Origin of the sequence: Brevundimonas sp. (assembly GCF_036659295.1) — a bacterium.
Taxonomy (GTDB): Bacteria; Pseudomonadota; Alphaproteobacteria; order Caulobacterales; family Caulobacteraceae; genus Brevundimonas.
The window spans coordinates 56,936-99,857 of sequence record NZ_JAVXCU010000002.1 but is presented as its reverse complement, the minus strand read 5'-3'; the positions used below and the strand labels follow the sequence as shown (position 1 = coordinate 99,857).

General features: G+C 62.0%; 45 protein-coding genes and 1 pseudogene. 17 read left to right on the top strand and 29 right to left on the bottom strand.

Going from position 1 to position 42,922, the window contains the following annotated elements; genetic code table 11:
• The 10 genes and pseudogenes from RSB01_RS01030 to RSB01_RS00985 all read right to left on the bottom strand — a co-directional run.
• Positions 1–176, bottom strand: a pseudogene (locus RSB01_RS01030) (flagellin); the annotation flags it as partial.
• Between the two features lie 124 nt (positions 177–300).
• Positions 301–1,152, bottom strand: a complete 852-nt coding sequence (locus RSB01_RS01025) for a flagellin (RefSeq protein WP_332624985.1) — start codon at positions 1,150–1,152, stop codon at positions 301–303.
• Positions 1,153–1,305: 153 nt separating this feature from the next.
• Positions 1,306–2,154, bottom strand: a complete 849-nt coding sequence (locus RSB01_RS01020) for a flagellin (protein ID WP_332624984.1) — start codon at positions 2,152–2,154, stop codon at positions 1,306–1,308.
• Between the two features lie 294 nt (positions 2,155–2,448).
• Positions 2,449–3,387, bottom strand: coding sequence for a flagellin (locus RSB01_RS01015; RefSeq protein WP_332624983.1), 939 nt, complete (start codon positions 3,385–3,387; stop codon positions 2,449–2,451).
• A gap of 204 nt (positions 3,388–3,591) precedes the next feature.
• Entirely contained in the window at positions 3,592–3,744 is a 153-nt protein-coding gene (locus RSB01_RS01010; protein ID WP_332591020.1) for a hypothetical protein, read from the bottom strand.
• A 19-nt stretch (positions 3,745–3,763) separates the two neighbouring features.
• On the bottom strand, positions 3,764–4,168 hold the full coding sequence (locus RSB01_RS01005; protein ID WP_332591018.1) for a hypothetical protein: 405 nt from the start codon (positions 4,166–4,168) through the stop codon (positions 3,764–3,766).
• Positions 4,165–4,548: a M15 family metallopeptidase gene (locus RSB01_RS01000; protein WP_332591017.1), complete on the bottom strand. Its 384-nt coding sequence runs from the start codon at positions 4,546–4,548 to the stop codon at positions 4,165–4,167. The genes RSB01_RS01005 and RSB01_RS01000 overlap by 4 nt, the downstream gene beginning before the upstream one ends.
• Positions 4,545–4,805 (bottom strand): hypothetical protein, encoded by a 261-nt coding sequence (locus tag RSB01_RS00995; RefSeq protein WP_332591016.1) that lies wholly within the window; start codon positions 4,803–4,805, stop codon positions 4,545–4,547. Before RSB01_RS00995 ends, RSB01_RS01000 begins: the two co-directional genes overlap by 4 nt.
• On the bottom strand, positions 4,802–4,966 hold the full coding sequence (locus RSB01_RS00990) for a hypothetical protein (protein WP_167177032.1): 165 nt from the start codon (positions 4,964–4,966) through the stop codon (positions 4,802–4,804). Before RSB01_RS00990 ends, RSB01_RS00995 begins: the two co-directional genes overlap by 4 nt.
• A gap of 3 nt (positions 4,967–4,969) precedes the next feature.
• Positions 4,970–6,385 carry a DUF2793 domain-containing protein gene (locus tag RSB01_RS00985; protein ID WP_332624982.1) on the bottom strand — a complete coding sequence of 472 codons (1,416 nt, stop codon included), beginning with the start codon at positions 6,383–6,385 and terminating at the stop codon, positions 4,970–4,972.
• A gap of 180 nt (positions 6,386–6,565) precedes the next feature.
• Here RSB01_RS00985 and RSB01_RS00980 point away from each other — a divergent pair, with 180 nt between their 5' ends.
• On the top strand, positions 6,566–7,540 hold the full coding sequence (locus RSB01_RS00980) for an endonuclease/exonuclease/phosphatase family protein (RefSeq protein WP_332591014.1): 975 nt from the start codon (positions 6,566–6,568) through the stop codon (positions 7,538–7,540).
• Here the strand turns inward: RSB01_RS00980 and RSB01_RS00975 are convergent.
• From RSB01_RS00975 to RSB01_RS00950, 6 genes are all read right to left on the bottom strand, one after another.
• Positions 7,506–8,726 (bottom strand): CCA tRNA nucleotidyltransferase, encoded by a 1,221-nt coding sequence (locus RSB01_RS00975; RefSeq protein ID WP_332591013.1) that lies wholly within the window; start codon positions 8,724–8,726, stop codon positions 7,506–7,508. The genes RSB01_RS00980 and RSB01_RS00975 overlap by 35 nt on opposite strands.
• Complete coding sequence (locus RSB01_RS00970) at positions 8,723–9,394, bottom strand: CoA pyrophosphatase (protein WP_332591012.1); 672 nt, start codon at positions 9,392–9,394, stop codon at positions 8,723–8,725. Before RSB01_RS00970 ends, RSB01_RS00975 begins: the two co-directional genes overlap by 4 nt.
• Positions 9,391–9,915, bottom strand: a complete 525-nt coding sequence (locus RSB01_RS00965; RefSeq protein WP_332591011.1) for a DUF1285 domain-containing protein — start codon at positions 9,913–9,915, stop codon at positions 9,391–9,393. Before RSB01_RS00965 ends, RSB01_RS00970 begins: the two co-directional genes overlap by 4 nt.
• Positions 9,916–10,009: 94 nt before the next feature.
• Positions 10,010–10,522 (bottom strand): N-acetyltransferase, encoded by a 513-nt coding sequence (locus RSB01_RS00960; protein ID WP_332591010.1) that lies wholly within the window; start codon positions 10,520–10,522, stop codon positions 10,010–10,012.
• 104 nt (positions 10,523–10,626) lie between these two features.
• Positions 10,627–11,238, bottom strand: coding sequence for an enoyl-CoA hydratase-related protein (locus RSB01_RS00955; RefSeq protein WP_332624981.1), 612 nt, complete (start codon positions 11,236–11,238; stop codon positions 10,627–10,629).
• 66 nt (positions 11,239–11,304) lie between these two features.
• Positions 11,305–11,859: a F0F1 ATP synthase subunit delta gene (locus tag RSB01_RS00950; protein WP_332589655.1), complete on the bottom strand. Its 555-nt coding sequence runs from the start codon at positions 11,857–11,859 to the stop codon at positions 11,305–11,307.
• Between the two features lie 351 nt (positions 11,860–12,210).
• On the opposite strand from RSB01_RS00950, the gene RSB01_RS00945 reads away from it, so the two are divergent.
• Positions 12,211–13,023: a TerC family protein gene (locus tag RSB01_RS00945; RefSeq protein WP_332589656.1), complete on the top strand. Its 813-nt coding sequence runs from the start codon at positions 12,211–12,213 to the stop codon at positions 13,021–13,023.
• Between the two features lie 62 nt (positions 13,024–13,085).
• Here RSB01_RS00945 and RSB01_RS00940 read toward each other — a convergent pair whose 3' ends face one another.
• Positions 13,086–15,248, bottom strand: coding sequence for a primosomal protein N' (locus RSB01_RS00940; protein WP_332589657.1), 2,163 nt, complete (start codon positions 15,246–15,248; stop codon positions 13,086–13,088).
• Between the two features lie 30 nt (positions 15,249–15,278).
• Between RSB01_RS00940 and fsa the strand changes: the two genes are divergently transcribed.
• The 5 genes from fsa (at position 15,279) to RSB01_RS00915 (ending at position 18,638) form a co-directional block, all read left to right on the top strand.
• A complete protein-coding gene (fsa, locus tag RSB01_RS00935) occupies positions 15,279–15,932 on the top strand; it encodes a fructose-6-phosphate aldolase (protein WP_332589658.1) in 654 nt (217 codons plus the stop codon).
• 64 nt (positions 15,933–15,996) lie between these two features.
• A complete protein-coding gene (locus RSB01_RS00930; RefSeq protein ID WP_332589659.1) occupies positions 15,997–16,683 on the top strand; it encodes a DUF484 family protein in 687 nt (228 codons plus the stop codon).
• On the top strand, positions 16,662–17,594 hold the full coding sequence (locus RSB01_RS00925; protein ID WP_332589660.1) for a tyrosine recombinase XerC: 933 nt from the start codon (positions 16,662–16,664) through the stop codon (positions 17,592–17,594). Before RSB01_RS00930 ends, RSB01_RS00925 begins: the two co-directional genes overlap by 22 nt.
• A 70-nt stretch (positions 17,595–17,664) precedes the next feature.
• Positions 17,665–18,330, top strand: coding sequence for a retropepsin-like aspartic protease (locus tag RSB01_RS00920; RefSeq protein ID WP_332589661.1), 666 nt, complete (start codon positions 17,665–17,667; stop codon positions 18,328–18,330).
• The gene (locus RSB01_RS00915; protein WP_332589662.1) at positions 18,318–18,638 is read left to right on the top strand and encodes a hypothetical protein; all 321 of its coding nucleotides are present in this window, start codon (positions 18,318–18,320) and stop codon (positions 18,636–18,638) included. The genes RSB01_RS00920 and RSB01_RS00915 overlap by 13 nt, the downstream gene beginning before the upstream one ends.
• 17 nt (positions 18,639–18,655) lie before the next feature.
• Here the strand turns inward: RSB01_RS00915 and RSB01_RS00910 are convergent, their stop codons facing one another.
• Positions 18,656–19,615, bottom strand: coding sequence for an alpha/beta hydrolase (locus RSB01_RS00910; RefSeq protein WP_332589663.1), 960 nt, complete (start codon positions 19,613–19,615; stop codon positions 18,656–18,658).
• Positions 19,616–19,788: 173 nt separating this feature from the next.
• Here RSB01_RS00910 and RSB01_RS00905 point away from each other — a divergent pair, with 173 nt between their 5' ends.
• The 5 genes from RSB01_RS00905 to hisC are packed head-to-tail and all read left to right on the top strand — an operon-like array spanning position 19,789 to position 26,030.
• On the top strand, positions 19,789–22,632 hold the full coding sequence (locus tag RSB01_RS00905; protein WP_332589664.1) for an ATP-dependent DNA helicase: 2,844 nt from the start codon (positions 19,789–19,791) through the stop codon (positions 22,630–22,632).
• A gap of 1 nt (position 22,633) precedes the next feature.
• Positions 22,634–23,107, top strand: coding sequence for a Cys-tRNA(Pro) deacylase (ybaK, locus tag RSB01_RS00900; RefSeq protein WP_332589665.1), 474 nt, complete (start codon positions 22,634–22,636; stop codon positions 23,105–23,107).
• 44 nt (positions 23,108–23,151) lie between these two features.
• A complete protein-coding gene (locus RSB01_RS00895) occupies positions 23,152–24,231 on the top strand; it encodes a DUF2125 domain-containing protein (protein ID WP_332589666.1) in 1,080 nt (359 codons plus the stop codon).
• Positions 24,231–24,911, top strand: coding sequence for a hypothetical protein (locus RSB01_RS00890; protein ID WP_332589667.1), 681 nt, complete (start codon positions 24,231–24,233; stop codon positions 24,909–24,911). The genes RSB01_RS00895 and RSB01_RS00890 overlap by 1 nt, the downstream gene beginning before the upstream one ends.
• A gap of 18 nt (positions 24,912–24,929) precedes the next feature.
• A complete protein-coding gene (gene hisC, locus RSB01_RS00885; RefSeq protein WP_332589668.1) occupies positions 24,930–26,030 on the top strand; it encodes a histidinol-phosphate transaminase in 1,101 nt (366 codons plus the stop codon).
• Positions 26,031–26,095: 65 nt separating this feature from the next.
• Here hisC and RSB01_RS00880 read toward each other — a convergent pair whose 3' ends face one another.
• The 5 genes from RSB01_RS00880 to RSB01_RS00860 form a co-directional block, all read right to left on the bottom strand.
• Positions 26,096–26,878: a MipA/OmpV family protein gene (locus tag RSB01_RS00880; protein WP_332589669.1), complete on the bottom strand. Its 783-nt coding sequence runs from the start codon at positions 26,876–26,878 to the stop codon at positions 26,096–26,098.
• A gap of 71 nt (positions 26,879–26,949) precedes the next feature.
• The gene (locus tag RSB01_RS00875; protein ID WP_332589670.1) at positions 26,950–27,660 is read right to left on the bottom strand and encodes a lysophospholipid acyltransferase family protein; all 711 of its coding nucleotides are present in this window, start codon (positions 27,658–27,660) and stop codon (positions 26,950–26,952) included.
• A 6-nt stretch (positions 27,661–27,666) separates the two neighbouring features.
• A complete protein-coding gene (locus RSB01_RS00870; protein WP_332589671.1) occupies positions 27,667–28,314 on the bottom strand; it encodes a YdcF family protein in 648 nt (215 codons plus the stop codon).
• 9 nt (positions 28,315–28,323) lie between these two features.
• Entirely contained in the window at positions 28,324–29,223 is a 900-nt protein-coding gene (locus RSB01_RS00865; protein ID WP_332589672.1) for an FtsX-like permease family protein, read from the bottom strand.
• Positions 29,220–29,993: an ATP-binding cassette domain-containing protein gene (locus RSB01_RS00860; protein WP_332589673.1), complete on the bottom strand. Its 774-nt coding sequence runs from the start codon at positions 29,991–29,993 to the stop codon at positions 29,220–29,222. Before RSB01_RS00860 ends, RSB01_RS00865 begins: the two co-directional genes overlap by 4 nt.
• A 74-nt stretch (positions 29,994–30,067) precedes the next feature.
• On the opposite strand from RSB01_RS00860, the gene RSB01_RS00855 reads away from it, so the two are divergent.
• Both RSB01_RS00855 and RSB01_RS00850 read left to right on the top strand, forming a co-directional pair.
• Entirely contained in the window at positions 30,068–31,000 is a 933-nt protein-coding gene (locus RSB01_RS00855) for an MJ0042-type zinc finger domain-containing protein (RefSeq protein ID WP_332589674.1), read from the top strand.
• Positions 30,993–31,526 carry a phosphoribosyltransferase family protein gene (locus RSB01_RS00850; RefSeq protein WP_332589675.1) on the top strand — a complete coding sequence of 178 codons (534 nt, stop codon included), beginning with the start codon at positions 30,993–30,995 and terminating at the stop codon, positions 31,524–31,526. Before RSB01_RS00855 ends, RSB01_RS00850 begins: the two co-directional genes overlap by 8 nt.
• 33 nt (positions 31,527–31,559) lie before the next feature.
• On the opposite strand, the gene lysA is transcribed toward RSB01_RS00850, so the two are convergent.
• Genes lysA through argH form a run of 3 tightly spaced genes read right to left on the bottom strand, consistent with a single transcriptional unit; the run spans position 31,560 to position 34,492 of the window.
• The gene (gene lysA, locus RSB01_RS00845) at positions 31,560–32,834 is read right to left on the bottom strand and encodes a diaminopimelate decarboxylase (RefSeq protein WP_332589676.1); all 1,275 of its coding nucleotides are present in this window, start codon (positions 32,832–32,834) and stop codon (positions 31,560–31,562) included.
• 27 nt (positions 32,835–32,861) lie between these two features.
• Entirely contained in the window at positions 32,862–33,074 is a 213-nt protein-coding gene (locus RSB01_RS00840; RefSeq protein ID WP_167175064.1) for a hypothetical protein, read from the bottom strand.
• Positions 33,075–33,088: 14 nt separating this feature from the next.
• On the bottom strand, positions 33,089–34,492 hold the full coding sequence (argH, locus tag RSB01_RS00835; RefSeq protein ID WP_332624980.1) for an argininosuccinate lyase: 1,404 nt from the start codon (positions 34,490–34,492) through the stop codon (positions 33,089–33,091).
• On the opposite strand from argH, the gene RSB01_RS00830 reads away from it, so the two are divergent.
• The gene (locus RSB01_RS00830; protein WP_332589678.1) at positions 34,491–35,111 is read left to right on the top strand and encodes a TlpA disulfide reductase family protein; all 621 of its coding nucleotides are present in this window, start codon (positions 34,491–34,493) and stop codon (positions 35,109–35,111) included. The genes argH and RSB01_RS00830 overlap by 2 nt on opposite strands.
• Positions 35,112–35,249: 138 nt before the next feature.
• Here the strand turns inward: RSB01_RS00830 and RSB01_RS00825 are convergent, their stop codons facing one another.
• Positions 35,250–35,579: a hypothetical protein gene (locus RSB01_RS00825; protein ID WP_332589679.1), complete on the bottom strand. Its 330-nt coding sequence runs from the start codon at positions 35,577–35,579 to the stop codon at positions 35,250–35,252.
• 735 nt (positions 35,580–36,314) lie between these two features.
• Here RSB01_RS00825 and RSB01_RS00820 point away from each other — a divergent pair.
• Positions 36,315–36,665 carry a hypothetical protein gene (locus RSB01_RS00820; protein WP_332589680.1) on the top strand — a complete coding sequence of 117 codons (351 nt, stop codon included), beginning with the start codon at positions 36,315–36,317 and terminating at the stop codon, positions 36,663–36,665.
• 126 nt (positions 36,666–36,791) lie between these two features.
• On the opposite strand, the gene clpB is transcribed toward RSB01_RS00820, so the two are convergent.
• A complete protein-coding gene (gene clpB, locus RSB01_RS00815; RefSeq protein WP_332624976.1) occupies positions 36,792–39,380 on the bottom strand; it encodes an ATP-dependent chaperone ClpB in 2,589 nt (862 codons plus the stop codon).
• A 129-nt stretch (positions 39,381–39,509) separates the two neighbouring features.
• Positions 39,510–41,795 (bottom strand): TonB-dependent receptor, encoded by a 2,286-nt coding sequence (locus RSB01_RS00810; RefSeq protein WP_332624974.1) that lies wholly within the window; start codon positions 41,793–41,795, stop codon positions 39,510–39,512.
• A gap of 308 nt (positions 41,796–42,103) precedes the next feature.
• Between RSB01_RS00810 and RSB01_RS00805 the strand changes: the two genes are divergently transcribed.
• Positions 42,104–42,922, top strand: an 819-nt coding sequence (locus RSB01_RS00805) for a BCCT family transporter (protein WP_332624972.1), incomplete at its 3' end; no start/stop codon positions are given.

The following is a 42,922-nucleotide window of genomic DNA, read 5'->3' as shown; positions in this document are numbered from 1 at the left end:
CCCATTTCCGCACGTTGCGAGGTCGCAATGGCGAAGATGGCACCGTTATCCTTGGCCGACGAAACCTTCAGGCCCGTGTTCACACGGTTCTGCGTGGTTTCCAGCGACTTGTTGGTGTTGTTCAGGGTTTGCAGCGCAACGAGTGCACCACGGTTGGTGTTGATCGAGTTGGCCATTCTGGCCTCCTTATCTACATAAAATCACTGACATTTTGGCAGCGGGAGCATTTTGCTCCTGGGTTACTTAAAGAGATGATCAGGGTCGGGAGAAGCGCTATCGCGCCCCTCCCTCACCTACGTGTTAGCGGAACAGGCCCAGCAGGATGCTGCTGGACGAGTTAGCAATCGACAGAGCCTGCACACCCAGCTGTTGCTTGGTTTGCAGCGCGGTCAGACGGGCGCTTTCCTTGGCAAGATCGGCATCCACAAGGTTGCCGATGCCGGTTTCAAGCGAGTCCTGCAGTTTGCTGACGAAGGTCGCCTGACGATCCAGCGACTTCGACTTGGTACCGAGATCAGCCAGAACCGTCGTGAAGCCACTAAGTGCGGTATCCACAGCGGTCGCCGTATAGGCCGTGCGCTTGGCCGCAGCGGTACCCGCTGGTGCCCATACGCCAGTCGCCGGCGTGGCTGTGCCCCCAAATGCCAAACCGGTCGCTGCTGCTGCGCCGGCCGCTGCCTTCAGGGTAAATTTCCCACCTGATGTGTTGGTCGAAACCTCGATCAGAGTGCCGGTTTTGAACAGGTTCACACCGTCAAAAGTCGCACCCGCCAACGACGAGTGAACTTCCTTGGCAATGGCATCAAAGTCCGCCATCAGCTTGGTTTCAGTGTCCGATCCAGCAACCGAGTCCTGAATAGCCACAGCAAGACTCTTCAGTTCGGTCAGACCATCAACGACAGTTTCACCAGCAGCCAAAGCCACATCGACGATCGACTGACCGCGTTGCAGAGACTGTTTGACAGCGTCCTGAGCACCCATTTCCGCACGTTGCGAGGTCGCAATGGCGAAGATGGCACCGTTGTCCTTGGCCGACGAAACCTTCAGGCCCGTATTTACGCGGTTCTGAGTGGTTTCCAGTGCCTTATTGGTGGCGTTCAGGGTTTGCAGAGCGACGAGCGCACCACGGTTGGTATTGATCGAATTGGCCATTCTGGCCTCCTACATCCACATTGTGTGTGATCACTGCCGTTTTGGCAGCTTGAGCCTTTTGCTCATGTAAAACGCGACACTGATACTAAACCGGATGAGCCATATGGCCCGAAGGGTGCTTATTCGGACTGAACAAACACCCCTAGCAGGACCTTAACGGAACAGGCTCAGAACGATGGAGCTGGACTGGTTGGCGATTGACAGCGCCTGAACACCCAGTTGTTGCTTGGTTTGCAGCGCGGTCAGACGGGCGCTTTCCTTAGCCAGATCGGCATCCACGAGGTTGCCGATGCCGGTTTCCAGCGAATCCTGAAGCTTGCTGACAAAGGTCAACTGGCGGTCCAGCGACTTCGACTTGGTGCCGAGGTCAGCCAGAACCGTGGTAAAGTTGCTGATAGCGGTATCCACATTTGCCGCAGTACGTTCAGCAACATCGTCAAAGTTGAAACCGGCACCATCGGCTGTTTGTGTCGGGTCAATCGAACCGTCAGCGGCGATCGCGCCCGCAGCCGTACCTGCAGCCGCCTTCAGCTCGAACTTGCCGCCCGAAGTGTTGGTGGTGACTTCGATAGCATCGGCATTGGCCGTGAACAGGTTCACGCTATCAAAGACAGCACCGCCCAGCGAAGAGCGGATTTCCGAAACCATGGCCGTAAAATCGGCGTTCAACTTGTTCGCGGTTTCCGAACCGACGGCTGCGTCCTGAATGGCCACAGCCAGGCTTTTCAGCTCGGTCAGGGCTTCGACGACAGTCTCGCCCGCTGCCAGAGCCACATCGACGATCGACTGGCCGCGTTGAAGCGACTGCTTCACGGCGTCTTGCGCGCCCATTTCGGCGCGCTGCGAGGTAGCAATGGCGAAGATTGCACCGTTGTCCTTGGCCGAGGATACCTTCAGGCCTGTGTTGACACGGTTTTGGGTCGTCTCAAGCGCACGGTTGGTGGCGTTGAGGTTCTGGAGCGCAATAAGCGCACCACGATTGGTGTTAACCGAATTAGCCATTCTGGCGTCCTGTTGTTTCACTTCGTGAAGGTCGTCGCCATTTTGGCAACGAGAGCATTTTGCTCATCACGCATCGAAGCAAGAGTCGCGCCATAAAGCCAGAGGCAATTCGCACGACAAAAACAACAGTATTTCAAGAGGCTGGGACAATGGGGTGGGTAAAAATTACCTACCAATTATAGGCATATTTTACCCAGTCCGGCACTTAGTGCCTAGCTGGAAAGAAAGAGGGGGCGGCGAACCGCCCCCTTTGGCCTAACGCCATCCATGCCTTCTATTGGGCCTATTCCGCGATTAACCGCGGAAGAGGCTGAGCAGGATGGAGCTCGCCTGGTTCGCAATGCCCAGAGCCTGCACACCCAGCTGTTGCTTGGTTTGCAGGGCGGTCAGCTTTGCGCTTTCCTTGGCCATGTCGGCGTCCACCAGATTACCGATGCCGGTCTCCATGGAATCCTGGAGCTTGTCGACAAAGGTCGCCTGACGACCCAGCGACTTCGACTTGGTGCCGATATCCGCCATGGTCGTGGTGAACGAAGTGATCGCCGACTCAACGTTCGCAACCGAATAATCAGCCAATGCCGCAGGCGTAGCGCCCGTTGTATTGGACGCCTTGGCCGCCCATGCACCGGTTGCCGCATCAAACGTGCCTGCCGCGCCGGCTGTGCCTGCGGCACCACCAAATGCCAGACCGTCTGCCGCAGCCGCCGCACCGCCTGCCTTCAGCTCGAACGTATTGTTCGTGCTGCCGGTATTGACGGTAACAGCCAGACCACCAGCCTGACCCAGCTTGAAGACGTTCGCGCCATCAAAGTTCGCACCGGCCAGAGACGTGTGAATCTCTTTCACAATCGCCTCGAAGTCGGCCACGAGCTTCTTGCCGCTTTCACCCATACCGGTGACTGCGCCAGCAGCGTCGTACTCTTTCGGGGCGTCCTGGATCGCCACAGCAAGGCTCTTCAGCTCGGTCAGGGCCTCGATCACGGTTTCACCCGCCGACATGGCAACGTCCAGAATCGACTGGCCGCGCTGGATCGACTGACGAACCGCATCCTGAGCACCCATCTCGGCACGCTGAGAAGTCGCGATGGCGAAAATAGCCCCGTTGTCCTTCGCATTTGACACCTTCAGGCCGGTATTCACGCGGTTTTGCGTGGTTTCCAGATGACGGTTGGTCGCGTTGAGATTTTGCAGCGCAATCAGAGCGCCACGGTTGGTGTTGATCGAGTTGGCCATTTTGGCTGTCCTTGCTCACTTTGTGATGGCCAGCGCCATTTTAGCGCCGGGAGTCTTCTACTCACCCCGTATTGCAGCAATCATCGAGCCAGTTACCCGTGTTATTTAAATGAATTATCCATATGTTTTATATAGATAATTTTACATTCGCGGTCGGCCCTATTTACCCCCTGACGATTTAGGGCAAAACCTGCCCGGCAAGTCTTACCGCCTCGTACTTTCCCTTAGTGCCCGCTCCTGTTTCAAAGTCTCGACAGCCAGAGCGCGGGCTGCATCACAGGCCAGTATCTGTTGGCCGCGCCGCATATAGGCGACCTCCAACGCCGCCAGATCGCCACGCCCCTCGACCATGGCCAAAGCACATGGCCGCTCCACCTCAGGGGGCAGTGCCAGCAAGGCCGGAACAACCGCGTAAGGACGGGGCCTGTTCGCACAGCCGCCGGTCATGCTCGCGCAAACGCTGATGACGATCATCGCCCAGAGGTGTCTTGGCATCACCCTGTCCCCTTGCTTCCCCGACTGATTTTTCAGTGATCGTCGCCACGACCATTGCGTGTTCCTGCAGGTCACGCTGACCTTGCACGATGGCGGCCTGTGCGGCGTGTTCTGCATGGCGCATCTGTGCTTCGGCCCGCCCATGCACCGCCGCCTGCTCGGCCCGATCCAGCCTGCGCGCGCGCCAGCCGAACGGGTCCGACAACAGGGCAAACAGCAGCACCGCCCCCAAGACCACCGCACCCCACATCAGGTTAGGCAACACGCGCGCCCCGATCCCCGTCATGGATAGGCTTTCCGGCACAGCTCGAAATGCGGGCCGTCACGCAGGCGCGGCCAATCACCACCCCAGACCAGCGGCACACCAAGGTCCGCAGCCGCCCGCTTGAAAGCACCCGCAATGCGCGGATAAAGCGGCCAGTCCCAGCGCACCGTCCCGTCCACCCATGCCGCCACATCGACAGCATGTCCGGTCAGATGGCGGCTGTTCAGGATTCGGCTGGCCCCTGCCTTGACCAGTTCGGCCTGTCGCGCCGGTTTTCGCAGGCCTTCGGTGATGGTGAAATCGACGGGGGTGATCGCAATCGCCCCCTCGATCACCCGCACCAGATCGGGATGCAGCCCCGCCATTCGTGTGCACGAACGCGCCGACAGACGAAAGCTCATGCCTCGCCTCGCGCACGACCACGGGCCAAATTGACCACCTGCTGCGCCGACGGTGCCACCAGATAAAGCAGCCCCAACAGGGCCACCAATCCCATCAAACCGTCCGCCAGATAGCGTAACTGTTCGGGCGGCGCGCGCTGCACAACCTCGCGCAGCAAGACCCAAAGCAGCAAGGTGGCCAGATAGACATACATCCGGCGCCAGAACCAGCGACCCTCGGCCAGATCAGCGGGTTTAGGCGTTTGTTCTTTCATCATATTTCATCCCCTTCTTCGGAAAATCCTCCGGTCGTGCTGCGCCAGTCCACGCCGATCTCGTCGAGGCATTCATCGGCGCTCAACCGCTCGGGCGAGGTCCAGATTTCAGCGTCCGGCAACAGGTCGTCCCAGGCCGTGTCCAGTCCATAGTCAGGCTGCATGGCTCACCCCGCAAAGGTCAGGCGCACAAGGCCCGCCGCCCCCGCACCACCGGTGCCGCCAGCACCCGTTCCGGCACCGCCGCCCCCGCCGCCCCCGCCATAAAGACCCGCCGCACCGCCCGCATGGCCTGCGCCACCGGCATTGGCACCGCCTCCACCGCCACCACCGCCAAGCCAACCCAGATTGCCCAGCGACGATGACTGACCGTCCCAGCCGCCATATTGCGAGCCGATACCAGCCACAGCCTGCACACCGCACGGATAGCCAATGCCGCCATCACCACCAAGGCTCGCCGCATTGGCCGCGCTCAAGCCACCGCCTGCCCCGCCCGCGCCCGCGCTATAAGGTTGAGATAATCCACCGGGCTTTCCGGCACTGGCAGGGCCATCCAGCCCTAAGCCGCCCGCACCGCCCGCGTTCAAACCGCCACCGCGACCGCCTTCGGCCAGCGCGATCACATGGCCATAGGTCGCCACCGATGATGCCGCGCCATGACTGCCGGAGCCGCGACCGCCGCCGCCAACCACCACATCCAATTGTCCTAGATGGTCGGCCGGCCATGCGGCGTGGCTGACACCGCCCGCACCACCGCCTCCGCCGCCGTGGCGTACAGCGCCTGCACTGCCGCCCTGACCATCAGCGCCCGCCCCGCCACCACCGACACAGACCGCTTCTACCCAGCGCGCCCATGTCGGCACCGCGACATTGCCCGTCACCGTCAGGATCATGGTTTCGCGCCGCACGGCCCCCGCCGGAAACCACAAACGGCCTGTCGCGCGGTCCACACGCAGTGCATCGTGCCAGTTGTTGCCATCGGGGCTGACCTTGAAGCGAAGATCATCATCCCCCATCAGGCCGATCTCGGCACAGCCCTGCCAGCCGCTCTGGAACAGCACCGAGGCCGAATGACCGGCACCCTGTTTGTTGAACACAAAGCGCAGGTCGCCATCGCCGCCGTCATCATCGGGGCGCGCCGCCCACAGGGCCTTGTTGATGCGGGCACTAAAGGGATTTTCGGCATCCGGTGTCGCGCCCACACCCACGCGCTCCAGCGTCAGCATGCCGCCCAAGGTCTGCGCCAGAGAGGCCCACGTCCCGCCCATGCGAACCAGCGACACGCCTTCATCCAGCACCACCAGACCCATGCCTTGCGTCGGCACCACCGGCACCCAACCGCCCACATCGGCCCGCACCAGATCGCCCTCGGCAAAACCGGCCCAGCCATCTGACGGTGCGGCTCCGATCAGGTAGAGCGCACCAAGAGGGGGTTCTGTCGGCGGCACCGACAGGTTTCGGCTGATCACCGCCGTCTGCACAAGGGCATCCAGACGGGTGAAAGCCTCGTTCACCGTCACATGTTTTTGCAACTGGCCCGACACCACATAGGGCAGGCCCAACCGCGCACTATCATCGCTCATCACGATCTCCGAACTATTGTCGAAGACCAGTCTTGGCCAAACCACAGCCAAGGCTTGCAGACGCGTTTGGATTGCGCCCAATCCCTTATTTTTAAAGGCTTTGAAGTATCCGGTTAGGATGCCTGCTTACGTTCAACCGGCACACTTGGCGTACCCGCCGCTTTCGGATATCGCTGTCGAATGCCGCGCCAACGCTCCCTGATCCGCATCGCTCTGAACCTTCTGGCCATGGCGGTGACGCTGGCCCCGCTGGGGCTGGCCGTGGCGTCATTGATCCAGTCCGATCACCGCTGGCCTGACCTTGCCAACCAGTTCGTCGCGCCTGCCTTCTTGGCCAGCATCGTGTGGTTGGTGTTCCTGCTGGTGCTGCGCCTACGCCCCGCCGCCTTCATGGCCGCATTGACCACTGGCCTGCTGTTCCTAGCCGTCTGGCCCCAGTGGTTCCCGCCTAGTATTGCGCCCGATCCGGCATCGGAAACCATCACCGTCTATTCCGCCAATGTCTGGGCGCGAAACACCGATGTTGCAGCCATGGCTCGCTCGATTGCCGCCGCCAATGCCGACATCATTCTGCTGGTCGAGGTCGGTGATGCCCCCGCCGCCGAACTGGATATCCTGCTACCGGATCACCCGCATCGGGTGGTGTCGATTGTCGGCAATCGTACCGTTGCCCCTGCCCGTGCGCTGGTTGCCAGTCGCTGGCCGCTGAAACCGCTCAAGGAAAATGTCTACGACCAGCTGTTTTCGGCCGCCGCCCGCGTGAAAACCCCGCTTGGCGAAGTCGGCGTCATGTCCGCGCACCTGACCCGTCCTTGGCCCTATCAATATCAATGGGCACAGATCAACCAGACCGCCGACATGGCTGCCGAGCGCAGCAGACTGGGCGACACCGCCATCATTGCCGGTGATTTCAATGCTGTCTCTTCGGGTCGCATCGGGCGTCAGGTCAAGGACAGTATGGGGCTGAACCCCGCCCCTACGCCCCCCTATGCCGGAACATGGCCCGCAAAGCTTCCGGCCTTCCTCGGCATCACCATCGATCAGGTCTGGTACAGCCCAGAACTGGCGCCGGTGGATCGTCGTTTGGGCCTGAAAAACGGTTCGGACCACCGTCCGGTGATTACCCGTTTTCGGAAAGCGACACCTGCGCAATAGCCGCCTGTAGGCGGGCCTCTACGCCATCGCTCGGAAAGTCATCCGCAACCCACGATTTCTCGAACGCTTTCAGAACCTTGCCCGTCATCGGTCCCGGCTTGAATCCCGCCTGTGCCAGATCGCGCCCGCCCACCGGCATGGAGGGAACGGTCCAGTTCAACGCCATCTGACGCAAGGCCTGCATGTTCTGCGGCGCTATTCCGGTCGCCTCGGTGCGATAGGTGCGATCCACAAAGGCCGACAGGCCGTCTTTCCAGATCATGGCGCGCGCTTGCGGCGCACTCATGTCTGCATCCAGCATCACCGCAGAATCCTTCATCCGGTCACGTTGTGCATTGGACAGGCGCAAGCGTTTGGCTTCCTCGGCCAAGCCCTCTGCCGACAACGGCAACAGGGCCAAAAGGCGCAGTATTGGATCAGGCGTAATGGCCACCATGGCGGCAAACGACGTGCGGTCCAGACGCGGCAGGATCACGCGCAAAACGCCCGCCTCGTCCATCGCATCTACGGCCGCCACCGGATCAGGGGCCGCCAGCAGTTTCAGGAACTCCTTGGACACCCGCTCTGCCGACAGTGTTGCGACGCCATCGGCCAGTTTTCGGCATGCGGCATGCCCCTCGGCATCCACCGCGCCGCGCCCGTACCACGCCCAAAAGCGATAGAACCGCAGGATGCGTAGATAGTCCTCACGGATGCGCTGTTCCGGCTCGCCGACAAACACGATGCGGCGCTGATCGGCATCTTCCAGACCATAACCGGTCGGATCAAAAAGCTCGCCACGACTATTGGCATAGAGCGCATTCAGGCGAAAATCGCGTCGTGCAGCGTCCTCAAACCAGTCACGGGTAAAGGCCACCACGGCACGGCGCCCGTCCGTCTCGACATCGCGCCGCAGGCTGGTGATCTCGAACGGCAGGCTGTTTACGATGGCGGTGATGGTGCCATGCTCGATTCCTGTCGGCACAGCGCGGATTTTTGCCGACTTTAGCGCCGCCAGAACCTGTTGCGGTTCCAATTGCGTGGCAATGTCCACATCATCGACCGTTGCCCCCAAAAGGGCATTACGCACACAGCCGCCGACATAGCGTGCACAGTCCGGCCCGCCCGCCGTTTCCAGCGCCGCCATCACGGCCTTGGAGGCAGTGGATTCCAGCCAGGGCTGACCTTTCAGACTAGGGGCGCTCACGCCACCTTGTCCTCATACAGCCGCGCACACAGGCGGCGTAAAATCCCTGCTGTCACGCCCCAGATATAATGTTCGCGATAGGGCATGGCCCAGAACCAGCGACGGGGCTGGCCGTCACGGTCATAATAGTCGCGGCGATGGTTCACCGGATCCATCAGGAACGCCCACGGGGCTTCAAACACCTCGGCCACCTCGGCCGGTGAAGGCTTCAAGGTCGGTTCGGCCTTCAGCCAACCGACAACGGGGGTCACCGCAAAGCCGGTGCCGGTTTCATAACCGTCCCCCACACCAAGAACCTCGACCAGTTCAGGGGCCAGTCCGACCTCTTCCCATGCTTCGCGAAGCGCCGCATCCACAGCCGTCTCGCCCGCATCCAGTCGCCCGCCCGGAAAAGCAATCTGGCCGGTGTGGCTGGCCAATGAATCCGAGCGGCGTGTCATCAGAACGGTCGGCCCATCTTCACGCTCCAGAATAGCAATCAGCACTGCGGCAGGACGCAAGGGGCGATCGGGCCGCTCCATCTGTGCATTCAAATCGAAATCGGAATGCAAAGGCGCTTGATCCAGCCGCCATTCGGACGGTGCCATCAGATGCTGTTTCAGGCGACGTTTCAGGTTCTCGCACTGGGTCGTCACCACAGAGGCGGGCATCACCACATCATCACTCACAGGCCTGCCCCTTCCGGTCCCAGAGGAAAGCTCTTGCTCTGTGATGTCACGGCCAGACGCCCGTCCAGTTCGTGCGCCATCTCGACCAGTTCATAAAAGACGGGCCGTACGATACGCGCCCACAAATCCCCGCGAATATGGATGCGCGGTGCTGGCTCACCTGTCTGCGGATCGGTTTCGACCACCAGTTCATGGTCCGCTCCGGCCACCGCCTCGTCGCCCTGATCGGTCACAAATACCAGCGCCCCGTTTTCTTGACGCATTGAAACCGCCCGAAACGGCAGATCTTCGACATTGATCTTCAGCTTCTCGACCGGCGTCACCAGATGATAGCCATCTGCATCCTTGCGCAGAATGGTCGAGAACAGACGCACCAGTTCGGCACGGCCAATCGGCGTGCCCTCATGCATCCACACCCCGTCGGCGCGGATCAGAATATCGATGTCGCCACAATGCTCCGGATGCCACATATGCACAGGCGGTAAACCCCGTCCGGGGGCCTGTTTGGTGGCTTCGATCACAGATTGCAGTGACGCTGACGTTCTATCCTGATGCGGGGGTGAAATATCCATGTGCTGAATATGGGCGGCATCGCCCTATATTTGAAGCTTGGATTTAAGCGACCGGCTTAACCGCGCCATCCGGCGACACTTCGGTGATAGGCAACCACATGATGCGCTGCTTGCTCACCGGTCCCGAAAACACCGAATCCGGAGCAGGCAAGAAACCGAAACGCTCGAAATACGGGGGATCGCCAATCAGCAAAATCCCGTCCAGTCCCAGCGCCTTGGCCTCGTCGATACACTTCTGGACCAGCAAACCGCCCAAGCCGCTGCTGCGTTTGCTTTTGCGCACCGCGATAGGCCCAAGAAAGGCCCCGCGCGCCGCACCCGATGTGACATTCCACAAGCGCACCGAACCCAAAAGCGCATCGCCGTCATAGACCGTGAAGCCTGCCAGAATAGCCGACTTCTCGCGTACGCGCTCTGCCGTCTTGGCAAAACGACCCGGACCAAAAGCCGCCATAACCAGGGCATCAATCGCCGCCGCGTCAGAAACCTGCTCGCGCTGAATGTCCACCGGAACGGCGGTATGGGTAGAGGGTACGGACGCGAGCACTGATGTCATGTGCGGCGCACTAGAACCAAGCGGCGCACGAATCAATCGGCAATTGATAGCGTGGCAGCGCTAAAACGCTTACTGCCACGCTATCTTGTGGGTTATCGCCCGCCCTAGAAGCTCGGCTTGCGCTTCTGCATGAAGGCCGTGAAGGCTTCAACGGCTTCTGGGCTGCGCATCTGGGCCGAGAAGATTTCGCCTTCGCGCAGCATCAGTTCCCACATGGAGGCCGCATCACGCATCAGGCCCTTGGTGTGGCGAATGGCATTGGGGGCGCGCTCGGCCAGACGTACAGCCAGCTCGACAGCCACGGTATCGACCACACTGGAAGCCACCGCACGGTTGGCCAGACCCCAGTCACAGGCTTGCGAGCCGTCAATCGGCTCGCCCAGCGGGTTCACAACGCGACCCAGCAGACCCTTGCCGACCGGCACGTCCACGATTTCGCCCAGACGGCGTACATCGTCACCTTCGGCGATTTCGGCATCGGTGCCGAAAATCACGATACCGACGTTGTCGCGTTCCAGGTTAAGGGCCATGCCCTTAACGCCGGCCTTGGTGAATTCCACCATTTCACCAGCCTGGACATTGTCCAGACCGTGAACGCGGGCAATGCCGTCACCAACCGACAGCACCTGACCAACGTCAGATACGTCGGCTTCCACGCCGAAATTGGCGATCTGCGACTTAAGGATGGCCGAGATTTCGGCGGCGCGGATATCCATATTGAGCTCTCTGGCTTTCGTCTTCGGTGCGGGTCTTGCGACCCGGCTACGTCTTCGGTTTCGGGCTTAGGCGCGTTTTAGCGCAAAGGTCATCTGGTCGAGTTTGGTCTTCAGCGAGGCATCGAACAGCTTCGAGCCCACCTTGACCTTCAGCCCACCCAGGATCGACGGATCGATACGGGTGGTCAGTTCCGGATCACGTCCCAGTGCGGCACGCAGTTCCGATTGAATCTTTTTCGACTGGGCTGCGGTCAGCTCGACAGCCGAAATAACTTCGGCAGCAACCACACCCGTCTTCTTGGCATACAGCGCGTCAAAGCCGGCGATCACGCCTGGCAGATCGGCTGCACGGCCATTCTTGGCGACCAGACCCAGCAGATTGCGGGTCACAGCATTGAATTTTGCCTTGTCGGCAATCGCCAGCAGGCCAATAGCCTGGTCATCCGCAGTAATGACGGGCGAATTGGCCAGACGGCGCAAATCCGCGCTGTCCGTCCATGCTGTTTTCAGCGACGCCAAATCGGCGCGCACAGCGTCCAGCACGCCCGTTTCTTCTGCGAGGTCGAACAGTGCCTGAGCATACCGTTCGCCGACTTCCGTCGTCCTGAAATCGTCCGCCACTTGTGTTTGGTCCGCATCTTAGCGTTTGCGTCAAAACCGGCCGCAGTTACCCACGCCGATCAAGGGTTTGATATGCTTGTTAAAAGCAATCCGGGGACGCATCTTTCGATACGCCCTTCGTCAAAGCCGCGCGGCCAATACCACGCAAGGCCGAAAGTCGCAACCAATGCGTAAGGAACGTTATCAGCGTCACCGCACTGTGTAGGTATATTGGCCGGCTCGACCTTGGTCGATGCACGTCCCTATGTTGTTAAATACGGGAGGGGTGCGACGACACGGTACGTACAGCCCTCTTGATACGCGTTCACGCTGGCGTTACCGAAAACGCTTCACATAACTTCAGGAACTTCGATGCTCGATAGCATAACCCCCTTGTTGACAGACCCAGCCGCATGGGCGGCCCTCGTGACCCTGGTGGTCATGGAAGTCGTCCTCGGCATCGACAACCTGATCTTCATTTCGATCCTGTCGAACAAGCTGCCCCCCGAACACCGCCAGCGCACCCGCCGTATCGGTATCGCCCTGGCGCTCATCATGCGTCTGGGACTTCTGGCCACTATCGGCTGGATTGTCGGCCTGACCGCACCGGTCTTTGATCTGGGCATTCATGGCGAAAGCTTCGACACGGCCTTCTCGTGGCGCGACCTGATCCTGATCGCAGGTGGTCTGTTCCTGGTGTGGAAAGCCACCAAGGAAATCCACCACGCCGTCGATACGACACCGGCCGATGACCACCTTCTGGAAAAGAACAAGAAGGACGCCGTCATCAACAATGTCGGCTCGGCCATCATCCAGATCATCATGCTGGACCTGGTCTTCTCGATCGACTCGATCCTGACCGCTGTCGGCATGACGGACCATGTGCCGATCATGATGGTTGCTGTTGTGATCGCCGTTATCGCGATGCTGGTCGCCTCGGACCCGCTGGCCAATTTCATCGACAAGAACCCGACCGTTGTCATGCTGGCACTGGGCTTCCTGCTGATGATCGGTGCGGTGCTGATCGCCGATGGCTTCGGCGTTCACGTGCCCAAGGGCTATATCTACGCCGCCATGGCCTTCTCGGCTCTGGTGGAAGGCCTCAACATGATGTCGCGTAATGCCAAGGTGAAGAAAGAGGCCTCCGAGGCCTCTATCGTTAGCCCCCAGATCAACGAAGACTAAGCTTCGTCCGTATCCGGATAATCAGGGCGCTGTGGAAACACAGCGCCCTTTTTTCTATCCCGCTACAGGAAGCTATAAGGATCGACATCCACTGTCAGGCGCACCGAGGCGGGTATCTTCACCCGTCCCAGCCATGCACGCAGGAAGCTCTGCACATTGACGTCGCGGTCGGCCCGCACCAGCAGTCGCTTGCGACGGCGCCCGCGCACCAGTGCCAAGGGCGCATCCGCCGGACCATAGACCTCCAGACGCTCGGCATTGGGAATGGCCGCGGCCAGTTCGCGGGCTGTTTTCTCAAGCGCCTGTGCGTTCTCGCTGGACAGGATCAAGGCTGTCAGTCGGCCATAGGGCGGCAGGCTTCCCAGTTCGCGCTCGGCCATTTCAGCGGCCACAAACGCTTCGCGGTCATTGGCCGCCAAGGCTTCCAGCACAGGATGTTCGGGCGTCCATGTCTGCAAGAAAGCCCGTCCCGGCTTGTCGGCACGGCCTGCACGGCCCGTCGCTTGTGCCAGCAACTGATAGGTGCGTTCGGCAGCGCGCAGGTCACCGCCGCGCAGGCCAAGATCGGCATCCACCACCCCCACCAGTGTCAGGCGCGGGAAGTTGTGGCCTTTGGCCGCCGCCTGTGTGGCCACCAGAATATCGATTTCGCCCTCGGCCATAGACTTGATCAAGGCGCGGGCAGCCTCGGCATCCGGCACCGTATCCGACGAGAACACCGCTGTGCGGGCCTCGGGGAAGAGCTGTCGCACCTCTTCTTCGACGCGCTCGACGCCCGGCCCGACCGAGACCAGCGTGTCCTCGGTGCCGCAGGCTGGACAGGTCTTGGGCTTGGGCATGGAAAAGCCGGTCAGGTGACAGACCAGACGCCCGCTATAGCGGTGCTCGACCAGCCATGAATCCGTGTCGGGCGAGGTCAGTCGGTGACCGCAAGCGCGACACAGCACCACCGGCGCATAGCCACGTCGGTTCAAGAACAGCAGGCTCTGCTCGCCCTTGGCCAGATTGTTTCCGATCTCTTCGCGCAGGGTTTGCGACAGCCATGTTTGCGGATCGGGCGGGTTCTGGCGCAGGTCCACCAGAGCAATATCAGGCAAAACCGCGACACCATGTCGCGTCCGCAACTTCAGCCAGCGATACCGGCCCTGCTGGGCATTCCACAAAGTCTCCAGTGACGGCGTTGCCGAGGCCAGCACCACAGTGGCCCCTTCGATACGCGCCCGTGCCACGGCCAGATCGCGGCCATGATAAACAAGGCCTTCTTCCTGCTTGTACGACCCGTCATGTTCTTCATCGACGACGATCATCGCCAGATCGGGATAGGGCAGGAACAGCGCCGAACGCGCCCCGACCACAATATTACAGCGCCCTGCCCTGACCGCTTCCCAGACCTGACGGCGGCGCGGGGGCGTGACGCCCGAATGCCATTCAGCCGGAGCCGCCCCGAAACGACGGGTGATTCGCTCGATCAGCGCCTGTGTCAGCGCAATCTCGGGCAGCAGGATCAGGACCTGCGCATCGGGTTTTGCCGCCAGAAGTTCAGCGGCCGCTTCCAGATAGGTTTCCGTCTTGCCCGAACCTGTAATCCCGTCCAGCAGGAAGGGCGCAAAGCCGCCCGCCGTGGCCGCGCTCGCCATAGCCTTGGCCGAGGCCGCCTGATCGGCATTGAGCACAACCGGCGCATGGTCGGGGCGCGGTCGATCGAAGGCAGCCATCGCCTCGACCTCGAAAACCTCTAATACGCCCTCATCCACCAGTCCCTTGACCACGCCGGTCGAGACCTGCGCCGCCCGCGCAAGGTCCGCCGCCGTCATGGCGCGGTCCTGCAAGGCCTCCAGCACAGCGGAGCGGGCCGTGGTCGCCCTCTGGGGTTGGCGCATACCGATACGGCGCACGCGGCGCTCGGGTTTGGGACGCGGGGCGCGAAGGCCGCGCAAGGCCCGCGAGGCCATTTCACCCGGCGGGTTCAGCGTCCAGCGTGCCGCCCACTCGACAAAATCGACCGTGCCTTGCGGAAGGGATGGATCATCGGCTTTGCGGGCAACGGACTTAAGCTTGCGGTTCGATCCAGTCGTCTCGAACACATCGGCCACGATCCCGCGCAGAAAACGCGGCCCCAGCGGCACATCCACCTGATCGCCACGCGCCAGCGCCATGCCATCGGGGACGGCATAGTCAAACGCTTCCTGCACCGGCAGGGGGACAAGCACAGATGCGACTTTCACGAATACTCCACCCGCGCTAGGACTTGAGACATGAAAATCTTCCTCGATACCGCCGACGTCAACGTCATCAAGGACATCCTGCCCACCGGTATGGTGGACGGGGTTACCACCAATCCGTCTCTGATTGCCAAATCAGGCCGCAACATCGCAGAGGTCATTGCCGAGATTTGCGCGCTCGTCGAGGGCCCTATTTCAGCAGAGGCCGTCGCCACCGACTATGAGACCATGGTCATGGAAGGCGAAAAGCTGGCGGCCATCCACAAGAATGTGGTCGTCAAGCTGCCGCTAACCTGGGACGGCCTGCGTGCCACGCGCACCTTTACCGACCGTGGCATCAAGACCAATGTCACGCTGTGCTTCTCAGCCGCTCAGGCCATGCTGGCCGCCAAGGCCGGTGCCACCTTTATTTCCCCGTTTGTCGGCCGTCTGGACGATCACGGTGCCGATGGCGGCCTGCTGATCGAAGAGATCCGCGCCCTCTACGACATGCAGGATTTCAAGACCGAAATCCTCGCTGCATCTTTGCGCAACACAGCCCATGTCGAGGCCGCAGCCATCGCCGGTGCCAATGCCGCGACCCTGCCACCAGAGGTTTTAAAGGGTCTGGTAAAGCACCCGTTAACCGACAAGGGGCTTGATGCCTTCCTTGCGGACTGGGGCAAGACCGGCCAGTCCATCCTGTAACGCCATTTGGAGTGGTCCTGTCTTGTCTCACACTCTGGATCACTCCGACCTAGGTAAGCCCGCTATGACTGCCGAACCTCAAACCGATCTGCATTGGCCCGAGGTTCGGCAATGGCTTGAAGACCATGGCCAACATCTGCAGCAGGACCGCGAACTGCTGGAACTTCTGAGTCTGAAGGCCAGCGAGGCCAATGTCGTCGATTTTGGCCGTGCTGCCGTCAGCAAGATGGAAGCCAGTGCCCAGCGCGAGGCCGGTGCGCGCCGCCTGATCGAAGAAATCTCGCGCACCAATTTTGCCGCCCAGACCCAGACCCATGTGGCCGCCCTCGATCTGATGGAGGCTACCAGCCTGATCGAATTGTCGCGCCAACTGGACATGTCCACACAGGCGCGTTTCGGACTGGCAGGCGCTGCCGTGGCAATTGAGAAACCCGGTGCGATCCCGTTTGGCTGGAAAGCGCTGGAGGCCGGTCGCGTTGACGCCCTGCTGGGCGAGGACGGTCGTAACTGGCTGGGTCCGAACTTTACCGGACTGGATCTGTTTGGTCCCGCCGAGGGCGAGGTTCAGTCTGTAGCGCTGGTGCGTATGAATCTGCGCTTCCCCGATCAGGACGAGCCGCGCCCTGCCCTCTGCGCCTTTGGCTCGGTCGAGGAAGAAGGTTTTACCCCCGCCATGGGTGGTGAGCTGATCGCCTTTGTCGCGCGCGTATTTGAACGGATGGCCGGACGATGGCCGCTTCAGGAAACCTGAACGCCGAGCAGTTGCTGATGGCATGGCTGGGTCATCTGGCCCATGAACGCCGCCTGTCGGAGCGCACGCTGGAAGCCTATGGCCACATTGGCCGTCTCTATATCGGTTTCATGGAACGCCATCGCGGCGAGACACTGTACCTGTCCGCCATGGGCACGATCACCGCTGCCGAGCTACGCGCCCATCTGGCCGAGCGGCGCAGCGGCGACAGGCCGCTGAATGCGCGGTCGCTGGCGCAAACGCTGGCGGCCATTCGCAGTTTTCACCGCTATCTGGACCGTCGCTGCGGCGTCGATGCGCCGCAACTGGCGCTGGTACGCGGACCGCGCGTCAAACCGTCCTTACCGCGCCCTGTGACCGAAGATCAGGCCATCGGCCTGCTGCAAGAACCCGAAGCCGATCCTGACATGGAACCGTGGGAGGCTGCGCGCGACCGTGCGGTCCTGACCCTGCTATACGGCTGTGGTCTACGGATTTCCGAAGGACTATCGCTCAAACGCAGTGATGCGCCGCTGGGTGACAGCCTGCGCATCACCGGCAAGGGGGCCAAGACCCGTATTGTTCCGGTGCTACCACAGGTGATCGAGGCCGTGGACGACTATGTGCGCCTTTGCCCGTGGCCGCTGGCACCCGAGCAGGCCCTGTTCAGAGCGAAACGCGGCGGGCCCTTATCGCCCCGTCAGGTTCAGGCCACCGTCCAGCGGCTGCGCGGAAGGCTAGGCCTACCGGCCTCCGCCACACCCCATGCCCTGCGCCACAGTTTTGCGACCCACCTTCTGGGGGCGGGGGCTGATCTGCGCTCCATTCAGGAGCTTTTGGGCCATGCGAGCCTGTCCACGACGCAAAAATACACGCAGGTCGATGCCGCCGCTCTGCTCAAGGCCTATGAAGCGGCTCATCCGCGCCGCTAAGGCAACGGAACCGTCCAGCAAATAACATCGTTCAGCTTGTGGTGATTTCTCTCGAGAGAGGCCCGCCGCCATGACTGAGCCCTATGGACCCACCGCCATATCCCGCCGCACCTGTCTGGCCGGTATGGGCGGATTTGTGGGTCTGGGGGCAGTGCAAACCGCACCGGAAGTTGGGCCAGAAGTCTTGCCCGAGATTCCTCTGGCCTTGAACCTGTTCACCCGCCTTGCTGCTCGCGTCCAGCTGGAACCGCGCCGTGTCAGCCTGTTTGTGCTGGATACAGGGGCACAGGCCACGTCGCTTTCGGACCGTCTTGTTGCGGAGATGGGGCTTGCAAGCGGGCCAGACCTGCTGGTTCATAGTGTCACCGCCTCCAGTCTGGTGCCCAGCGCCATCCTGCCTCGACTAAAGTTACAGGGCGAAAGCTTCGATCATGTCATCGCCCCTGTGTTTCCTTTTTCCCAGTTGGGGGCCGAGGGGCTTCTGGGCCTCAACCATCTTCAGGCCTTCAACCTGCTGCTGGATATTCGTCGCCAGCAGGCCACCCTGACCCCTTCGCAAACACGCAGCGTCAGTTTCAACTTTGGCGGCACTGTAAATGCCACGCGCATTCCGCGCAGAATGACCTCCGTGCCCAGTCTGCGTAAGGACGGTCTGCTCCTGATGGCCGTCAGGGTCGGGCCGGTGGAGGCTGTCGCCTTTCTTGATACAGGGGCCAGTATTCGGTGGCCAATCTGAAACTGTTTCAGGCCCTCGGCTATAGTCTGGGGCACACTCAGGAACGTACGGTCTATGGCGTCAATGGCCCGCCCATGTCGGTGCGCGTAGGTCCTGCGCCCACGCTCGAACTGGGAAGCAAACGCTTAGCGCAAACGCCCTTGCTGTTCGGGGATATGCACATCTTTGGCGTGCTGGATCTGTTATCGCGGCCCGCTCTGATGATTGGCGCAGACATATTGGGCCGCTTTGATCGCGTCGGTATCGACTACCACACCAACCGTATCACTCTGGGCGATGTCATGCGCCGGACGACACCGCGCGCCTAGACCGCCCCGCTGGACGATTAGGCCGCCTGCAAAAGCGACAGGTCCCAAAGGAAGGACAATATGGCCTGTGTCACGATCAAAGGCTGTTCCTGCTGTACCCAGTGACCTGCTCCCGGCACCACAGTGACGGCATGTAGATCGGTCAGCCACTCGCCCTGCTCGCTTTCGAAATGTCCGGTATAGTTGCGGACGGGATCCCGCTCGCCCACCAGAAAGGCGGCAGGGACCGTAATCTTGCAGCCTTGAAGCCAGCGTGTACGCGCCCAGTTGGCATCGATCTTTCGGTACCAGTGTATCGCGCGCTCAAACCCTGTCTGGCGAAACGCCGCGACATACTGGTCGAAATGATCCTGTGCCATCCACGGTGGCAGGGACGCGCGGTCAGAGATCAAGGCAAGCATATCGCGCCCTGCGGGAATACGGCCCGTGGCCTGATCTTCCGTCGGCGTCGCGCCATCAAAGGCCCAGAACATCTTGCGAAGCGCCGTTTGCGGGTCAGCATCCATAGCCAGATGCGCATCCGGTGCGGCAAAGGCTGCCAGATAAAGCGGATCCTCGCCATTTTTAGCCGCCAGATAGTTCATGACCGCTGTGGGCGGACCTTGCTTGCGACGGGGCTGGAACGGCACAGACATCCCCATCACCGCATGGAACATGTCGGGGCGCAGCAAGGCACAGTGCCACGCCACGGCCGAGCCCCAGTCATGGCCCACCACGACGGCCTGCCGATAGCCCAGCGCCTCGACCAGAGCGACCAGATCACCCACCAACGAGAATATTGAATAGGCTTCGGCCTGTGGTGGTCCGCCCGTACCGCCATAGCCGCGCATGTCGGGCGCGACGGCATAATAGCCCGCTTGCGCCAGTCCTTCGATCTGGTGGTGCCATCCCAGTGACAGATCAGGGAAGCCGTGGAGCAGCAAAACCAGTGGCCCGTCACCCGCGCATCGAATCTGTATCGGCAGGTCCCCGGTCACGACCGTTTTCACTTCCACCGCGCACTCCACCATGAAGAAAGACAACTCAGAGTAGACAAAAAGCTATATTTTTCTCCAAGGCAACGCCAACATATCAATGTTACACAAATTTAGCCGCCGTTTAGCGAGGTGTTTCCTTTTCGTTTCGGTCACAGGTTGACTATGTTTAGGGCGTGACCACCGCCAACGCCCCCTCTTCCACCACTGTCGAGCTGAAAATCGACCTGCCGCCCGCCTTGGCTACGCCGCCGGGTGCCGGTGCTGTTTGCGATGACGAGGGTGCGCGCAAGATCGGGCGCGGTGCCGCCGAGGGGCTGTTGCTGGGTGGTCCGGTTATTATCGCCCATGCCAGCATCACAGCGCGCCGACTGGGTCTGGAAGGCCCGCCGCGCTCCATCGATATTCTGGATGCGCTGGAGCTGTTTGCCTTTGTGCGACCGGCTCGTTTTTGTGCCCCCTCGCCGACAGGCTTGGCGCTGGCATTGGGCCGCGTCGAGCCAAAGGGGGCCGAGGCACAGGCCATGGCCTTGCGCGAAACCGTCGCCGAACTGCTGCAAGAACTTGCGGCCCCTGCCTATCCCAATCGCGAAGAGGCCTATGGTCTGGCCATGACGCTGGATCGCGCCGGTTGGAGCTGGGGCGGGCGCGTCATCAATGCGCTGGAAGCTGGCGGCATCCGTCAGCGCACCTCGCGCGGCTCGGGACTGGATGTGTGGGCACGCCTGCCCGAATGGGAAGACGAGGCCCCGCGCGGCGAGGCGGGCTCTGCGCCCGTCGATAGCGAAAGCGCCCGTATCCGGCTGGAAAAACTGCTGCGCGCTTCAGGCCTAGACGAAACACGCCCCGCCCAGTCCGACTATGCGGCCGAAGCCGCCTATGCCTTTTCGCCCCGCAGCGAAGAGGGCCGACCGCGTATGCTGCTGGCCGAAGCGGGCACCGGCACCGGCAAGACCATGGGTTATCTGGCCCCTGCCTCCTTGTGGGCCGAGCGCAATCACGGCGCGGCGTGGATTTCCACCTATACCCGCGCGTTGCAGCGCCAGATCGACCGCGAGAGCAAGGCGCTGTGGCCCGACGAGGCCGAGCGTCGCCGCAAGACGGTCGTGCGCAAAGGGCGCGAAAACTATCTGTGCCTTTTGAACCTTCAGGACATGGTGCAGGCCGCCCAACTGGGCAATGGCGATCTGATCGGTATGGCGCTGGCCACCCGCTGGGCCGCCCATAGCCGCGATGGCGATATGACCGGCGGCGACTATCCCGGTTGGCTGTCGGGTCTGTTCACGGTGGCCCACGCCCATCAAGCCAGCCCTGCCAATCTGGTGGACCGTCGTGGCGAGTGCGTGCATGCCGCCTGTCCGCACTATCGCCTGTGCTTTGTCGAAAAGACCATTCGCGCCAGCCGCCGTGCCGATCTGGTCGTGGCCAACCATGCACTGGTAATGACACAGGCCGCCTTTGACGGATCGCGCACCGCACGCGGCCTGAAACAGGATGGCGAAACGGCGGCTCTGAAACGCATCGTCTTTGACGAGGGCCACCATCTGTTCGATGCCGCAGACAGTGCTTTTTCGGCCAGTCTGTCGGGGCAGGAAGCCGCCGAGTTGCGGCGCTGGGTTCGTGGCCCCGAAGGGCGCGGGCGTCGCGGGCGCGGACTGGAACTGCGCCTTGGTGACCTGTGCGCCGACAACGAGGCCGCCCGTAAATCCCTGACCGATGCACTGGCCGCCGCCGCCCAGCTTCCGGGCGAAGGCGTATCGGGCCGCATCGCGCCCGCATCCGGCGAAGTGAATCCCATCGGGCCGATCGAGCGGTTTTTAGCCGCCGCCCTCGAACAGCTTCGCGCCCGTGCATCGGAGAATGGCGGCACCGAGTTCGGGCTGGAATGCGCCCTTCGCCCCGTCACAGAATCCGTAATCGAAACGGCGCGTGCCGCGGCCAAGGCGCTGGCCGATATCGAAGCGCCTCTATTGGCCTTGGCCCGCCATCTCGAAGACATTCTGGACGAGGAAGCCGCCGAACTAGACCCGTCCGCCCGCGCCCGTATCGAAGGGGCCTTGCGCGGTCTGGACCGTCGGGCGCGCATGACCCTGCCCGGCTGGCGTTCCATGCTGTCGGCACTGGACGAAGCCGGTAGCGAGCCGGACCCCGACTATGTGGACTGGCTGTCGGCAGAAGCTGCATTCGGTCGCATCCACGAGGTGGCTCTGCGTCGGCACTGGATCGATCCGACTATTCCACTGGAAGCGGCCGTCATCATGCCGTCCCATGGCGTATTGGTGACCAGTGCAACCCTGTCCGATCCGTCGGCCAGCGATCCGTTCGATATGGCCCGTATGCGCTCGGGCGCGGCGCGCCTGATTGAGCCGGCCCGCACGCTGAAGGTCGAAAGCCCGTTCGATTATGCCAATCACAGCCGCATCATTGTGGTCAACGACCTGACCAAGGACGATCCGCGCCAGACCGCTGCGGCCATGCGCGAACTGTTTCTGGCGGCGGGCGGCGGCGGAGTTGGCCTGTTTACCGCCATCCGGCGCCTGAAATCCGTCTATGAGCGACTGGGTCCGGAACTGGCCCGTGCGGGCATCCCGCTCTATGCCCAGCATGTTGATCCGCTCGAGGTCGGCGCGCTGGTCGATGTGTTCAGGGCCGAGAACGATTCCTGTCTTCTGGGCACCGATGCCGTGCGTGACGGGGTGGACGTCCCTGGGCGGTCCTTGCGGATACTGGCCTTTGACCGTGTGCCGTGGCCGCGTCCCGACCTGTTGCACAAGGCCCGACGCGAACGCTTTGGCACCGGCCATGGCGGACGCAGCTATGACGACGCCCTTGCGCGTGGTCGTATCGCGCAGGCCTTTGGCCGTCTGATCCGTCGCGGGGACGACAAGGGTGTGTTTGTGATGCTGGACGCGGCCTGTCCGACACGGCTGTTCTCGGCCCTGCCCGAAGGCACCGAGGTCATGCGCATGGGTCTGGCCGATGCCGTCGATCTAACCCGAGAATTCCTGAAGGTCGAATAGAATGGCCAAGACCACCCCCGCCACACTGGCATTGACCAAGGCCGGAGTGGCGTTTGATCTATTCCCCTATGACTATGATCCGGATGCCCCGCGTGTCGGGCTTCAGGCGGCGCAGGCCTTGGGCATAGCGCCCGAGCAGGTGTTCAAAAGCCTGATGGTACTGGTGGACGAGCGGCCCGCCTGTGTTGTCCTGCCGTCCGATTGCGAGGTCAGCATGAAGAAGCTGGCCGCCTGCCTCGGTGGAAAATCGGCCCACATGATGAAGCCCGCCGATGCCGAGCGCCTGACCGGATACAAGGTCGGCGGGGTCAGCCCCTTTGGACAACGCAAGGCCGTCCCCACCGTCATGGACGAAACCGCGCAACTGTTTGATGCCATACTGATCAATGGCGGCCAGCGGGGTTTGCTGCTGGGTTTATCGCCCGATGACGCGCGGGGCGCCGCGGGCGCGATCTGGGCCGACATCACGGCCTGATAAGGACACAAGACGTTCGCAAATGCCTGATCTATAAGCGCCCCATGACCACGCAATCCCATACGGCTTCCGACCCCGCGCCACGACACAGCCGCCGCGCCCTGTTCGTGCCCTTCATTATTTTCGGCATTGTTCTGGCCGTATGGACCGTCTGGTGGTTCTGGATGGCCTTCGAGGTCAAAAGCCAGCTTCACACACGCTTGGAGCGGCTGGAGAAAGCGGGCTGGAGCATCGCGTACAGCAAGACTTCCACGCGCGGCTGGCCCCTGCATACGCGCATCGGCCTGCATGATGTGAATGTGCTGGCCCCGTCGGGCCACGGTTTGCGGGCTCCCGAAATTCTGGCCGAGGCCAATAGCTATAACCCGCTGCGCTGGGTGGTGGCTGCACCGGACGGCCTGACACTGGTCCGTGCCGAAAAGGGCGAGACACTGGTTCAGGCCGAAACTATCCGGATGAGCCTGTCGGGCCTTAGACAGCGCTGGCCCAATCTGGCTTTCGAGGCGGTTAAACCTCGCTTTACCGCCATCGGAGAGGCTGCACCCTTCCCTCTGGCCGATGCCGCCCTGATCCAGCTCTATATGCGCCCGCACATCACCGCCCGCACCGAGGCCGGTGACGATGTCGATATTCTGGTGCGTCTGATCGAGGCCAAGGGTCGCGAGGGTGGTCCGGTTCAGGGTTTTACCCAGAATGACCAACTGACCCTTCAGGTCGAGGCCGTTGTCGAAAAAGCCTCGGCCCTGCGCCAGCCCTCTACGCCTGCGGGTCTTCTATCGGCATGGACGGCCGCCGGTGGACGTTTCACCGACATCAAGGGCGAGATGAAGGCGGGCGAAACCCATGCGCTTTTAACCAGTCCTCTGCTGACGGCCGACGACAAGGGACAGCTTGAAGGCGAGGTCGCGTTCAAGGCTGAAAAACCTCTGGCGGCTCTGGTCGGACTGGCGGGCAGCCATCAGGGCACGCCCGCTGACCGCGCCGCCGCCGCCCGCGCTGCCGCCACAACGCCGCAAGGGGCCGAGGAGGATGGCGAGCAAAAGGTAGAACTGAGCGTCATGTTCCGTAATGGCCGCACCTATCTGGGTCCGTTTGCACTCGCACCGGCTCCACGGCTGTTCTGATGCTCGAAGCCCCCGCCGAAGACCCGCACCGCCTGTCCCTGGATCAGGCCATCGCCAAGGCCGTCCTTGAGCGTCAGGCCGCAGGCGCGCGGATACGCCCCGATGCCGATGCCCTTGCCCTGCGTCAGGTCCTCAAGGACCTGCATCCGACGCAAAGGTCGGCTGTGCGGGCCGTACTGGGGCGTATGGAAGCCGGTCTGGGGCGTGCGGTCATGGCCTGCGGCGGCGTTTCGCAACTGCTGGCCGCTGACCGGTGGGGCCCCTTTGCCCGCCCGCTGGCCGAACCGGAACAGGCCATAGAGGCGGCACGGTCCGGCGCGCGTGTTCTGGTCGATATCGGAACGCGCCCGTGGTGGGCAAAGCTGTTGGCGACACCCGATGTACGCGTCATCGCCGCCCTGCCCGACGATGCCCGTGCTCGGCCACGCAGCCTGATAATTTCAAACGAAACCAGCGGCCCGACCGGTGACGACCGAACCTTCTGGATCACCGACAGCCCTATGGCCGAGGCGGCCATTATCCAGAGTCTGTCGAACAATGGTCTGGCTGCCGAAGCTTTGGCACAGTCAGGTGCCTTGAAGCTGTTCGCTCTAAGCGGTTATGTGCAGGCAGAAGACGGGAGGCTTCAGGGCGCTCCCGGCCAATTGAGCGGCATCATCGGTGCGGCCCCCATATTCTAGACTATCGAGGAAGCGTCCATGACTGAAGCCCGTCACTCCGCCCCGAGCCCCAAACCGGGTATTCTCGATATTGCCCCCTATGTCGGTGGCAAGGGGGCTCTGGCCGGTGTGGCCGAGCCGATGAAGCTGTCCTCGAATGAAAACCCGCTGGGGGCTGGTCCCAAGGCCCGCGAGGCCTTTGCCTCGGTGCTGGACAAGATCCATGTCTATCCGGATGGCCGCGCCGACAAGCTGCGTGCGGCCGTTGCCGAGTTGCACGGCATCGAGGAAGAGCGTCTGATTTTCGGCAATGGCTCGGACGAGGTGTTTGCCCTGTTGAACCAGACCTATCTGAGTGCAGGCAACAATATCGTCACGGGCGAATACGGCTTCCTCGCCTATCGCATCTCGGCACTGGGTTGCGAGGCACAGGTCAAGCTGGCCCCCGAGCCGGGCTATAAGGCCGAGGTGGATGATTTATTGGCGCAGGTCGATGCGCGCACCAAGATTGTCTATCTCTCCAACCCGTCCAACCCGACCGGAAGCTGGCACAGCGCTGAAGAAATCCGCCGCCTGCATGCGGGCCTGCCCGCCCACATCATTTTGGTCGTGGACGAGGCCTATGCCGAATATGTCGTGGAGCCAGAATGGGAAAGCGCCATTGATCTGGCGCATACGGCCGAGAACATTGTTGTCACCCGCACCTTCTCCAAGATCCACGGTCTGGGCGGCCTGCGCATCGGTTATGGCTATATGCCCAAGGCGATGGCCGAGGCGATGGACCGTATCCGCCTGCCGTTCAACGTATCGGTGCCGGGAATTGCCGCCGCCATCGCCGCTGTCGGTGATGTAGACCACCAGAAAGCCTCGCGTGATCTGGTGCTGGAATGGCGTCCGCGCCTGACACAGGCGATCAAGGGCTTTGGTTATGATGTGCTGCCGTCGGTCGGCAATTTCGTGCTGGTAATGTTCAAGGACCCCGCCGAGGCCAATGCCGCCAGCGACTATCTGAACCAGAAGGGTATCATTGTGCGCGGTGTCGGCGGCTATGGCCTGCCGCAAGGCCTGCGGATCACCATAGGTACGACCGACCAGAACCGCGCCGTCTGCGATGCTCTCAGCGAGTTTGCCGCCCGCTAATCTGCGTACCCTACAAAATCGCCGCGCTCCTTTCGGGGCGCGGCGATTGTCATTTTCAGCTTGGCCTACATGCCGTTGAAGCGGGCCACCCCGATGATACCGGCACGCCAGATGTGGGACTCTTCCAGCAACGGGCTGTTACGTGCATCGCCCATATATTCTTCGTAGTTCACAAAGGCCCCGACGCCGTAGCGCGGTCCGACCGGTACAGCCAGCAAGGCCGAAACCCCCAGCCCCGACAAACCGCCATCACCTTCGAATGCGCGATAGCCGCTGGATATGGCCTCGTCAGGCGTCACACCGAAATAGCGGTTCAACCGGTCGGAATCTCCGCCACGCCCATAGGCCATGACCTGCAACAGTCCGACTGGCGTAATCCGCTGATGGCCGATCTGGGCATTCCAGGTCATACCCGCATCATCGTCGGTAACATCCTGCGAGATACGGCCACCGACGACCACATTCCCCGGCAGGCGTTTGAACGCATAAAGCGTGGCATCGGCCCCTAGATCGGGACGGTTATCAAAGCCATCCAGATCACCCGCCGCAAAGCGCGGGCGCAGTTGCACACCGGCACGGAAATCATCGCGCTTGATGGCATTCCAGCCGATCCCGTCCAGACCGTTGGCATAGACGACATCCTTGTAGGAAGCCGAACCCCAGAAAGTCCAGTTTACATCCTTGCTGTCATTGCCCGTGGCGCTGAAGCCGCGCACAAAGCCGCCGCCAACATCGACCTTCCAGGTCTTGGCAACCTCGACCTCTTCATAAGGCTGGGACTGGGCGACAGCCTGTCCCGCCAAAAGCGAAACGGCCGAGAATGCAAGCATAGCCAGAGTGCGTGACACATGAAGCTCCTGTGGGGAGAAGCCACAACGCGCATGCGTCATGGACTGTTGCTTCAGTGCAAAGACGAATTTTAAGGCGTCAAAAGGGCAATCGATGCTGTTTCAATTCGTTCCTGCATCAGCTTCATCATCTCGCCGCGCTTCAGGCCCGCGGGGATGGGCGGCAGGAATTCGAAGACGACCGTACCCGGTTTGAAGCCCAGCACGCCCTTGGCCGGCCAGTGCTGGCCCGAATTGGTCGCGATCAGGTGGCAAGCACTGTCCACGTCACGATAGATGGCCGCCACACCCGGCTTGTACTCGCCCGCCACGCCCGGCTGGGTGCGGGTGCCTTCAGGGAAGATCATGATCTGGCGGTTTTCGGCCAGACGGGCGCTTGTATGCTGCACCATATCCTTGAGTGCCTTGGCATGGGCCGCGCGATCCACCGGGATCATCTTGGTTTTCCATGCGAACCAGCCAAAGAACGGCAGAGACATCAGCTCTTTCTTCAGCACAAAGCACGGGTCATTCAAGAAGGTGAAGGGGATCACCACATCCAGCATGCTTTGGTGTTTGCCGGCAACCAGCGTGCCCCCTGTCGGCCGGTATTCCAGACCGCGCAGTTCGACCTTGATACCGGCAATCCAGCGCAGCCCAAACAGCACCATCCGCGCCCAGAGCTTGATAACGCCCATCGCGTAGCGGTGCGGTAGAAACAGCGCTGGCGACATGCCCACAGCGCACACCAGGATCGTCAGATACAGCCACAGCGAAAACAGTACGGAGCGGATCGTATTCATAAAAGGTCAGGCCTTGTCAGCTTTGGTGCCCGCTGCAGGCAGCACCATTTCGGCGGGGCGTTCAGGGTGGAAACCGCGCAATCTGTGCCACGCTTCACGGCCCAGTACCGCCAAATATTTCATGTATTCAAGCGTCATGCGACGCGCCGATTGCTCGTGTCGCCACCAGTCAGGGCGGTCCAGCGTTGGCGTTCCTACGGCATAGGGTACCATCACCACCCCCGGCAGGGCGCTGCGGACCTCTAATAGGCTGCGCGGCATATGATAGTCGGATGTGACAACGATCAGTTTGCGATAGCTGTTACGACGCGCCCATTCGGCGATCTCGCTGGCATTTCCAACCGTGTTTTCAGCCTCGAAACCCAGATCGACACAGCAGTTGAAAAGCTTACTGGAGCCGGGCGTCAGGGCGCGAAGCTCCTTGCGGCGCACCTCGCGATTCACACCCGAAATCAGCAACCGGTCACCCTTGTCCTGCTCCAGAAGCCGGATAGCCGCATTGACCCGCTCGGCCGCCGGACCAGTCAGGGCCACAATCGCATCCGCGCGTTCGGGTTCTGTGGCGGGCGTGAAGTCCTGAACGCGTCCGGCAAAGACGAGCAGGCCTACCAGCCACATCAGGACAACCGCAGCAATGAGGGTGATGAATCTCATTGCCCTCTACTACCTACGACCTGACAGCTTCGCCAGTGCTGTAAAACGTGCCGCAAGCACAGCCGTTACCGCAGCTAGAACCGGACAGACAATAATCGCCACCAGATCATGGAAACGTACCGGAAGGGCTGGCGTCAGTCCCGCCTCGCCCCCCAGCAATCGCAACAGAGCCATGGCCAGACCGGCCAGCACCGCGCCTGCCACACCTGCGGTCAGGGCCAGCTTGCCGAACTGCCCCTGATAGAGCCCGGCCACATGACGGTCCGAAGCCCCGTTCAGGCTCAGGGTTTCGATAATATCGGCCTGTGCCGTCATGCCCGATCGCGTGGCATAGGCAATCACTGCGGCGGTCGCGCCCGCTATCAGCACAAAGGCAGAAATCGCCAGCACCGTCACAATGCCCGCCGCGCGTTCCACTTCGCCGCGCCACAGGCTGTGGTCGTCCACCGAGGCATCCAGTCCGGCCTCGGCCAGAGCACGGCTAAGGGTCGGGGCGCTGGCGGGGCGTTTCTCGTCCAGTCGCACGACCACCAGATGCGGCAAAGGCAGATCGGGCAGCACGGCCTCGCCCACCCAAGGGGCCAAAAGACGCTCCGACGCCTTGCGGTCCAGTGCGTAGGCTTCATCAACGCCCGCAACCGCAGCAAGGGTTTCGGCCGCGCGGGCCGCTGCCGCAGGGCCGGTTTCGTCTACTCGCGGTCGCACCTGTACAGTGGCCTCTCCGCGCAGTTCACGCGCCCAGCCATGCGCTGCACGATCCGCCGCCAAGGCTCCGATAGCCGAAAGCGTCGCAAGGAAGCACAGCACGGCAATCACCGCCGCCAGCCATCGCTCGCCCGACCGTTCGCGCGGCAGCAGGGTGCCCGGCACCGGCAGGGGTTTACGGATCACCGAAGGGTTGGCGCTCACAGGGCACCTCCGGCTTGGTGTGGCTGGGACTCTGTAGGCTGAGACTCTGGGGGGCGTTGTGGCGGCACCATCTGGCGCAGATAGCCGTCCTCCAGTCGCAGCAGGCCTGCGCCATAGCGTTCGGCCATGTCCTCGTCATGGGTCGCAATCAGGATGGTCGCGCCCAGCTTGTTCAGGGACAGGAACAAGCGCATCAGTTTTTCGCCCATGGCGCGGTCGACACTGCCGGTCGGCTCGTCGGCCAGAATCAGGCGCGGGCGGGTGATCACAGCACGGGCTATTGCCAGACGTTGTTTTTCTCCGCCCGACAGCGACGGCGGCAAGGCATCAAAGCGACCGCCCAGCCCCACCCAGCGCAGCATCTCGGCCACATCCTGCACATAGTCGCGCGGACGCTCGCCATTCAGACGCAAGGGCAAGGCCACATTGTCGAAGGCCGACAAATGGTCCAGCAGCCGGAACTCCTGAAACACGACGCCCATTTTTTGGCGCATCGAAGGAATGGCCGAACGAGGAATATGGGTCACATCCTGTCCGAACAGGCTGATCCGGCCTGTATGCGCCCGCTCGCTCAGGGTCATGAGGCGCAAAAGCGTAGACTTTCCTGCTCCGGACGGTCCGGTAAGGAAATGGAAAGAGCCATGGGGCAAGATAAGGTTAACATCGCGCAGAACCGAAGGCCGGTCAGCATAACCGAACCCTAGGCCTCTGAGGCGGACGACATCGATATCTTTGTTGGGTGCCGTAGGGCGACGTTCTTGGATTGGCATAGGGTGTTTTCGTTTTGGACCGGGGCGCAGTCGCCCTCGACAGGAGGGGGCGTAACGCCTCTTAGCCGCCGCCTATGATACTGACCTGCCCCGCTTGCGCCACCAGCTATTTTGTTTCCGATGCGGCAATCGGCCCTTCGGGCCGTCGCGTGCGCTGCAAAGCCTGCGGCAATGATTGGCGTGCCCTGCCCGAAGATGCCCCGCTGGAACTGGATGAAGGGGTTGCGCAAAGTCCTGCCCCCAGCCCTTCCAAGCCTGCCGCCGCCATCGAGGAGACCACCGATGATGACGTCACCACGGCCCCGCTGACACAGGCCTTCCGTGCCCGTGCCGAGCAAAAGCGCCGGACCCGTCAGGCTGTTCGTCAGGGACTGGCCTGGGGCTTGATGATTGTTCTGATGCTGCTGGGCTTCCTGGCCGCCTATGTCTGGCGCGATGCTATCGTTGCCCGCGTGCCCAAGCTGGCCAGCGCCTATCAACTGGTCGGTATCGAAACCAACCCTGTCGGGCTGGACTTCGAGGCCATTACCACCGGTTTTGCCCGTAACGATATCAGCCAGATCTATGTCTCCGGCGCGTTGCGCAATCTGCGAGACCGCGAGATTGTCGCCCCGCCTATCCGGATTGCCCTGCTGGACCGCACGGGTCGCGAATACGATCATCACATCCTGCGCCTTGAGGGGGCCCCTGTGCTTCCGGGCGGCGTACGCGGATTTGCCGTGATCCTGCCCAATGCCGATGGCCGTTTTGCCGAAACCAGACTGCGTCTGGTTGCCGACGAGGCGAGCGAAAAGCCGCCGGCACGTCCCGCCGCAGCGCCCGCCCGCAAGACCGCCCCTGAAAAAGCCGCAGCCGAATCCCCTACCTCTATTCCTGCAGGAAAGACCGCAGCGGCAGCCGATACGGACGGCTTGCGACGAATCAGCCAATTGGCACCTTCGTCGGCAATTGGACGATCTGATCTCGACATCGGCCCGTTTGAAGGGGTATCGGCTGGGAATGGCTGATACCTTCCCCCTCGCGCCGACCGTCCTGCTCGCCCAGAGCGAAATCAACCGTATCAATGCCGATCTGGCCCGCCAGATTGCGCCGCTGATCGATGATGACACTGTGGCAGCTGTGTTGTTGACCGGAGGATTGTGGTTCGGGTCCGACCTGACCCGCGCGCTGTACCGCGAAGGCCGCAACGTCAAGTTCGATGCCGTGTGGATGTCGTCCTATGGCGATGACAAGCAAAGCCGCGGCAAGGTGACCGTCCGTGCGCCCTTCCAGCGCTCGATGGAAGGCAAGACCGTTCTGCTGATCGACGATGTTCTGGACACCGGCCTGTCGCTGGTCGAGGCCATCCGGATCACCAAGGAAGCCGGTGCCGCCCGTGTCCTGACCTGTGTGTTTGCCCGCAAGCCTTGCGAGCACGAACGCATGACGCCGGACTTTGTCGGCTGGGAAGCTCCGGCGCGCTTCCTCGTCGGTTACGGGCTGGACCATCAGGGTGGCATGCGTGGCCTGCCCGATATCTGCGCCCTCGACTAAGACAAAAGGCCCCTCGAACGAGGGGCCTTTTCTTTAGAGCCAGTCCGCGATGGGTTCGCGAGCGAACATTTCGTCATAGGTCGGGCGCGGGCGGATGATGGCCCATTTGTCGCCGTCCACCAGAACCTCGGCGGCCAGAGGGCGGGTATTGTATTCGCCGCTCATGACTGCGCCATAGGCCCCGGCCGACATGAAGGCGACCAGATCGCCCGCTTGCAAGGGGGCCAGATTGCGGTCGCGGGCAAAGGTATCACCCGTCTCGCAGACAGGTCCGACCACATCGTGGGGGATGGCCTCGCCGCCCTTGGGACGGACAGGCTTGATGTCGTGGAAGGCGTCATAGAGGGCCGGACGCATCAGATCGTTCATGGCCGCATCCAGAACAAGGAAGCGACGACCGTCGGTGCGCTCGTTCATATGTACCACGCGGCTGAGCAGGATACCGGCATTGGCGGCCATCAGTCGGCCCGGCTCGAAAGCCGCCTCGACGCCAAGGCCCTCCAGCACACCGGCCACCATGGCGATATAGTCAGCGGGTGGCGGAGTATTGGTCTCGCCGTAATAGGGCACGCCCAAGCCGCCGCCCAGATCAAGGCGGGTCACCGACATGCCTTGAGCCCGCAGGGTCTCGGTCATCTGGCGCAGCACCTTGAAGGCGTTTTCCAGCGGGGTCAGGTCAGTGATCTGGCTGCCGATATGGCAGGCCAGACCGACGGGGTTCACATGGTCCGAAGCCGAGGCCACGGCATAGAGGTCCATCGCCTCTTCGACCGGCACGCCGAACTTGTCGCCCGCGCCACCCGTGGTGATCTTGGCATGACCGCCCGCACCGATTTTCGGGTTTACGCGAATGGCGATGTCAGGCTTGGCGGCCATAGAGGCCGCAACGGCGATCAGGCGCTGAAGCTCGGTCGAGCTTTCAACATTGATCTGGCGAACGCCCTCCCCGATGGCGAAGGCCAGTTCCGCATCGGTCTTGCCTACGCCCGAGAAGATGATCTTGGAGGCTGGAATACCCGCCTTGAGTGCCCGACGGATTTCGCCCTCGGATACCGTATCGGCCCCGCAACCCAACTGGCCCAGCACTTTCAGCACCGACAGGTTGGAGTTGGCCTTTACCGCAAAGGCGATCAGCGCATCGCCCAGTGCGCCCTTATGGGCGTCACAGGCTTCGCGCATCAGGCCATAGTGGCGGCGCAAGGTTGCAGCCGAATAGACATAGGTGGGCGTACCCGCCTGCTCGGCGACGGTTTCCAGATTGACGCCCTCGGCATGGAGGACGCCGTCTTTCAGATCAAAATAATGCACGGGGCCTACAGGGAAGGAAATTGGGGCTTAGAAGTCGGGACGACGGCCCGTCGGATCAGCCGCACCACCGTCGATGGGGTTGTTGCTGGACGGGGAAAGGACCGTAGCCGGTTCGCGGTTGCGCTCGGTCCATTTGGAGTTCGAGCGGGCGCTGGGCGCTTCCAGATCGGCCATCTTGCCACAGGCCGAAAGGGTCACAGCCGAGGCCAGAACCATGGACAGGATCAGGGTCTTTTTCATAGGGTTTCCTTGGATCACAGGCGTTGTCTCCAGTCTGCGATACGGGCGCGGACCTGATCGGGGGCCGTACCGCCAAAGGACTGGCGGCTGGCGCACGAGGCCTGCGGGGTCAGGACAGCATAGACGCCGTCATGGATACGCTCGTCCAGCGCCTTCAGTTCGGCGATAGGCAGTTGGCCAAGGTCGAGGCCCAGTTGCTCGGCGCGCTTTACGGCGGCACCGGTGACATGGTGGGCCTGACGGAATGGCAGGTTCAGTTCGCGCACCAGCCAGTCGGCAAGGTCGGTTGCGGTCGAGAATCCGGCACCGGCAGCGGCGGCCATTTTCTCGAGGTTCGGACGGAAGGCCGCGATCATGGCGGTCATCGAGCTGAGCGCGAGGTTCAGCGCATCGAAGGCCTCGAACACCGGCGGCTTGTCTTCCTGCATGTCCTTGGAATAGGCCAGCGGCAGACCCTTCATGACCGTGGTCAGGGCGATGAAGGCCCCGTTGATGCGGCCCGTCTTGGCGCGCACCAGTTCAGCAGCATCGGGGTTGCGCTTTTGCGGCATGATGGACGAGCCGGTCGTCAGATCGTCCGGCAGGGTGATGAAGCCGAACATCGGCGCCATCCACACCACGATCTCTTCGGCCAGACGCGACAGGTGGCCCGCAGCGATGGACGCATCGGCCAGACATTCCAGCGCAAAGTCGCGGTCGGAAACGGCGTCGAGGCTGTTGCCCATCGGGCGGTCAAAACCGAGCGCCTGTGCGGTCGCATGGCGGTCGATCGGGAACGGCGATCCGGCCAGAGCCGCAGCGCCCAGCGGGTTTTCGTTCATACGCGCACGGGCATCGGCAAAGCGGCTGGCATCGCGGCCGAACATTTCGACATAGGCCATCAGGTGGTGGCCCAGCGTCACCGGCTGTGCGGTTTGCAGGTGGGTGAAGCCCGGCATCAGGTCGCCCGCATGCTGTTCGGCGCGGTCCAGAAGCGCGCGTTGCAGGTCTTGCAGTTGTTCGACGGTGCGGTCAGCGGCATCGCGAACCCACAGGCGGAAATCGGTGGCCACCTGATCGTTGCGCGAACGGGCGGTGTGCAGACGGCCCGACGGTTCGCCGATCAGTTCCGACAGGCGCATTTCCACGTTCATGTGGATGTCTTCATAGGCATCGCGGAACGGGAAGGTGCCGTCCTTGATCTCGCCCTCGATCACATCCAGCCCGCCCAGAATGGCGTCGGCGTCAGCCTGCTGGATGATGCCCTGCTTGGCCAGCATGCGGCAATGTGCCCGCGATCCGGCCAAGTCCTGTGTCCACAGGCGTTTATCAACGCCGATAGAGACGTTAATGGCCTGCATGATATCTGCGGGCTTGGCGCTGAAGCGGCCACCCCATAGAGACTGACCCTGAGGGGTTTTCGAAGGCGTATCGGACATGAGCGGCTCTAAACGGACTAAGGCGATCGGCATAGGCGTGGTTGCAGCGGTGGCGGCAATCGGCGCAGCGGCCCTGCTATACGTCAATCAGGACGGCGGGGGCAAAGGTTCTGATGCCGCTTCGACGAATAGCGGTGCTTTTGCCGCCCATGCCAAGGGGCCGCTGGCGCGATTGCAGTCGCCCGAACCGTTCCTTGCGCCCGATTATGCGTTTCAGGATGCGGACGGGAATGCGGTTACCTTTGCCGATTTCAAGGGCAAGGTGACGGTGGTGAATCTGTGGGCGACGTGGTGTGCGCCGTGCAAGATCGAGATGCCGACCTTGGCGGCACTGGCCCAGCGTTATGAGGGTCGCGAGGACTTTGCGGTGGCGGTTATCAGCATGGATACCGACCGTGCGCAGGAGGCGGCCAAGGCCTTTATCGCCGAGAATGCGCCGCTGAAATATTATGCCGATCCGAAATTCCAGCTGGCCTTCGAGTTCCCCGGCAAGGGGGCCATGCCGCAGACCATGATCCTTGATCGCGAGGGCAAGGTGGTGGCTGTGATGGTCGGCGAAGCCGACTGGAACGGCGAGGCCGCCGTCGCTCTGCTCGAAGACGTGCTTGAAGAAAAATAGCCCACGTCGGGTCGGGAGGTCCCGAAGGGCCGACGAACGCGGGCCACTTTAAAAAGCTCCCCTAACGCTCGCCGCACGGCGGCTTGCTGCTTGAGGGGAGCAGCCCGCGCAAGACGCAAGCGCGGGCCACTTTAAAAATTAATGTTTTTCGAGTTTGGCGCGGGCTTCGGCGGCAGCTTTTTCAGTCGCGGCAGCGGCGTCGGCGGCACCGTCCTTGATGGCTTCGCCAGCCTTGTCGGCAGCTTGACCGGTGGCGGCAGCGGCATCGGTGGCGACGGTGGCGGTGGCGTCTGCAGCATTGTCTACGGCCGTGGCAGCAGCATCACCGGCGCGCTCGGCAGCGGCGGTCGCATCGGCAGCGGCGGCATGGGCGTCAGCCTCGGCCTTGTTTTGCTCGGCTTGGGTGCAGGCAGCAGCGCCCAGAGCCAGAACAGCGGCAGCAGCGATGGAAAGCGAACGAATACGCATGGGATCAACCCCCTCGTGGTTCTTGAAAACGGCCAACGCCAAGCTGGCCATTGCGCATAACGCTGTCGTGAGATTCTGGTTGCGAGAATGTGATCAGGAAATCGGGAACCACGATTTTTACCGCCCTGCGCATGCGCGGGCGGTAATAGGAAGGCTTGGCGAGGCACCGGATCATCGTCCGGAATAGATTTAGTATTACCGTTTCGGCTTTTTGACTGGGCCACGGTCGTCGGCCCTGCGGGACCTCCCGACCCGACGCGGCCTAGTGACTGACGCCCCGCGCGGGAAGTTGTTCGCGAGCTTGGAGCAGGCACCGTTATTAGTGGTTACCTCCAGCGCCCGTGGCGGGCAGCTTTCGCAGACGACGAAAGCTGGAACGGTCCGGGTATCCACCCCGACCCTTGCCGGAGCCTCTTCGTGCGCACGAGGTGCGTCACAGGCTCCACCGGCGTCATGCGTGTGCATGACCCCCGCTCTTCTCGCTCCCGCCGCCGCATCGGATCGCCGGCCGAGCGAGCCCTCCCCTGCGACGGGACGAAGGGATTATGTGTGAGGGTTCGGGTCGGGCGCGCTGATGCGGGCCAATGGGTCTGGGGGCGTTGATTTTATAAGGGATATCAGAGCGGGGTGTGCTGGCTGCGGCCTTATTCTGTGCGGGTTTTCCGAGATGTGCGCCCTGCTCTGCTTGCTGGAAACGGTGTGATGGCCGAGGGTTGCGTAAAACAGGAGGCCATTATGAGTGCCGACTATCTGGCTATCTTCACCAGCGACAAGACCGGCCCCAAATGGCGGGCATGGCGGGCGATGAGCGAGGCCCAGCAGGCCGAAACGGCGCGTGTGGGGGTGGCCGCCGTTGCGGCATGGGAAGAGGCGCATCGCGACGTCATCGTGTATCGGGGCGGCCCACTCGGCCCGACCAAGCGCATCGGGGACGACGGGGTTGTAAGCGATGTGGTCAACCTGCTGACCGTTTTTATGGTGGTGCGGGCCGACAGCTTTGATGCGGCGGCAAGGCTGTTCGAGGATCACCCGCATATGGATCCCTTCCCCTGCGACGGGGTGGAGGTGATGCCGGTGCTGGGGTGAGGCTGGCGAGCCTATCGCGCTGGCGCGCGCCGCTGGGTCCCCCGATCAAGTCGGGGGATGACCGCAGGGGTGTCGGGGGTGACGAAAGAAAAGAAAAAGGGCGGCCTGTGGGGCCGCCCTTTTCTGTTAGTGGACTTGGGGTTTGCCGATGACGAGGCCGTCTGCGCCGGCGGTGACGTGGACGACACTGCCATCCTCGAACTCGCCTTGCAGGAGTTTACGGGCCATGGGGTCGACCAGTTGTTTCTGGATGACCCGCTTCAGGGGGCGGGCACCATAGACGGGGTCGTAACCCTTGTCGGCGAGCCATGCGAGGGCGCTGTCGTCGAGGTCCAGAGACAGGCGGCGTTCAGCCATGAGGGCTTCGAGGCGCTTGAGCTGGATGCGGACAATACCGCCCATCTGTTCGCGGCCGAGGCGTTTGAACAGGATGATCTCGTCGATGCGGTTCAGGAACTCGGGACGGAAGTGGCTGCGGACAGAGCCCATGACCAGTTCGCGCACATTCTCGACATCGTCGCCCTCGCCCTGATTGGCGAGGAATTCGGACCCCATATTGGAGGTCATGATGATGAGGGTGTTCTTGAAGTCGATCGTGCGGCCCTGACCGTCGGTCAGGCGACCGTCGTCCAGAACTTGCAGCAGGATGTTGAACACATCGGGGTGGGCCTTTTCGACCTCGTCGAACAGGATGACCTGATACGGGCGACGGCGGACGGCCTCGGTGAGGGCACCGCCTTCATCGTAGCCGACATAGCCCGGAGGCGCGCCGATCAGGCGGCTGACCGAGTGTTTTTCCATATATTCGGACATGTCGATGCGCGTGATGGCGCTGTCGTCATCGAACAGGAACTCGGCCAGAGCCTTGGTCAACTCGGTCTTGCCCACGCCCGTCGGGCCAAGGAACAGGAAGGAGCCGATCGGCTTGTTCGGGTCGTTCAGGCCCGCACGGGCACGGCGCACGGCGTCGGACACGGCTTGTAGAGCCGGTTCCTGACCCACGACGCGACCGCGAAGGGCGTCTTCCATGACGAGCAGTTTTTCACGCTCGCCTTCCAGCATCTTGTCGACAGGCACGCCGGTCCAGCGCGACACCACCGCCGCGATCTGTTCGGCATCGACGACCTCGGCAGCCAGGGCCGAGGCTTTTTCTTCCTCGTTGGCCTGCGCCTCTTCGAGCTGGCGTTCCAGTTGCGGGATCTGGCCGTAGGCGATCTCGGACGCACGGCCGAGGTCACCCGAACGCTGGGCGTTGGTCAGTTCCAGACGCAGGCGGTCCAGCGTCTCGCGCAGTTGAGCGGACTGGCCGACCTTGTCCTTGGCGGCGCGCCACTGGGCGGTCATGTCGTCGGACTGGGCCTCGAGATCGATGATCTCGTCTTCAAGCTTTTCGAGGCGATGGCGCGAGGCGTCGTCGTCCTCTTTTTTGAGGGCTTCGCGCTCGATCTTGAGCTGGACGAGGCGGCGGTCGATTTCATCCAGAGCCTCGGGCTTGGAATCCACGGCCATACGCACACGCGAGGCCGCTTCGTCGACGAGGTCGATCGCCTTATCGGGCAAGAAGCGGTCGGTGATGTAGCGGTTCGACAAGGTGGCGGCAGCCACGATGGCGCTGTCGGAAATACGCACGCCGTGGTGGACTTCGTATTTCTCTTTCAGGCCGCGCAGGATCGAAACCGTGTCCTCGACCGTCGGTTCATTGACCATGACGGGCTGGAAGCGACGGGCAAGGGCCGCGTCTTTTTCAACGTGCTTGCGGTACTCATCGAGCGTGGTGGCACCGACGCAGTGAAGCTCACCACGCGCCAGAGCAGGCTTGAGCAGGTTGGACGCATCCATCGCGCCGTCACCCTTGCCCGCACCGACCAGCGTGTGCATTTCGTCGATGAAGAGGATGATCTGGCCTTCGGCCGCACCGACTTCGTTGAGGACCGCTTTCAGGCGCTCCTCGAACTCGCCACGGTATTTGGCACCGGCGATCAGCGCGCCCATGTCGAGAGACAGGACACGTTTCTCCTTCAGGCTTTCGGGCACATCGCCATTGACGATGCGCTGGGCCAGACCTTCGACAATGGCGGTCTTGCCCACGCCCGGTTCACCGATCAGGACGGGGTTGTTCTTGGTACGACGCGCCAAGACTTGGATCGTACGACGGATTTCTTCGTCGCGGCCAATGACCGGATCGACCTTGCCGTCAGAGGCGGCCAGAGTCAGGTCGCGGGCATAGCGATTGAGGGCGTCATAGCCGTCTTCGGCGGAGGCGCTGTCAGCGGTTTGGCCCTTGCGGATTTCGGCAATGGCAGCGTCCATCTTGGCGGGGGTGACGCCCACGCCCTTCAGGACAGCGGCAGCCACACCGCCTTCGCGGGCCAGGGCGGCAAGGATACGTTCGGTGGTGACGAAGGCGTCACCGGCGGCCTTGGCGTCGTCCTCGGCCTTGGCGAAGACGCGGGCGGTGTCGCCGTCCATGTAAAGCTGGCCGGAGCCGCCCGATACCTGTGCGCGCTTCTTCAGCGCCGTCTCGGTGTCGGTCACGGCCTTGGCGGGGTCACCACCGGCCTGGGTAATCAGATTGCGGGCAAGGCCGTCACGCTCTTCCAGCAACACCTTGAGGATGTGCTCGGGAGCGAATTGCTGATGTCGGCGGGCCAGTGCCAGAGACTGGGCCGACTGGATGGCCTGTTTGGCGCGGTCGGAATAGAGTTCAATATTCATATGGGCATCCCCTTAGAGGCGGATTTGGGGGTCGCGCCCTTCAGTTGAAGCAGCGCAACCCCGATACCGATCAGTTGGGAATGCCGACGTTACCCCGCAAGGGGAAACATCAACGAAATCAGCCTATGGTTAGCTTCCGGTTGGGCCAGAAGAGAAGTCGAACTGTTCCGGCTGACGGCGTGGGCTGGAGCCCAGCTGCCAGCTGAGGCCGATATAGAAGGCACGCAGGTTGATCTTCTGCTCGTTCAGTTCGCGGAAGGCGGGGGTGTCGTAGCGCACCGTATTGTCGAACGAGTTGAACAGGTCGCGGCCCGTGACGTTCAGCGACAGCTTGTCGGTCAGTTTGCGGCGGTAGCCGAGATTGACCATGCCGCCCGCCTCGCGGGTGCCTTGGGCCAGCAGGCTCTCGCCCTGCCAGAAGCCGGTGAGCTGGATGAAGTCCTTGTCGTTCGGCTGCCAGTTCAGGCTGAGACGGCCACTGACCATGGTGCCTTCGCGGTCGCGTCCGCCAGCAATACCGGCAGCGTCGATCTTTTGCTGGAAGACATTGGCACTGGCCCCGTAGCGCAGGGTCGGCAGCAGACGGCCATTGGCGCTGACTTCCAGACCCAGATCACTGCGCGAGCCGAGATTTTCGGGACGGGTCAGGATGATGCCGTTGCCGATGTCGCTGGCGACGTCGGTGAAGGCCTTGTTGGTGTCACGATAATAGGCGGTTGCCTGATAGAAGGACTGGCCTTTGCGCAGTTGCCACATGGCCTCGAAGGCGTCGGTTTCCTGCGGCTCCAGATCGGGATTACCCGAGGTGCGGCGCATGGGGTCCTGATAGGATACGAACGGGTTCAGCTGGGCCAGTTGCGGGCGCTGGATGCGGCGCGAATAGCTGGCGCGCAGGGTCTGGGTCTCGGTCAGCTGATATTGCAGGTGGCCGGTCGGATAGGCGCGGAAATAGTCCTGCGAGGCGGACAGGCCGCCGGTCAGGTCATTAATTTCGATCTCGGCCTGTTCCAGACGCAAGCCTGCCTGTGCGGACAGTTTGGGGGTCAGGGCGCGCTCGTAGGTCGAGTAGAGGGCGTGAACCGTCTGTTCGCCTTCGAAGCGGTTGCTGAGGCCGGGAACGAGCGCAAGGCTGGCCTCGGACAGACCGCGACGGAACTGTGTGTCCTGATCCGGAGAGGTATAGGTCAGCTCGTAGCCGAGGCGCAGTTTCTCGCCTTCGGCCATCGGGCGCACATAGGCGCTGGTGAAACCAACAGTCTTGGTATCGACCGTGGTGTTCATGCGCTCATAGGTGTCGGGGTTTACCGGCTGGGCAAAACGGGTGTGCAGCAGGAACGCGTTATCATTGCCCTGCTTGTCATAGCGCACTTCATTGGACCATTCGTGGCCCTCGGTGTTGAAGCGGTGCAGGACGCGGGCGGTCGCGCCGATATTGTCGATGGTGATATTGCCGCCGGTCGACAGGGTATAGGCGCTGGTCAGATTGCCATTGGCATCGCGGGTTTCATAAAGACCCGCATTTTGCGGATCGATATCGAATACCATGGCGCGGACCTCACCGGTCAGCTGGGTGCGGTCGGTCAGTTTATATTCGGCCGAGAAGCGGCCAAAGCCACCCGTTTGTTCGGTGTCCGAGGTCTGGTTGACCGTGGTGGTGCTGGTCACATTACCCGCTGCGTCTAGCAGTTCGCGGCGCGAGGGGAAGGTGAACTCATTGGCATCGGAGCGGTAGCTGAGATCGCCCGACAGGGTCAGCTTGTCTTTCTGGTACGAGCTGCTGATGCCGGTATTCCAGCGGCCGTTATCGCCGACATTGAGACGCACCGAGCCGGTGGTCTGCACACCCGGTCGCGGCGCTGTGGGTTTGGTGATCAGGTTGATGACGCCGCCACCGCCCTCGGGGCTGTAGGCCGCCGAAGGATTGGTCATCACCTCGATACGGGCATACTGGTCGGCGGGGAGTTGCTGGATGGCCTGCGCACGACCTTCGCCGCTGAGGATACCGGACGGGCGGCCATCGACCAGAATGGTGACGCTGGAATTACCGCGCAACGAGACATTGCCCTGCGGGTCGACATCGACCGAGGGGACATTGCGAAGGGCGTCGGCCAGAGAACCGGTCGTGGCCTGCAGGTCGTTGGCGAGGCTGTAGCTGATGGAATCGATAGAGGTGCGGATGCCGCCGCTCTGGGCGCTGACCACCACCTCTTCGACCTTGGCCGGTTCTTCCTGCGGGGTCTCGGCCGGTTTGGCCTGAGGCGTTTGAGCAGGTTGCTGTTCGGCCTGTGCCGGACGCTGGGGGGCGGACTGGGGGGAATTCGGGGGGGACTTCTGGGGGGCTGTTTGAGCCAGGGCCGGTGTGCCGATAGCGGCGATGGCCGCACCCGTCAGCAGCGTAATTTTCAGGCGGTTCATGGTCGGTCTCGATTGCAGCGGTCTGTAAAGCACGCTTTACCGCACGAGGCATTCCCGCAAAAGTTACATCGCCGCAATCTTATTTGGTTTCAAAACCTTACACGGATTTAATCTTTCGTTCTCGCCTTCTAAAGGCTTGAATCCATGCTGCGTTTTCAGTGCGACACCGCATCGCTGAACCGCTTTACATACCCGCGCGATACCGAAAGTCGGGAACCGTGACACAAAAAAGCCGTTACCTGTTCATGCTTGCATCCATCAATGCCCGCACCTTTTGGGGTGCGAGTGCGATCATTGGCGTTTTGCTCATGGTCACACTCATCATTCCGGACACTGCTGCCAGCGTGTTCGGATCGGCCCAGAATTGGACCATCGAAAATTTTGGCTGGTTTTATGTGACGGCAGTGGCCGTCTTTTTTGTTTTATTGCTGGTTATCGCCTTTGGCCCCATGGGCCGTTTGAAACTGGGTCCGGATGATTCCGAACCGGATTTCCCGTTCCTGTCATGGGTGGCCATGCTGTTCGCGGCGGGCATGGGTATCGGCCTGATGTATTTCGGCGTCGCCGAGCCCGTACAGCACTATGTTACTCCGCCCGATGTCGCGCCCGAAACCATGGAAGCCGCGCGCGAGGCCATGGCCATCACCTATACCCATTGGGGCCTGCATGGCTGGGCCATCTATGGTCTGGTGGGATTGGCACTGGGCTATTTTGCGCACCGCAAGGGTTTGCCGCTTGCCATGCGCTCGGCCTTCCATCCGCTGATCGGGGACCGCATCTATGGTCCCATCGGTGATCTTATCGACATCTTTGCGATTTGCGGCACCCTGTTCGGGATTGCCACCTCGCTGGGACTGGGTGTCAGCCAGATTGTCAGCGGATTGAATGCCGTGTTCGGCCTGCCCGCAACGCCGTGGATGCAGGTGATCCTGATTGTTTTCGTCGTCGGACTGGCCACGATTTCGGTTCTGTCGGGCGTCGGCAAGGGGGTTCGCCGCCTGTCGGAACTGAATCTGGTTATCGCCGTCTGCCTGATGCTGTTCATCATGCTGGCGGGGCCGACCCTGTTTCTGATCCGCGCCTATGTGCAGAATTTCGGCCTGTATCTGGATCACTTCATCGTCCGC

Bases quoted from the DNA above. Each gene is read 5' to 3' on its own strand.
- RSB01_RS00945 (WP_332589656.1), top strand. From the start codon at position 12,211: ATGCTCGATAGCATAACCCCCTTGTTGACAGACCCAGCCGCATGGGCG.
- RSB01_RS00860 (WP_332589673.1), bottom strand. From the start codon at position 29,993: ATGCCAATCCAAGAACGTCGCCCTACGGCACCCAACAAAGATATCGAT.
- RSB01_RS00830 (WP_332589678.1), top strand. From the start codon at position 34,491: ATGAGCGGCTCTAAACGGACTAAGGCGATCGGCATAGGCGTGGTTGCA.
- RSB01_RS00925 (WP_332589660.1), top strand. From the start codon at position 16,662: ATGGCCGCTTCAGGAAACCTGAACGCCGAGCAGTTGCTGATGGCATGG.
- RSB01_RS01020 (WP_332624984.1), bottom strand. From the start codon at position 2,154: ATGGCTAATTCGGTTAACACCAATCGTGGTGCGCTTATTGCGCTCCAG.
- RSB01_RS00875 (WP_332589670.1), bottom strand. From the start codon at position 27,660: ATGAATACGATCCGCTCCGTACTGTTTTCGCTGTGGCTGTATCTGACG.
- RSB01_RS00840 (WP_167175064.1), bottom strand. From the start codon at position 33,074: ATGAAAAAGACCCTGATCCTGTCCATGGTTCTGGCCTCGGCTGTGACC.
- RSB01_RS00825 (WP_332589679.1), bottom strand. From the start codon at position 35,579: ATGCGTATTCGTTCGCTTTCCATCGCTGCTGCCGCTGTTCTGGCTCTG.
- RSB01_RS00990 (WP_167177032.1), bottom strand. From the start codon at position 4,966: ATGCAGCCTGACTATGGACTGGACACGGCCTGGGACGACCTGTTGCCG.
- RSB01_RS00855 (WP_332589674.1), top strand. From the start codon at position 30,068: ATGATACTGACCTGCCCCGCTTGCGCCACCAGCTATTTTGTTTCCGAT.
- RSB01_RS01015 (WP_332624983.1), bottom strand. From the start codon at position 3,387: ATGGCCAACTCGATCAACACCAACCGTGGCGCTCTGATTGCGCTGCAA.
- RSB01_RS00820 (WP_332589680.1), top strand. From the start codon at position 36,315: ATGAGTGCCGACTATCTGGCTATCTTCACCAGCGACAAGACCGGCCCC.
- RSB01_RS00995 (WP_332591016.1), bottom strand. From the start codon at position 4,805: ATGATGAAAGAACAAACGCCTAAACCCGCTGATCTGGCCGAGGGTCGC.
- RSB01_RS00850 (WP_332589675.1), top strand. From the start codon at position 30,993: ATGGCTGATACCTTCCCCCTCGCGCCGACCGTCCTGCTCGCCCAGAGC.
- RSB01_RS00985 (WP_332624982.1), bottom strand. From the start codon at position 6,385: ATGAGCGATGATAGTGCGCGGTTGGGCCTGCCCTATGTGGTGTCGGGC.
- fsa (WP_332589658.1), top strand. From the start codon at position 15,279: ATGAAAATCTTCCTCGATACCGCCGACGTCAACGTCATCAAGGACATC.
- argH (WP_332624980.1), bottom strand. From the start codon at position 34,492: ATGTCCGATACGCCTTCGAAAACCCCTCAGGGTCAGTCTCTATGGGGT.
- RSB01_RS00870 (WP_332589671.1), bottom strand. From the start codon at position 28,314: ATGAGATTCATCACCCTCATTGCTGCGGTTGTCCTGATGTGGCTGGTA.
- RSB01_RS00955 (WP_332624981.1), bottom strand. From the start codon at position 11,238: ATGGATATCCGCGCCGCCGAAATCTCGGCCATCCTTAAGTCGCAGATC.
- clpB (WP_332624976.1), bottom strand. From the start codon at position 39,380: ATGAATATTGAACTCTATTCCGACCGCGCCAAACAGGCCATCCAGTCG.
- RSB01_RS00810 (WP_332624974.1), bottom strand. From the start codon at position 41,795: ATGAACCGCCTGAAAATTACGCTGCTGACGGGTGCGGCCATCGCCGCT.
- ybaK (WP_332589665.1), top strand. From the start codon at position 22,634: ATGGCCAAGACCACCCCCGCCACACTGGCATTGACCAAGGCCGGAGTG.
- RSB01_RS00920 (WP_332589661.1), top strand. From the start codon at position 17,665: ATGACTGAGCCCTATGGACCCACCGCCATATCCCGCCGCACCTGTCTG.
- RSB01_RS00960 (WP_332591010.1), bottom strand. From the start codon at position 10,522: ATGACATCAGTGCTCGCGTCCGTACCCTCTACCCATACCGCCGTTCCG.
- RSB01_RS01025 (WP_332624985.1), bottom strand. From the start codon at position 1,152: ATGGCCAATTCGATCAATACCAACCGTGGTGCGCTCGTCGCTCTGCAA.
- RSB01_RS00980 (WP_332591014.1), top strand. From the start codon at position 6,566: ATGCCGCGCCAACGCTCCCTGATCCGCATCGCTCTGAACCTTCTGGCC.
- RSB01_RS00930 (WP_332589659.1), top strand. From the start codon at position 15,997: ATGACTGCCGAACCTCAAACCGATCTGCATTGGCCCGAGGTTCGGCAA.
- RSB01_RS01000 (WP_332591017.1), bottom strand. From the start codon at position 4,548: ATGAGCTTTCGTCTGTCGGCGCGTTCGTGCACACGAATGGCGGGGCTG.
- RSB01_RS01005 (WP_332591018.1), bottom strand. From the start codon at position 4,168: ATGACGGGGATCGGGGCGCGCGTGTTGCCTAACCTGATGTGGGGTGCG.
- RSB01_RS00890 (WP_332589667.1), top strand. From the start codon at position 24,231: ATGCTCGAAGCCCCCGCCGAAGACCCGCACCGCCTGTCCCTGGATCAG.
- RSB01_RS00895 (WP_332589666.1), top strand. From the start codon at position 23,152: ATGACCACGCAATCCCATACGGCTTCCGACCCCGCGCCACGACACAGC.
- hisC (WP_332589668.1), top strand. From the start codon at position 24,930: ATGACTGAAGCCCGTCACTCCGCCCCGAGCCCCAAACCGGGTATTCTC.